At 64.4% G+C, this 53476-nt stretch carries 61 protein-coding genes and 1 tRNA gene (2 of these 62 only partly in view); 25 read left to right on the forward strand and 37 right to left on the reverse strand.

Features of this window, described 5'->3' with window-relative positions:
* A protein-coding gene (gene moaC / locus LY254_RS08735; protein ID WP_010313800.1) for a cyclic pyranopterin monophosphate synthase MoaC crosses the window boundary here: on the forward strand, positions 1–177 show its end. It extends 342 nt beyond the left edge of the window; only the last 177 of its 519 coding nucleotides appear in the window; the start codon falls outside the window, past its left edge; its stop codon occupies positions 175–177.
* A complete protein-coding gene (locus LY254_RS08740) occupies positions 170–1405 on the forward strand; it encodes a molybdopterin molybdotransferase MoeA (RefSeq protein ID WP_247476682.1) in 1236 nt (411 codons plus the stop codon). Before moaC ends, LY254_RS08740 begins: the two co-directional genes overlap by 8 nt.
* A gap of 4 nt (positions 1406–1409) precedes the next feature.
* On the opposite strand, the gene LY254_RS08745 is transcribed toward LY254_RS08740, so the two are convergent.
* Positions 1410–1883 carry a molybdenum cofactor biosynthesis protein MoaE gene (locus LY254_RS08745; RefSeq protein ID WP_247476683.1) on the reverse strand — a complete coding sequence of 158 codons (474 nt, stop codon included), beginning with the start codon at positions 1881–1883 and terminating at the stop codon, positions 1410–1412.
* Positions 1883–2131 carry a molybdopterin converting factor subunit 1 gene (gene moaD, locus LY254_RS08750; RefSeq protein WP_247476684.1) on the reverse strand — a complete coding sequence of 83 codons (249 nt, stop codon included), beginning with the start codon at positions 2129–2131 and terminating at the stop codon, positions 1883–1885. Before moaD ends, LY254_RS08745 begins: the two co-directional genes overlap by 1 nt.
* A gap of 65 nt (positions 2132–2196) precedes the next feature.
* On the opposite strand from moaD, the gene moaB reads away from it, so the two are divergent.
* Together moaB and LY254_RS08760 are read left to right on the forward strand one after the other, a co-directional pair.
* Positions 2197–2700 carry a molybdenum cofactor biosynthesis protein B gene (moaB, locus tag LY254_RS08755; protein ID WP_247476685.1) on the forward strand — a complete coding sequence of 168 codons (504 nt, stop codon included), beginning with the start codon at positions 2197–2199 and terminating at the stop codon, positions 2698–2700.
* Positions 2697–3470 (forward strand): sulfite exporter TauE/SafE family protein, encoded by a 774-nt coding sequence (locus LY254_RS08760; RefSeq protein WP_247476686.1) that lies wholly within the window; start codon positions 2697–2699, stop codon positions 3468–3470. Before moaB ends, LY254_RS08760 begins: the two co-directional genes overlap by 4 nt.
* Here the strand turns inward: LY254_RS08760 and LY254_RS08765 are convergent.
* A complete protein-coding gene (locus tag LY254_RS08765; RefSeq protein WP_247476687.1) occupies positions 3467–4495 on the reverse strand; it encodes a GTP 3',8-cyclase MoaA in 1029 nt (342 codons plus the stop codon). The two genes, LY254_RS08760 and LY254_RS08765, sit on opposite strands and share 4 nt — an antisense overlap.
* A complete protein-coding gene (locus LY254_RS08770; protein ID WP_029626049.1) occupies positions 4492–5079 on the reverse strand; it encodes a molybdenum cofactor guanylyltransferase in 588 nt (195 codons plus the stop codon). Before LY254_RS08770 ends, LY254_RS08765 begins: the two co-directional genes overlap by 4 nt.
* 267 nt (positions 5080–5346) lie before the next feature.
* On the opposite strand from LY254_RS08770, the gene LY254_RS08775 reads away from it, so the two are divergent.
* Both LY254_RS08775 and LY254_RS08780 read left to right on the forward strand, forming a co-directional pair.
* Positions 5347–6900, forward strand: coding sequence for a NarK family nitrate/nitrite MFS transporter (locus LY254_RS08775; protein ID WP_247476688.1), 1554 nt, complete (start codon positions 5347–5349; stop codon positions 6898–6900).
* 80 nt (positions 6901–6980) lie between these two features.
* Positions 6981–9212: a molybdopterin oxidoreductase family protein gene (locus LY254_RS08780; protein WP_247476689.1), complete on the forward strand. Its 2232-nt coding sequence runs from the start codon at positions 6981–6983 to the stop codon at positions 9210–9212.
* On the opposite strand, the gene LY254_RS08785 is transcribed toward LY254_RS08780, so the two are convergent.
* A complete protein-coding gene (locus LY254_RS08785; protein ID WP_247476690.1) occupies positions 9193–9660 on the reverse strand; it encodes a nitrate reductase associated protein in 468 nt (155 codons plus the stop codon). The two genes, LY254_RS08780 and LY254_RS08785, sit on opposite strands and share 20 nt — an antisense overlap.
* A 321-nt stretch (positions 9661–9981) precedes the next feature.
* Here LY254_RS08785 and LY254_RS08790 point away from each other — a divergent pair, with 321 nt between their 5' ends.
* A complete protein-coding gene (locus LY254_RS08790) occupies positions 9982–10179 on the forward strand; it encodes a hypothetical protein (protein ID WP_247476691.1) in 198 nt (65 codons plus the stop codon).
* A gap of 10 nt (positions 10180–10189) precedes the next feature.
* Here the strand turns inward: LY254_RS08790 and LY254_RS08795 are convergent, their stop codons facing one another.
* Positions 10190–11254, reverse strand: coding sequence for an anthranilate phosphoribosyltransferase family protein (locus tag LY254_RS08795; protein ID WP_247476692.1), 1065 nt, complete (start codon positions 11252–11254; stop codon positions 10190–10192).
* A gap of 227 nt (positions 11255–11481) precedes the next feature.
* Between LY254_RS08795 and cynS the strand changes: the two genes are divergently transcribed.
* Complete coding sequence (gene cynS, locus LY254_RS08800) at positions 11482–11934, forward strand: cyanase (RefSeq protein ID WP_369791648.1); 453 nt, start codon at positions 11482–11484, stop codon at positions 11932–11934.
* Positions 11935–12003: 69 nt separating this feature from the next.
* On the opposite strand, the gene LY254_RS08805 is transcribed toward cynS, so the two are convergent.
* The 4 genes from LY254_RS08805 to LY254_RS08820 form a co-directional block, all read right to left on the reverse strand.
* A complete protein-coding gene (locus tag LY254_RS08805) occupies positions 12004–12786 on the reverse strand; it encodes a hypothetical protein (protein WP_247476694.1) in 783 nt (260 codons plus the stop codon).
* A 3-nt stretch (positions 12787–12789) separates the two neighbouring features.
* Positions 12790–13680: a formate/nitrite transporter family protein gene (locus LY254_RS08810; RefSeq protein ID WP_010313770.1), complete on the reverse strand. Its 891-nt coding sequence runs from the start codon at positions 13678–13680 to the stop codon at positions 12790–12792.
* 316 nt (positions 13681–13996) lie between these two features.
* A complete protein-coding gene (locus LY254_RS08815; RefSeq protein ID WP_010313768.1) occupies positions 13997–15568 on the reverse strand; it encodes a ferredoxin--nitrite reductase in 1572 nt (523 codons plus the stop codon).
* 212 nt (positions 15569–15780) lie between these two features.
* Positions 15781–15978 carry a hypothetical protein gene (locus LY254_RS08820; protein ID WP_247476696.1) on the reverse strand — a complete coding sequence of 66 codons (198 nt, stop codon included), beginning with the start codon at positions 15976–15978 and terminating at the stop codon, positions 15781–15783.
* Positions 15979–16086: 108 nt separating this feature from the next.
* Between LY254_RS08820 and LY254_RS08825 the strand changes: the two genes are divergently transcribed.
* A complete protein-coding gene (locus tag LY254_RS08825; protein ID WP_363155132.1) occupies positions 16087–16635 on the forward strand; it encodes a hypothetical protein in 549 nt (182 codons plus the stop codon).
* Positions 16632–17420: a uroporphyrinogen-III C-methyltransferase gene (gene cobA, locus LY254_RS08830; RefSeq protein ID WP_247476700.1), complete on the forward strand. Its 789-nt coding sequence runs from the start codon at positions 16632–16634 to the stop codon at positions 17418–17420. Before LY254_RS08825 ends, cobA begins: the two co-directional genes overlap by 4 nt.
* On the opposite strand, the gene LY254_RS08835 is transcribed toward cobA, so the two are convergent.
* The 3 genes from LY254_RS08835 to LY254_RS08845 form a co-directional block, all read right to left on the reverse strand.
* Positions 17357–17764, reverse strand: coding sequence for a hypothetical protein (locus tag LY254_RS08835; RefSeq protein ID WP_247476701.1), 408 nt, complete (start codon positions 17762–17764; stop codon positions 17357–17359). The genes cobA and LY254_RS08835 overlap by 64 nt on opposite strands.
* Positions 17765–17824: 60 nt before the next feature.
* On the reverse strand, positions 17825–18028 hold the full coding sequence (locus LY254_RS08840) for a hypothetical protein (protein ID WP_010313758.1): 204 nt from the start codon (positions 18026–18028) through the stop codon (positions 17825–17827).
* A 261-nt stretch (positions 18029–18289) separates the two neighbouring features.
* Positions 18290–19852 (reverse strand): APC family permease, encoded by a 1563-nt coding sequence (locus tag LY254_RS08845; protein WP_247476703.1) that lies wholly within the window; start codon positions 19850–19852, stop codon positions 18290–18292.
* 73 nt (positions 19853–19925) lie between these two features.
* On the opposite strand from LY254_RS08845, the gene LY254_RS08850 reads away from it, so the two are divergent.
* The gene (locus LY254_RS08850; RefSeq protein WP_010313754.1) at positions 19926–20396 is read left to right on the forward strand and encodes a hypothetical protein; all 471 of its coding nucleotides are present in this window, start codon (positions 19926–19928) and stop codon (positions 20394–20396) included.
* Here the strand turns inward: LY254_RS08850 and ureC are convergent.
* From ureC to LY254_RS08870, 4 genes are all read right to left on the reverse strand, one after another.
* The gene (gene ureC / locus LY254_RS08855) at positions 20393–22105 is read right to left on the reverse strand and encodes an urease subunit alpha (RefSeq protein WP_247476704.1); all 1713 of its coding nucleotides are present in this window, start codon (positions 22103–22105) and stop codon (positions 20393–20395) included. The two genes, LY254_RS08850 and ureC, sit on opposite strands and share 4 nt — an antisense overlap.
* An 11-nt stretch (positions 22106–22116) precedes the next feature.
* Entirely contained in the window at positions 22117–22434 is a 318-nt protein-coding gene (locus tag LY254_RS08860) for an urease subunit beta (protein WP_247476706.1), read from the reverse strand.
* 6 nt (positions 22435–22440) lie between these two features.
* A complete protein-coding gene (locus tag LY254_RS08865; RefSeq protein WP_010313747.1) occupies positions 22441–22743 on the reverse strand; it encodes an urease subunit gamma in 303 nt (100 codons plus the stop codon).
* A 69-nt stretch (positions 22744–22812) separates the two neighbouring features.
* Entirely contained in the window at positions 22813–23736 is a 924-nt protein-coding gene (locus LY254_RS08870; RefSeq protein WP_247476707.1) for an urease accessory protein UreD, read from the reverse strand.
* A 78-nt stretch (positions 23737–23814) separates the two neighbouring features.
* Between LY254_RS08870 and ureE the strand changes: the two genes are divergently transcribed.
* The 8 genes from ureE (at position 23815) to urtE (ending at position 30960) form a co-directional block, all read left to right on the forward strand.
* Positions 23815–24315 (forward strand): urease accessory protein UreE, encoded by a 501-nt coding sequence (gene ureE / locus LY254_RS08875; protein ID WP_247476708.1) that lies wholly within the window; start codon positions 23815–23817, stop codon positions 24313–24315.
* Positions 24308–24994, forward strand: coding sequence for an urease accessory protein UreF (locus LY254_RS08880; protein WP_247476709.1), 687 nt, complete (start codon positions 24308–24310; stop codon positions 24992–24994). The genes ureE and LY254_RS08880 overlap by 8 nt, the downstream gene beginning before the upstream one ends.
* Before the next feature lie 36 nt (positions 24995–25030).
* Positions 25031–25636, forward strand: a complete 606-nt coding sequence (ureG, locus tag LY254_RS08885; RefSeq protein ID WP_029626041.1) for an urease accessory protein UreG — start codon at positions 25031–25033, stop codon at positions 25634–25636.
* Positions 25637–25832: 196 nt separating this feature from the next.
* Positions 25833–27122 (forward strand): urea ABC transporter substrate-binding protein, encoded by a 1290-nt coding sequence (gene urtA / locus LY254_RS08890; RefSeq protein WP_247476710.1) that lies wholly within the window; start codon positions 25833–25835, stop codon positions 27120–27122.
* A gap of 92 nt (positions 27123–27214) precedes the next feature.
* Positions 27215–28369, forward strand: coding sequence for a branched-chain amino acid ABC transporter permease (locus LY254_RS08895; RefSeq protein ID WP_247476711.1), 1155 nt, complete (start codon positions 27215–27217; stop codon positions 28367–28369).
* Positions 28370–28373: 4 nt separating this feature from the next.
* The gene (gene urtC / locus LY254_RS08900; protein WP_247476712.1) at positions 28374–29501 is read left to right on the forward strand and encodes an urea ABC transporter permease subunit UrtC; all 1128 of its coding nucleotides are present in this window, start codon (positions 28374–28376) and stop codon (positions 29499–29501) included.
* Positions 29498–30253 (forward strand): urea ABC transporter ATP-binding protein UrtD, encoded by a 756-nt coding sequence (gene urtD, locus LY254_RS08905; RefSeq protein ID WP_010313730.1) that lies wholly within the window; start codon positions 29498–29500, stop codon positions 30251–30253. The genes urtC and urtD overlap by 4 nt, the downstream gene beginning before the upstream one ends.
* On the forward strand, positions 30250–30960 hold the full coding sequence (gene urtE / locus LY254_RS08910) for an urea ABC transporter ATP-binding subunit UrtE (RefSeq protein ID WP_010313728.1): 711 nt from the start codon (positions 30250–30252) through the stop codon (positions 30958–30960). The genes urtD and urtE overlap by 4 nt, the downstream gene beginning before the upstream one ends.
* Positions 30961–30962: 2 nt before the next feature.
* On the opposite strand, the gene LY254_RS08915 is transcribed toward urtE, so the two are convergent.
* From LY254_RS08915 to gcvT, 9 genes are all read right to left on the reverse strand, one after another.
* Entirely contained in the window at positions 30963–31784 is an 822-nt protein-coding gene (locus LY254_RS08915; protein ID WP_247476713.1) for an aminotransferase class IV, read from the reverse strand.
* Positions 31781–33067: an anthranilate synthase component I family protein gene (locus LY254_RS08920; protein ID WP_247476714.1), complete on the reverse strand. Its 1287-nt coding sequence runs from the start codon at positions 33065–33067 to the stop codon at positions 31781–31783. Before LY254_RS08920 ends, LY254_RS08915 begins: the two co-directional genes overlap by 4 nt.
* A gap of 3 nt (positions 33068–33070) precedes the next feature.
* Positions 33071–33763, reverse strand: a complete 693-nt coding sequence (queC, locus tag LY254_RS08925) for a 7-cyano-7-deazaguanine synthase QueC (protein WP_043705224.1) — start codon at positions 33761–33763, stop codon at positions 33071–33073.
* A 14-nt stretch (positions 33764–33777) separates the two neighbouring features.
* Positions 33778–34407, reverse strand: a complete 630-nt coding sequence (locus LY254_RS08930) for a 7-carboxy-7-deazaguanine synthase QueE (RefSeq protein WP_010313719.1) — start codon at positions 34405–34407, stop codon at positions 33778–33780.
* On the reverse strand, positions 34404–36053 hold the full coding sequence (locus LY254_RS08935; protein ID WP_247476715.1) for a CTP synthase: 1650 nt from the start codon (positions 36051–36053) through the stop codon (positions 34404–34406). Before LY254_RS08935 ends, LY254_RS08930 begins: the two co-directional genes overlap by 4 nt.
* 59 nt (positions 36054–36112) lie before the next feature.
* Positions 36113–36598, reverse strand: coding sequence for a Dps family protein (locus tag LY254_RS08940; protein WP_010313715.1), 486 nt, complete (start codon positions 36596–36598; stop codon positions 36113–36115).
* 38 nt (positions 36599–36636) lie between these two features.
* On the reverse strand, positions 36637–37785 hold the full coding sequence (locus LY254_RS08945) for an RNA polymerase sigma factor, RpoD/SigA family (RefSeq protein WP_247476716.1): 1149 nt from the start codon (positions 37783–37785) through the stop codon (positions 36637–36639).
* A 92-nt stretch (positions 37786–37877) separates the two neighbouring features.
* Positions 37878–39701, reverse strand: a complete 1824-nt coding sequence (gene aspS / locus LY254_RS08950) for an aspartate--tRNA ligase (protein WP_247476718.1) — start codon at positions 39699–39701, stop codon at positions 37878–37880.
* Between the two features lie 45 nt (positions 39702–39746).
* Positions 39747–40859 (reverse strand): glycine cleavage system aminomethyltransferase GcvT, encoded by a 1113-nt coding sequence (gcvT, locus tag LY254_RS08955; RefSeq protein ID WP_247476720.1) that lies wholly within the window; start codon positions 40857–40859, stop codon positions 39747–39749.
* 183 nt (positions 40860–41042) lie between these two features.
* Between gcvT and LY254_RS08960 the strand changes: the two genes are divergently transcribed.
* On the forward strand, positions 41043–41222 hold the full coding sequence (locus LY254_RS08960; protein WP_010313707.1) for a hypothetical protein: 180 nt from the start codon (positions 41043–41045) through the stop codon (positions 41220–41222).
* Positions 41223–41338: 116 nt separating this feature from the next.
* A complete protein-coding gene (locus LY254_RS08965) occupies positions 41339–41734 on the forward strand; it encodes a Crp/Fnr family transcriptional regulator (RefSeq protein ID WP_247476722.1) in 396 nt (131 codons plus the stop codon).
* Between the two features lies 1 nt (position 41735).
* Here the strand turns inward: LY254_RS08965 and speB are convergent, their stop codons facing one another.
* From speB to LY254_RS09000, 7 genes are all read right to left on the reverse strand, one after another.
* Positions 41736–42590: an agmatinase gene (speB, locus tag LY254_RS08970; protein ID WP_247476723.1), complete on the reverse strand. Its 855-nt coding sequence runs from the start codon at positions 42588–42590 to the stop codon at positions 41736–41738.
* A complete protein-coding gene (gene speE / locus LY254_RS08975) occupies positions 42587–43456 on the reverse strand; it encodes a polyamine aminopropyltransferase (RefSeq protein WP_247476725.1) in 870 nt (289 codons plus the stop codon). The genes speB and speE overlap by 4 nt, the downstream gene beginning before the upstream one ends.
* 45 nt (positions 43457–43501) lie before the next feature.
* Complete coding sequence (locus tag LY254_RS08980; protein ID WP_247476726.1) at positions 43502–44275, reverse strand: Coq4 family protein; 774 nt, start codon at positions 44273–44275, stop codon at positions 43502–43504.
* 44 nt (positions 44276–44319) lie between these two features.
* Positions 44320–45138 (reverse strand): nucleoside triphosphate pyrophosphohydrolase, encoded by an 819-nt coding sequence (gene mazG, locus LY254_RS08985; RefSeq protein ID WP_371820540.1) that lies wholly within the window; start codon positions 45136–45138, stop codon positions 44320–44322.
* Between the two features lie 112 nt (positions 45139–45250).
* Complete coding sequence (locus LY254_RS08990; RefSeq protein WP_247476728.1) at positions 45251–46261, reverse strand: AraC family transcriptional regulator; 1011 nt, start codon at positions 46259–46261, stop codon at positions 45251–45253.
* The gene (locus tag LY254_RS08995) at positions 46230–46553 is read right to left on the reverse strand and encodes a hypothetical protein (RefSeq protein ID WP_247476729.1); all 324 of its coding nucleotides are present in this window, start codon (positions 46551–46553) and stop codon (positions 46230–46232) included. Before LY254_RS08995 ends, LY254_RS08990 begins: the two co-directional genes overlap by 32 nt.
* A gap of 132 nt (positions 46554–46685) precedes the next feature.
* Positions 46686–47165, reverse strand: coding sequence for a metal-binding protein (locus tag LY254_RS09000; protein ID WP_247476730.1), 480 nt, complete (start codon positions 47163–47165; stop codon positions 46686–46688).
* Positions 47166–47203: 38 nt separating this feature from the next.
* Here LY254_RS09000 and LY254_RS09005 point away from each other — a divergent pair.
* A tRNA-Val gene (locus LY254_RS09005) sits at positions 47204–47275 on the forward strand.
* An 8-nt stretch (positions 47276–47283) separates the two neighbouring features.
* Here the strand turns inward: LY254_RS09005 and LY254_RS09010 are convergent.
* Genes LY254_RS09010 through LY254_RS09025 form a run of 4 tightly spaced genes read right to left on the reverse strand, consistent with a single transcriptional unit; the run spans position 47284 to position 50865 of the window.
* Entirely contained in the window at positions 47284–48822 is a 1539-nt protein-coding gene (locus LY254_RS09010; RefSeq protein WP_247476731.1) for a SulP family inorganic anion transporter, read from the reverse strand.
* A gap of 32 nt (positions 48823–48854) precedes the next feature.
* Positions 48855–49769, reverse strand: a complete 915-nt coding sequence (locus LY254_RS09015) for an oxidoreductase (RefSeq protein WP_247479838.1) — start codon at positions 49767–49769, stop codon at positions 48855–48857.
* Between the two features lie 14 nt (positions 49770–49783).
* Positions 49784–50599 (reverse strand): class I SAM-dependent methyltransferase, encoded by an 816-nt coding sequence (locus LY254_RS09020; RefSeq protein WP_247476732.1) that lies wholly within the window; start codon positions 50597–50599, stop codon positions 49784–49786.
* 11 nt (positions 50600–50610) lie between these two features.
* Positions 50611–50865 (reverse strand): hypothetical protein, encoded by a 255-nt coding sequence (locus tag LY254_RS09025; RefSeq protein WP_010313641.1) that lies wholly within the window; start codon positions 50863–50865, stop codon positions 50611–50613.
* A gap of 44 nt (positions 50866–50909) precedes the next feature.
* Between LY254_RS09025 and LY254_RS09030 the strand changes: the two genes are divergently transcribed.
* The 3 genes in view from LY254_RS09030 to LY254_RS09040 are tightly spaced (at most 49 nt apart) and all read left to right on the forward strand, a layout consistent with a single transcriptional unit that may run on beyond the window.
* Positions 50910–51377 (forward strand): hypothetical protein, encoded by a 468-nt coding sequence (locus tag LY254_RS09030; protein WP_010313640.1) that lies wholly within the window; start codon positions 50910–50912, stop codon positions 51375–51377.
* The gene (locus LY254_RS09035) at positions 51377–52000 is read left to right on the forward strand and encodes a 2OG-Fe(II) oxygenase (protein WP_247476733.1); all 624 of its coding nucleotides are present in this window, start codon (positions 51377–51379) and stop codon (positions 51998–52000) included. The genes LY254_RS09030 and LY254_RS09035 overlap by 1 nt, the downstream gene beginning before the upstream one ends.
* Positions 52001–52049: 49 nt before the next feature.
* Positions 52050–53476: the 5' portion of a valine--tRNA ligase gene (locus LY254_RS09040; protein ID WP_247476734.1), read on the forward strand. 1321 nt of this gene lie beyond the right edge of the window; only the first 1427 of its 2748 coding nucleotides appear in the window; it begins with the start codon at positions 52050–52052; its stop codon lies off the right edge, out of view.

Here is a 53476-nt window from a genome sequence, read left to right on the forward strand (position 1 = left end):
TCGGCCCGTACCACCGGTGTGACCGGTGTGGAGATGGAAGCGCTGACCGCCGTGCAGGTGGGCCTGCTCACCCTCTACGACATGGTTAAAGCGGTCGATCCCGCCATGACGATTGGCCCCGTGCGCCTCCTGAGCAAGACCGGCGGGCGGCGTGGCGATTGGCAGCGTGATGACTGAGCCCTATCCCCGCGAAGGGCTTCCCCTGGATCAGGCCCGGGCGCTGGTCTTGGAGGCGCTGCAACCCTTGGGGCTCTCGGAGTCCTTGCCCCTGGCGGACTGTCTGGGCCGCACACTGGCGGAAACGCTTCATGCGGCGGAAGCCGTGCCAGGTTTCCGCGCTTCGATCATGGATGGCTATGCCATCGCCGGCTCTGAGCCGCCTGAGCCGGGGGACTCCTGGCAGCTGATGGGACGCTCCGCCGCGGGGGCACCGTTTCGCGAGAGCCTGCAGCCGGGACAGGCCGTGCGTGTCCTGACGGGGGCTGTCGTCCCTGAGGGAAGCGGTTGGGTGTTGCCCCAGGAATTGGTGGAGGCCTGTGATGGCCAGCTCCGTTTGCAGAAAGCCTGCGGGGTCAACTCCTGGATCCGCGCCATGGATGAAGAGGCGGCCGCGGGCGGGGTCTTGGCCCAGGCCGGGGATCGCTTGGGTGTAGCGGAGTTGGCGCGCCTGGCCAGTTGTGGCGTTCAGCAGTGCCGGGTTTGGTCACGGCCGCGCGTGGGTCTGCTGATTAGTGGCGATGAGTTACTTCCCCCCGGTGAGCCCCGGCAGTTGGGGGAGATCTGGGAGAGCAACTCGACGTTGCTTTGCGCCCTCTTGCAACGCCTGGGCTACGGGGTTGCCGTGCAGAGGGTGGTTGGCGACCAGCCCGAGCCGTTGCGTCAGGCCCTGCTCGAGCTGGCGGCGAACGCTGATGTGGTGGTGAGCACCGGCGGCGTGTCTGCGGGGGATACCGATTGGATCCGGCCCTTGGTGGCGGAACTGGGGGAGGTGCGGTTCTGGAAGTTGTTCCTCAAACCCGGTCGTCCCTTGGCCTGGGGAACGGTGGCTGGGAGGCCCTTCTTCGGCCTGCCGGGCAATCCCGTGGCCGCCGCCGTGACGGCCCTGCAGTTGCTCTGGCCGGCGCTGCAACGGCTGGAGGGGGCTGAGGTTGCGCTGCTGCCGCGTCTGCGGGTTCAGTTGGAGCAGCCCCTGCGGCGCGGTTCGGGGCGCCCCGAATTGGCCCGGGCGTCCTTGGTGGTGGCCGATGACGGTCGCTTGTTGGCCCGGGTCGCGGGGTCCCAGGCGTCCTCCCGGATTGGCTCCCTGGCGCAGGCGGATTTGCTCTTGGAGATTCCCGCGGAGCTGGGGAGCTTGGAGGCGGGTGCGGAGCTCTGGGCCCAGCTCCTGCGGCTGCCGATTTTTTGAAGCCCTAGAGCGGGGTGTTGCCCTCGATCCACTGGCTGGATCCATCGGCGCTCCATTCCCGCTTCCAAAAGGGGGCGTTGTGCTTGAGCTCCTCGAGCAGCTCTTGGCAGCAGCGTTGGGCTGGCCCGCGTCGGTCGGCCAAGACCGCGACACAGACGATGGCGTCGTTCACCGCGATGCGGCCGACGCGGTGTTCGATCAGGCAGGCCAAGGCGCCATGGCGCTTGCCGACGGATTCGGCAATGCGTTGGAGTTCCGCCTCGGTCATCCCGGGGTAGTGCTCAAGTTCGAGGGCGATAACGGCACTGGCGCTGCTGCCATTGGCGTTGCCGGCGCGCACCCGGCCGATGAACGAACTGCAGGCCGCTGCCCGTTGCAGGCCCGCCTCGAGCAGCTGTTGTTCCCACTGCTGTAGGGAGACCAGTGGCTCAAACCGCTCTGGGTGCAGTCGAATCTGAATCGCGATGGGCTGCTCCATTAGCCCCCCGAGATCGGTGGCAGAAAGGCCAACTCGTCTCCGTTCTGTAGAGGCGTCTCGGCGCTGGCAAAGCGTTGATTGATGGCCACCCGGACCGCGTCCATGGCCCCGGGCAACTCCAGCGTCCGCCAGAGCTCTTCGGCGGTGGTGGGCTGCTCGAGCGGCCATTGACGCTCCGCCCAACCCGCCTGCTCCCGCAGGCTGGCGAACAGGCGGATGCGAATCGAGCCGGGTGCGCTGGAGCCCATGGCTCAAACGCTACCCAGCGGCCCATCGGGGTTTGGCAGCATCAAGGGACCCCTTGATCCCGCGCGTGGGCCTTTCGATTGCGCTGCTGACCGTCTCCGATACGCGGACCCTGGCCGAGGATCGCTCTGGCGATGCCCTGCAGCAGCGGCTGGAGGCGGCGGGCCATGTTCTGCAGGAGCGTCGCCTGGTGCCGGACAACCGCTACCGCATCCGCGCCGAACTCAGCCGTTGGATCGCCGATGAGGCGGTGCAGGTGGTGATCACCAGTGGCGGGACCGGTTTGACCGGGCGGGACGGGACTCCGGAGGCCGTGGAGCCCTTGCTCGATAAACGCATTGAGGGGTTTGGCGAGCTCTTTCGGGTGCTGTCGTTTGAAACCATCGGCACCAGCAGTCTCCAGAGCCGCTGTTTGGCGGGTGTGGCTAATGGCACGGTCGTGTTTGTTCTGCCGGGTTCCCTGGATGCGGTGGAAACGGCTTGGGATCGCCTGATCTCCGCTCAGTTGGATGCGGCGACCCGTCCGTGCAACTTGGTGCAGTTGCTGCCGCGCCTGACCGAGGCCCCATGACTGCGCTGGAGCCCGGGCTGCTCTTAGCCCTGGGGCTCATCGCCTTTTTGTATGCCTGCGTTGGCCATGCGGGCGCCTCTGGCTACATCGCCAGCCTGGCCCTCTTCGCCGTGCCGCTGGAGTGGATTCGGCCGATGGCTTTGGTGATGAATCTGGTGGTGGCGAGCCTGGCCAGTTGGCGTTTTTACCGCGATGGCCACCTGCCGGTTGTCGTCCAGCGCCGTTTCCTGCTGCCCCTGCTCTCCTGTTCGATTCCCGCGGCGCTGCTGGGTGGGAGTTGGCAGCTCCCGAGCGATGGCTTGAGCCTGTTCTTGGCCGTGGTGTTGCTCTTTTCGGCCCTGCGGCTTTGGCGGCCGAAGGCGGGGCCTGGGGCGGCGGCCTTGGCCCTGCCTCCACTCCCATGGGTCTTGTTCACCGGAGCCCTGCTGGGTCTGTTGGCTGGTTTGAGTGGAACCGGGGGAGGGATCTTCTTGACTCCCCTCGTGCTGCTGGCGGGTTGGCTTCCCATCCGTCTGGCGGCCGGAGTCTCAGCGGCCTTTATCTGGTGCAACTCCCTGGCGGGTTTCAGTGGTTGGCTGCTGAGCTACGGCACTTCTGCTTTGCCACCCATGCCAGTTCTGCTGGCCCCGTTGCCCCTGGTGGCCTTGGCAGGAGCGTTGGGGAGCTGGTGCGGCAGCCGGCGGTTTCAAGAGGTCTGGATTCGTCGATTGCTGGCGTTGGTGCTGCTGTTGGCCAGCCTCAAGTTGTCGGGTCTGTTGGCTTGGTTTTAGCCCCCCAGATAGGCCATCTCCGCTTTGGGCTGCGCCAGGCGCGAGGCACGTTCTTCGCTGTAGCGATCTCGGCGGTGGCTCCAGAGCTGGCCGATCGCTTGGCGAAGGCTTTCCGGGGTCTGTAGCCAAGGCTTGAGGTCTTGGCCCTGCGAGGCAAACAGGCAGGTGTAGGCCATGCCATTGGCTGTGACCCGTAGCCGGTTGCAGTCGCCGCAGAACGGTTGCGTGATGGAGGCCACGACGGCAACGGCCCCGCGGCCATCCCGGTAACGCCAGCGGCTGGCGGTGCCATGGGTAGGGCGTCCCAGGGGCTCCAGGGGCCATCGGCTGCCCAGGCGCTCGATCATTTCGGCAGCGGGCACGACCTGCTCGGGGGACCAGCCGTTGCGGTTGCCCACATCCATGGTTTCGATCAGCCGCAACTCCAGGCCCTGGTCGCGGGCGAGGGCGGCGAGAGGTAGCAATTGATCGTCGTTGCGTCCCCGCTGGATCACGCTGTTGAGCTTCAGCGCGCCAACGGCGGGATCAAATCCAGCGGCCTTGGCCGCGGCGATGGCCGCCAAGACCTGCTGCAGGAGCTGTGCTCCCTGGTGCGGCCGGCCGCTCATCTCCCCGACACGCTCAGGCGCGACGGCATCAAGGCTGATGGTGATGCGCTGCAACCCTGCTCGCCGCAGCCGCTGGGCTCGCTCAGGGCTGAGCAGCAGGCCATTGGTCGTTAAAGCGGTGTCGCTCAAGTCCCGCAGGGGGCTGTTGGTGTGCCTTCGCGCGAGGCCGATGGCCTCCAGTAATTCCTCCAGATCAGGTGTCAGCAGCGGTTCCCCACCGGTTAGGCGCAGGCTGCTGACCCCCAGGCTGCAGGCCGCTTCGATCACCCGCAGACGCTGCTCCGTTGTCAGTCGGTCTGGTGCTTCTTCCCCGTCCGGTTGGCAGTAGGGGCAAGCCAAGTTGCAGCGCGCTGTCAAAGAGAGCCGCAGGACCCCAAGGGGACGCTGGAGTTGATCGGTGGCCGGTCCTGGGCTCATGGCATCAGCCTGGCGCGCTCCGCAGGCGTGTTCGCATTGAGGAGTTGTTGGGCAGGAAGCACCACAGCTTGATGGGGGATGGTGGCGAGCCACCCCTGCCAGCGCCGCTCCCCCGCCTCTAGCGCCTGGGCGAGGGTGCTGCGCTGCTTGGCTCCACCCGGGTAGATCCCCAGCAGGGGCTGCAGCTGTTGGCCGTCATGGGCCACCGCAGCCTGGCCTGGCGCGAGCTCCCACTGGGTGATCAGCGACTCCAGCGTCTCTTGGCTCAGGCGGGGCATGTCCACCGGAGCGATCAGCACAGCGCTGTCGCCTGTGCTGGAAAGCACCTGTGCAAGGGCCCTGAGGGGGCCTTGGGCAGGCGGGGGCTCCAGGGTGAGGTGGACCCGCTCGAGCCCGGCCACCAATGCCGCATGGCTTGGGTGTTGGCTGCAAACCGCGACCGATTCACAGACTCGACTGAGGAGCTCCGCAGTGCGTGAAAGCCAGCTCCCGCCATCGGGGTGGGGGAGTGCTGCCTTGTCTTGGCCCATGCGCCGGCTCGCACCGCCGCAGAGCACGGCGCCATGGATCCGCACTGGAGTCATGCCTGCACGATGTAGCGCTGGGAACCGCTCTTAATGTCGCTGTTGCTACCAAACAAATCCCTGGGCCTTGTTGCTCGGACAGGTGATAAGCCTGGTTGATTGCATTGATTAGCCCGCGTCCGGTCCGGGGCCTGGATTGATCTTTGGTAGCTGTCGTTACCCGTTGGGGTGGCTCTCGGGTGGTCCAATTCCGTCAGCGCTTGATGCGCGATTCCCCCGGTCGCTGCTTTTTGAAGGCCTGGGCTTACTCCACTGTCCCTGTCCTCCATGCTTGGCGATCTTTGGTCGCTCCAGGGGAGATATCGCACTCTTCATCTCACCTGGTTCGCCTTCTTCCTGACGTTTGTCGTCTGGTTCAACCTGGCTCCACTGGCTACAACGGTTAAGGCTGATCTTGGCCTCGACCTTGGTCAAATCCGTACCGTTGCGATCTGCAACGTTGCCCTCACAATTCCTGCTCGCGTGCTCATCGGCATGCTGCTGGATAAGTTCGGTCCCCGTAAGACCTACTCGGCGATTCTTGTCTTCTCGGTGATCCCCTGCCTGCTGTTTGCATCAGCGCAGGACTTCAATCAGCTGGTGGTTGCTCGCCTGCTGCTCTCCATCGTTGGTGCCGGCTTTGTGATCGGTATCCGCATGGTGGCCGAATGGTTCCCGCCCAAGGAAATCGGCCTGGCGGAAGGGATCTACGGCGGTTGGGGCAACTTTGGCTCGGCCTTCTCTGCGCTGACTCTTGTCGCCCTGGCTGGCTTCCTGTCCTTCTCAGGTGGCTTCGAGCTGCCCACCGGCGCAATCTTGAATTGGCGTGGTGCGATTGCTCTGACCGGCATTATTTCGGCCGTCTATGGGGTGATCTACTTCTTTAGCGTCACTGATACTCCCCCCGGTAAGGCCTACCAAAAGCCGGCCAAGTCTGCTGGTCTTGAGGTGACTTCCATGCGGGATTTCTGGGGCCTGCTGGGCATGAATGTTCCCTTTGCGGCCATTCTCTGCGTGCTCTGCTGGCGCCTGCAAAAAGTTGGCTTCCTGAACGCCGGCACCTATCCCCTGGCGCTCCTGGCAGTTCTGGTTTGGTTCGGCTTCCAGACCTGGGGCATTATTCGCACCAACCGCGATCTGATCAACGGCGTTAGGCAATATCCCAAGGAAGATCGCTACGAGTTCAAGCAGGTCGCCATTCTGGAGCTCACCTACATCGTGAACTTCGGATCTGAGTTGGCGGTTGTCTCCATGCTGCCGACCTTCTTTGAGACCACGTTTGATCTGCCGAAGGCAACAGCCGGCATCCTGGCGTCCTGTTTTGCCTTTGTGAACTTGGTGGCTCGTCCCGGTGGCGGTCTGATTTCCGACAAGCTCGGCAGCCGCAAAAACACCATGGCCTTCCTGACCGGCGGCTTGGGCATTGGTTACTTGATCATGAGCATGATCAAGCCCGGCGCGTTCTCCGGCTCCCTGGGCATCACCGTCGCGGTGTTGATCACGATGCTGGCCTCGTTCTTCGTTCAGGCCGGTGAAGGTGCGACCTTCGCGATGGTGCCGCTGGTCAAGAAGCGTGTGACGGGGCAGATCGCAGGTCTTGTGGGCGCCTACGGCAACGTTGGTGCGGTTGCTTACCTGACGATCTTCAGCCTGCTGCCGATGTGGATGGGTGGTGGCAAAGATCCCTCTGCGGAGATCATTGCCTCCTCCAACAGCGCCTTCTTCCAAATCCTCGGTACTGCGGGATTGATCGTCGCTTTCCTCTGCTTCTTCTTCCTGAAAGAGCCCAAGGGCTCCTTCGCTGAAGAGCATGCGGACGAGAAGGCTCTCGTCAACGCCTAATCCTCCCCGTCGCTGGGGTTCTCAGGGGGCGGCCATCACGAGCCGCCCCTTTTTCTTTCGACCTTGTTTCGTTCCTGGTCATGGCCCAGTCCGCTTCCGGCAACGTGCGTAGCCAATGCCCCTATTGCGGTGTTGGTTGTGGGCTTGAGCTGATTCCGCCGGCTTTGCCCGGTCAGGCGGTCAAGCGCGACGCCGAGGGCAATCCGATCTGGACCGCGCGGGGCGATCGCCAGCACCCCTCAAGCCTGGGCCAGGTCTGCATCAAGGGTGCGACTGTCGGCGAGACCTTGGACCGTGGGCGTCTCCGGGAGCCGCTCTATCGCTCCAGCCTGGACGACCCGTTTCAACCCATCCGGTGGGAGCAGGCCATGGACCTGCTGGTGGGCCGGATCCGCAGCACCTTGGCCACCAAGGGGGCTGACGCCATTGCCATGTACGGCTCTGGCCAGTTCCACACCGAGGACTATTACCTGGCCCAGAAGTTGTTGAAGGGTGCGTTGGGCACCAACAACTTCGATGCCAATTCCCGGCTTTGCATGAGCTCCGCGGTGGCGGGCTATACCCGCAGCCTCGGCTCCGATGGCCCCCCTGCCTGTTACGAGGATCTGGACCACTGCTCGGTGGCTTTCCTGATTGGAACCAACACCGCGGAGTGCCACCCGGTCCTGTTCCAGCGTCTGTTGAAGCGCAAAAAACGCAATCCAGGCAGCGTCACGATCGTGGTGGTCGATCCCCGCTCAACGGACACCGCCAAGGCCGCTGACATTCATCTGCCCATCGCCCCGGGCACTGATCTGGCGCTCCTCCACGGTCTGGCCCATCTGGTGCTGCGGGAGAACGGTCAAGACCCGGCGTTCATCGACGACCACACCGAGAACTACGACGCTTTTTTTGATGTCGCGGCCCGTTGGACGCCCCGAAAGGTCGCCCGCTTTTGCAACATCCCTGAAAAACGGCTGCGGGAGGTGGCGGAGCTGTTTCACCGGCGTGAGCGGGTCCTCAGTCTCTGGTCGATGGGGGTCAATCAGCGGCGCGAGGGCACCGCGGTGGTCGGCGGCCTGATCAACCTTCACCTGCTCACCGGTCAGATCGGCAAAGAGGGAGCGGGACCCTTTTCATTGACGGGGCAGCCCAACGCCATGGGTGGCCGGGAGGCCGGGGGCCTGTCCCATCTGTTGCCGGGGTACCGCCTGGTGACCAACGCCGAACACCGTCAGGAGGTTGAGCAGGCCTGGGGACTCCCCGCCGGCAGCATCGCGGCGACGCCGGGCTTGGCGGCCTGGCAGCAGGTGGAGGCCATGGAGCGCGGCGAGCTGGATCTCTGGTGGGTGGCCGCCACGAATCCCCTGGTGAGCCTGCCGGACCTCGATCGCGTCAAAGCTGCGATGCGGCGCTGCCCTCTGGTGGTGGTGAGCGATGCCTACGCCGACACGGAAACGGCTCACTACGCCCACCTGGTCTTGCCGGCGGCCCAGTGGAGCGAGAAGGCCGGTGCGATGACCAATTCCGAGCGCAGGGTCACCTATTGCCCGGCCTATCGCCCTCGCCACGGCGAGAGCCGGCCCGACTGGGAGGTGTTCGCGGAGGTGGGTCGGCGCCTGGGCTTTGAGGAGCAGTTCAGCTACGACTCCGCGGCTGAGGTGTACGCGGAATTCAGTCAGCTCACGGCCGGGCGTCTCTGTGATGTCTCTGGCTTGAGTCATGCCCTGTTGGAGGAGGCCGGCCCCCAGCAGTGGCCCTTCCCGGCGGGCAGTTCAGCCACCACCGAGGCCAAGCGGCTCTACAGCGACCATCAATTCGCGACACCCTCGGGACGTGCTCGCTTCTGCATCGACCAACCCCTGGGATTAGCGGAACCTCCCTGCGAGACCTATCCACTGGTGCTCACCGTGGGCCGGTATCTCGGTCAATGGCACACCATGACCCGCACGGGAAAGGTCGATCGGCTGCAGACCATGCATCCCGAACCGCTGCTTGAGATTCACCCCCAAGATGCCCTTGAGCTCAAGCTGCGGGATGGGGAGTTGGCGGCTGTGAGTTCACGCCGCGGACATATCACCGCCAACGTCAAAGTCACCGATCGCATCCGCCGGGGGTCGGTGTTTCTTCCGATGCATTGGGGGTTTACCCAGGAGAAGGCCTGCGAGGCCAATACCTTGATGCACGATCAGGCCTGCCCCGTCTCCAAGCAGCCTGAACTCAAGGCCTGCGCGGTCATCGTTGCCCCGGCGGTGTCGGTGGTCAAACCGGTGGAGCAGGAGGCGGGGCGCCTGGAGGCCCTGCGGCGCTGGTTCAGCCCAGCACTTCGCTAAAGGCGGCCTCCAAGTTGTGGTGGTCATGCCCTGGCCTGGCCAGCTTGCACAGGGCAAACCGCTCTAATTCGTTGAGCGCGACCCATTGCTCTGTTTGCAGGGGGATGCCGCGGAGTTGCGCGGCCTCGATCAAGACCTCGGGAATCTGCTGCGGGTTTTGCCAGGGCTCGCCGCTGGCGATCGGCAGCGTTTTGGCCTGACCGTCGGCCATGGCCTCCGTGCGACTCAAGAGGTGCTCCCCCAGTTGCTCAAGCGCGTCTTGGGTGTCGAGCCAGTCGACAAGTGTTTGCCGCTCGTCTTGGTTGAGGGCGAGCCAATGGTTGAGCTTGAGCTTGATGCCGCAGAGGTCCAGCTTGCGGCGCACGCAGAGGGGAATGCAGCGCCAGTTGCCGATGAAATCGCTTTCAAAGTCAAAGCAATGGCTTGCTGAGGGGGCCTCAGTTGTCACGGCCAGACGTCGTTCTGGTAGTGATTTTGACGCTTCTGAGGATTGCTTGCTCCCGGCGGATGGGTTTGGTGTCAACGGCGGCCAAATCGGTGCGTTGGTCTCTTCAAACTCCCTTCAATTCTTCCGTTCACCATGCGTTTGGCCGTTGCTCTTGGGGTTCTGCTGGGCAGTTCCCACGGCTGGGTGAGCAGCGATCGACTTCTGGCAGGCGCGGCCGCCTGGTCCATGGCGCCGGCAGCGTCCACAACGTTTTGGACCGGTTCGGCTGGCGAGGGTTGGCTGACGTCTCCATAGTGGATGGGTTAAATCCCCCATGCCGTCATGGCAACCAAAACTGGAGTTGCGGTTCAGGGCCGCCATCCCCTGACGATCGCCACAGGTTTCATTGGAGCCTTTGTTGTCGCCTCCTTGGGCGTCCAACTCATCCGTAGTGCCTCCATCTCGGCTTCCGCTCCCGCGTCGGTGCAGCCCGTGATTGCTGGCCAAGCGGCGATGTGGCAGGTGCTGGGCGAGCGCTGATTGGTTGCTCTCAGCCCATCTCCTGGCGCAGACGCTGGAGGTGGGCCATCACCACCCCCGAGCTCAGAAGATCCCGGCAGCGCTCGAGGCCGTCGGTGAGGTTCGCCTCCAGTCCGGCCTGCCAGAGGTAGGTGCCGGCATTCCAGATCAAGGCGGTCGCCAGTTCCCCTTGCCCGCCGAGGGCGGCGGCCGCTTGGTTCCCCCAGGTCTCCAGCCCGTCCCAAAGCGGGTCGGCTCCGTAGCAACCGTTGTCGCGGGGGTGGAGAATCTGGCGCCCGTCCTCCTCTCGGGTTGGACGACCCGTCACGCAGGCCCGACTGATCGGCAGATCGGTGCTTCCCTCGAGGCCTTTGACGGTCAGCACGTTGGTTTCCCCCGCTAAGTCCAGTGCCTTCCAGGCCCGCGCTTCGGTTGGCGGGTGGACAAAGCCACTGACCAGCAGGTGCTCGCCCTGGTGCGCAGTCCAGAGCAACTCGAGGCTGGCCAGCGGTGGCCGCTTGCCGAGATCCTCGCGGTAAGGGATCAGGGTTTCGGCATCCGGGAGGTGGTCCGGTTGATGGACCAACGCCAGATTGCAAGCGTTGAGCTTGGCCTGGACCCACTCGACGCTTCGGCCGGCGAGCTGCAGGCCCAAGCAGGCGAACAGCTCCTGGGCCGTGATCCCGTATTTCACGGGGATGCGGCCGGCCCCTTGCAGCACCACGGGGAGTCCGGCACTCGAGAGCACCAGGGCGGTGAGGGGGTAGATCGGAGCGGTGCGTGTGCGCCCGTCAAAGGGCATGCCGAAGCTGATGGCTGGCTTGCCGGTTGTCAGCTGCGGGCCCCGCTTTCGGTACACATCCAGCATCCCGGTGAGCTCCTGAGGTTCAGGCCGGCGGATGCGGTGGGCGATCAGGAAGGCGCCGATTTGGGCCGGGCTAGCGGCCCCATCGAGCATCAGTTCGAGGGCGTGGGCGGCTTCTTCGCGCGTCAGTCCACTACTGGTGTGCTCGCCACTGCCGACTTTTCGGAGATAGGCCTTGAACAGCTCACGGCCATTCGGTGGGCCGTCGGTTGGGGGAGCGGCGTAGGTCAAGCCGACAGAAGAGCTTGTTCTCACTGGATTCTCCGTGCCGACAAGGCCCGATCTGGTAGCAGCCGCTACCAAGTTGTTTCAGGCTCGGTAACAAAGGCTGCGAAGTTGATCCCCATCTGCAGCGAATCTGACATGCGAGCAGAACGCAGATTGCGCTTCATTCTGTTCACTCCTCTCATCAATTCTGGCCTGTCTCCATGACGGTTACTCCTGTTTCAATGCCCTCGTTGGCAGCTCCCTCTCCCGCCACAATCACGGCGACGTTGATGGCGGCGAAGAAGGCCAAAGGGCTGAGCTTCGCTGATCTGGAGGCCGCCCTGGGTCGCGATGAAGTGTGGATCGCTTCGCTGTTCTACTGCCAGTCCACCGCTTCGGCTGAAGAAGCCCAAAAGCTGGCTGAACTGCTCAGTCTTGACCATGCCATTACTGAGGCACTGCAGTCGTTCCCGACCAAGGGCGGTCTGGATCCTGTGATCCCGACTGATCCGCTGATCTATCGCTTCTACGAGATCATGCAGGTGTACGGAATGCCCCTGAAGGACGTGATCCAAGAGAAGTTTGGTGATGGCATTATGAGCGCCATTGATTTCACCTTGGATGTGGACAAAGTTGAAGACCCTGCTGGTAACCGAGTGAAGGTCACCATGTGCGGCAAGTTCCTTCCTTATAAGAAATGGTGAGCTTCGGCTCCCAACGCAAAAGCCCACCAACGGTGGGCTTTTTTTGTGGCGAATTGTAGAAATGAATAGTTATGCCAAGGCCTGCTCGACCAGGGCTTGATGCCTGACCTGAGCCTTGAGTTGACGCCGCAGCGGCTCTTCTAAGGCTGTGCCAGCCAATTCGCCTCGAAGCTCCAGCAGCTGCTGGCAGCATTCCAGGCTGCCGATGCAACCGAGGGCCTGGAGTGCCGCTTCAGCGACGCGGGGCAGAGCTTCGGTGCTGATGCAGCCGCGAATGGCAGCTAAGACGCTGGGCTCGTTGCGCCGTTGCAGCAGCTTGATCGTGGCAATCACCACATCGGCGCGAAAGTCCTGCAGCAGAGGCGTCGTCAGGCGTAGGACCTCCTCGGCCGTCAGGCTGCGATTGCGGAAGGTCAGCAGGCTGAGGCCTGCCAGGCGATGGCTCTGGCCAGGTGCGCTCAGCGCTGATTCGATGATCCTGAAATCGATCAGATTGCCCCAGCAGCCGAGGGCTTCGAGCACATCGGGCTCCAGGGGTCCGGCCTCTGGCAGCCAGGTAAGGAGCTGAGTGCAGGCCTGGGGGTGATGACAGATTCCCAGGGCGCGAATGAGGGGCAGAGAAATGCCCTGCGATTGGCAGAGGGGAAGGATCAAGGCAATGGCCTCGGGTCCGGCCATCCCCAGCCGCTCAGCCAGGCTGAGGGCAAGGGTGGGATCGGAGACCCGAGGCAGCAGAGCGCTCAGTTCTTCAGGGGTGAGGGGCTGCCGCCGCCAGCGTCCGAGCCGCTCGCTCAGAGCAGCTTCCTCATGGGGCTGAAGAAGGTCAGAGGCAGGGGCGACAGCGAGTCCCATTGATCAGCGAGCCCCCAGCTCGGCGGCCAGTTCCCGCTCCAGCTTGTCGTCGTGCTCACTGGGGAGAACGTTGGGCATCTTGGTGCGGTGGGTGCTGTAGAAGAGCATCCCGATGAAGACCATCCCGCCCACGATGTTGCCGAGGGTGACGGGGATGAAGTTCCAGACGATCACCTTGCCGAAGGACACACCGGAGCCCAGCAGGGGGCCGGCGGTATGCAGGAACTGGTTCACCACGATGTGCTCCATGCCCATCGTTTGGAAGGCCGTGATCGGCAGCCAGCAGGCCAGCAGCTTGCCGGGAACGCTCTTGCTCACCAGGGCCATGGTCACGCCCAGGCAGACCAGCCAGTTGGCGACCATGCCCCGCAGGAAGGCGAGGAAGAAGCCAGTGCTGCCAAGGGCTTCGTACTTGGTGACCACATTCAGCTTGTTGAGCTTGATGATCGTGGCGGCCACAACCTGCCAGCCCTTACCGCCGTCGGCAGCGGCCAGGGGCTCAACGGTGCCGGCGCTGGTCAGGCTGGCCCACATGATCAGGGCAACAACGGCGGTGCCGATGAAGTTGCCAATCCAGACCCAGGCCCAGTTGCGGAAGGTGGCGCTCCAGCTCGCCTTGCCGGCCCAGACGCTCATGGGCAGCAGGGCGAAGTTGCCGGTGACCAGCTCCATGCCGAAGAGGACGATGCTGGCGAAGCCGAAGGGGAAGAGCAGCGAGCCCAGGAAGGGCATCTTGCTCTGGGCGGCCACGGTCAGGGCCAGGATCACGGCGAGACCGAGGATGGCTCCGGAATAGAAACCGCGGATCAGCAGGTTCTTGACGCTGACGGTTGCTTTTTTGCCGCCGGCAGCAATCATGCCGTCGACTAATTCGTTGGGTAGGACATAGTCCATCTGTGAAGCTGTCGCGCTCATGTTTTGCTCTGCAAGTGATGTGTGAGGAAGGGAATTAACCGCTAATGCGGTTCATCAAGCGAGAAATGAAGTCTTGGCTGCCTTGGGGCCTGTTGACGGCAGCTTTGTCAGTGCCACTGCTGCTCAGCCAATTCACAAACCGAGAGAAGACATCTCTCTTTTGTTGCGTCGTTGATGAAGACATGCGTCCGAAGTTGAGGGTGAGACGGTGCGATCTGATTGAGGACAGGCTTCAGAAGAAAGGAGCACCTGGTCTCAAAAATGCCGGTAAATGTGTAGTGCGGACTGCGGCTTTTTACGTCCTGGGCTTGGCGCCAAACTGTTCAATGAGAACCTCTTTCAGCACCGCTTGGATTTCACTGGCGGGAACTCCTTTGCGGTGCATCTCGCCGATTTGAGGGTTGGCACCTTGGGAGCCGCCAATGGTGATGTTGTAGCCCTCGCCCATGCCGCCATCGGGCTGTTTGGTTTTGGTTCCGGTGAGACCAATGGCGCCCATGTAGGCCTGGCCGCAGGTGTTGGGGCAGCCCGTCCAGTGGATCTTCAGTTCCTCCGGAAGGACCAATTCACGATCCAGCGCTTCAGCAGCAGCGAGGGCTTGATCCTTGGTGTTGGTGAGGGCAAAGCTGCAGTAGCTGTTGCCGGTGCAGCTGACGGTGCCAGCGGCAATGTGGCTGGGGTTCAGGCTGAAGCGCTGCAGCAGTGGTTCCGTTTCAAAGGCCTGGAGTTGAGCGCTGCTGATGCCGGTAAAGATCACGTTTTGATCTTCCGTCAGGCGCACGCTGCCGTCGCCATGGCGCTCGGCAAGGGCGGCAATGTCTTGGAAGTCTTCGGCGAGCAGGCGTCCGACGGGAACATGGACACCGGCGTAGTGCAGGTCCTGCTGCTTCTGGGGGTGGATGCCGTAGTGGGAGCGGGGTTCAGCGTCGAAGACTGAACCTGGATCTGGGGTCAGCGGACCAAAGCGTTCTTCCACCATGGCCCGGAAAGCCTCCAGGCCAACCTCGTCGAGATACAGACGGAAGCGACCCTTTGGACGCTTGTCCCGCTCGCCGTTGTCCCTCCAGATCTTGATCACGGCTTCGGTGATCGCACAGATTTGATCTGGCTTGACCCAAGCATTCAAGGGAATGGCATAGGCATTCATCTGGGAGGAGAGGATGCCGCCGATCCAGACGCCGAAGCCCATCTCGCCGTTGCGCTCAACGGGGTGGAAGGCGATGTCGTTGTGGAGCAGGAAGTTGTCGCGTGCACCAGCGACAGCCGTATTCCACTTCCGCGGAAGGTTGGAGAACTCGGGGTTGCCCTGGTGGTTGCTCGTGAGGAAGTTTTCGAGCTCCTGGGTGTACGGGCGAGTGTCGACAATCTCCAGGGGGTCAATGCCGGCAATGGGATTTCCGGTGACGTTCCTGGGGTTGTCGAAGGCCGATTGGATGGTGGTCAGGCCAACCGCTTTGAGTTGACCCAGAATCTCTGGCAGGTCCTCCAGGAGGATGCCGCGCATTTGGATGTTTTGGCGCGTGGTGATGTCAGCGCTTCCGTTGCTGCCGTAGCGAGCCACGATGTTGCCGACGACCCGAAGCTGCTCTGCGGAGATCACCCCGTTGGGAACCCGCAGGCGCATCATGAACAGCCCTGGAGTTTTGGGTCTCCAGAACATTCCGTACCACTTCAGTCGAAGCTGAAGATCCGTCTCATCGACGTTCTCCCATCCAAGTTTGGCGAACGTCTCGATTTCGCTGCCGACGAGTAGGCCGTCTTTGTCAGCTTTGTTCTGCTCAATCTTATTGAGCTTCTTACCTTCGAGCCAGCTCGGTAGTGCGCTGGGTATCTCGTTTGCGTTGGACATCGTTGGCGTCGCCACCATGGGAAATCGGTTCAGATGAAGTCAGCAACTGAGCCGTTTCCAAAACAAAGAACGACTAGTGGGTGGAATCAAATCATTCGCCCTCTGCACTGCTTTGTCGCCGTTGTTACGGATCGACGCCGTCCAAGGGGAGTGGTGAAAAGGGTGTCAACGGATACCTAAAGGGGCCCCATCTTCCGGGTTGATGGTCACGCTCTTCGGCCCCGCGCAGCTCAGTATTGGCGTCCGATTTCGCCCAGCATTCGCGTCGCTCCACTGCGAATCATTTGCCAGACCTTGCCCATGGCGGCGAAGTCGGCATCGAGTTCGCGCCTCCACTGCGGGGTGGGCTGCATCTCCCGGTAGCGGGGGCGTCCGTAGCTGCTCTGGGGCCTGCGGCGGGAGCTGGGCAAGGGGCGGGCGGCTGGCATCGTGTTCCTATGAATCCGGTGGATCTGACTCCATCAGCAGGCCCGGGCTGCTGGCGGTGGCCGTTGCTACCGAAGCCCTCCGCTGCTCGGCAGTCGCCCTTGCTCTTGGTGGTCCACGGCCACGCCGGTGGGCAGATTCCCCAGGTCATCACTGAGCTGCTGAACGATCTCGCCCAGGCCCGTCAGGCTCCGGTTTGGTTGCAAGCCCTCACGGCTGATCCTTTGGAGCTGCCCCAGGGGCAATCGCTGCTGTTGGTGCCCCTGCTGCTGACGCCCGGCAGCCATGCCCGCAGTGATGTCCCGGGGATCCGTGATCGGCTGCGCCGAGAAGGGCATCAGGTGTGCACGCTTCCTTTCCTCGGGGCCTGGGGCCCCTGGTTGGAGCATTTGCGCGCGCTGAATGCTCCGGCTGTGTTGCACCATCCCCTTCGGCCAGGGGTGGCGGATCGCTACCTCTCGGCCCTGAGCCGCTACCTGGGGGTGCCCTGCTTAAGTGCAGACCGAAGCGCCCCGAGCGATGCGGCGGCATTGCCCTTGGCCCTTGCGCCCAATCGGATGACGGCCCACCTACGGACGGACGTCTCCCCCTGTCTGGCGCTGCTGGAGCGTCCGGCAACCCGTCAGTTCTTGTTCAACCTCCTGCTCGATCTGCCATGACCGCTGACGTTGCCGGCAAGGTGTATCTGGTGGGGGCTGGTCCCGGTGATCCCGACCTCCTGACGGTCAAGGCCCAGCGTTTGCTCAGCCAGTGCGATGCCCTGGTCTATGACTCACTGGTGCCGCGCGAGGTCTTGGCCTTGGTGCCGGACGGTGCCGAGCAGCACTTCGTTGGGAAGCGCCGGGGCCATCACTCTGTGCCCCAACCCAGCACCAATGCCGTGCTGGTGGAGATGGCCAAGCGCCATCGCTGCGTGGTGCGCCTGAAGGGTGGGGATCCCTTTCTCTTTGGTCGTGGCGGTGAGGAGGCAGCCCACCTCGAGCGTCATGGGATCGCCGTTGAGGTGGTTCCCGGGGTGACGGCTGGGATCGCCGCCCCTGCCTATGTCGGCATTCCCGTGACCCACCGCCGTGCCGGCAGTTCAGTCACCTTCGTGACCGGTCACGAGGAGATTGATAAGCGTCGTCCTGGGGTGGATTGGCGCGGCTTAGCCCGCAGCAGTGATGGCCTGGTGATCTACATGGGCCTGCACAACCTGCCCCATATCTGTGAGGAGTTGATTGCCGGCGGCCTGGACGCCTCGACCCCTGCTGCTGCGGTGCAGCAAGGCACGGTGCGGGGGCAGAAGGCGGTGGTCTCCACCTTGGGTGGTTTGGCTGCAGCCGTTCAGGAGGCGGAGCTGGCCTCCCCGTCCATCGTGGTGATTGGCGATGTCGTCAGTCAGCGCGTTGAAAGCTGCGCCCCTGAGCCGGCCCTCGTGGAGATGCCGATTCCGCTCAAATAGGGCTGAGGGCGTCCCAGGTGCAGGGTTCGCAGGGACCATCCGCGAGGTGCTTGGCGCACCTGGGCGGAGAGCCACTGCTGATCCCGTTCCTTGAGGGCTGCTCGATCGCTTAGGTCTTCGCCGCCATAGAGCAGGTTGATGATCCGATCTGGGTCAAGCTCCAGTTCCGCCACCTCATTCCAGAGGCCTTGGCTGGCCTGGGCATCGGCCCGGCCGATCTGTGCCTCGGCGAGGGACTGGGCCAACAAGATCACCAGGGCCTGTTCTTTGCGGGCAGAAAAGCTGTCACTGCTGATCCCGGCGCGGCCCGGGCGGTCAGTGCAGCTGCTGGAGGGGGCTGTCATCGCAACCTTCCAAGGGTTGGACTAACGCTAATCAGGGTTGGGCCAGTTGCCTTCTGGTCGTTAAGCCTCGGCGCGCCAATTGGGCAGCCCGAGGGAGTCCCGTTGGCTGAAGCGCTCGCAAACGGCATAGGCCGCGGGGAGGTTGGCGACCCGCTCCCAGCTTCCGTCGCTGTCGTTGTGGTTCACGACATAGCCGCCGCCCCCGTCACGGGCGATCCGGCAGCCATCACCGGTGAGTCCGACGAGATGCAGATGGTCGCCCATGAATCCGACTGCTGACTGGGTGATTTCTAAGGCCGGTGAATGTCTCCCAGCTCTGTGTTCGTTTCCCCACGCAATCAAACGTGAGCCTTTGGAAGGCAAACAAAACAGCGCTTCACGTTTTCTTTGGGATCGTCCCTGATTGCACCTTGATTTCTAGTTTTTGTAGGTGAATGTGCCTAGCTCATGGCGTGCTTGAGCCGTTCGCCAGTGATCCCCGGTCTCGACCCATGTCAGCAACTGGCCATCGACAGCGGCGGCCGGTTAATTGATCTGGACCTGGGCTTCGCTCGAGACCTGCGGCAGGCGGGATCGCACAGCGAAGGGGAAAACGGCCAAGGAGAAGGCGCTGGCCAGAGCGATCTGTGTCAGTTCGCCGCCGGGAATCAGGCGATTGGAGCCGCTCAGCTCGGCAATCAGCAGCAGGCCGATTAAGTAGCCAAACCACCAACGGCCATGCGTCCCATCGAGCGGTCGGCCTTGCCATCGGTTGACTCCCGTAAAGATCAGGGCCGGAACCAGGACGAGGCTGATGGCGCCTTCAACGGCTGTGCGTCCGCACCAGAGCACAGCCCAGCTGGCGGCCATGAAGGTCAGCGGACAGACCAGTGCGGCAGCAGGAAGCGCAAAGGCGCGATGGGCAGTCGGGAGCTGCTGACGGAGGGCCAGCAGGCTGACGGGCCCAACGGCCAAGGCAATCACCAAGCAGGCGGTCAGGAAGCTCACGATCTGCTGCCAGCTGGGGCCAAGCAGCAGCATCACAACGCCAATCACCAAGCTCAGGATGAGTGCTGTGCTGGGCACGGCTTGGCGGTTGAGATGCTCCAGCCGTCTGGGCAACAGACGCAGGCTGCCCATCATCCAGGCCACCCGGCCGGAGAGCCCCAAGTAGGTCATGGCGGTCGCTCCCGGGGAGATCACCGCATCACTCAGCAGCAACCCCACGACCCAGCTCAGACCGAGTCCCATGGCGATCGCCGCCAGGGGGCCGCCGTGGGCGCTCAGCTGCAGTGCTCCCCAGCCCGCGCCCAGGCTGCTGTGGGGCACCGCCACGAGAAAGGCCAGCTGCAGCGCCAGATAGATGGCGATGGAGAGCCCCAGTCCAAGGCCCATGGCCAGGGGCACGGTGCGTTGGGGGTCTCGGGCTTCACCCGCCAAATCCATGGCGGTGCGAAATCCCAGCAGGCTGAAGAGGATGCCGCCACTGCTGATGGCATGAACAATGCCCGGCAGCCAGTTCTCCCCTGCGCCGGGTGCTCCCACGGTCACCAGCAGATTGCTCCAGTCCGATGCGCTGAGCATCAGGACGGCCGAAATCAGGAGGGGGATGACCAGCTTCCAGCTGGTCAGGGTGTCAATCCAGCGGGCCAGGGTGCGCACCCCCGCCAAGTTCACCCAGGTCATCAGCACCAGCAGCAGAGCGGCGAAGGCCATGCCCCAGGGACTGAGCACCTGGCCTTGGCCGCCATCGAGGGTGAGCCAGGGCAGGTCGCTTGCCAGGTACTCGATCATCGCCAGCACCTCAATGGTGGGAAGGGCCAGGTAGGCCACCCAGGCGCACCATCCGCCGATGAACCCGGCCAGGCGGCCATGGCTGAGCATGGGGATCTGCGCCAGGGCGCCGGAGCTGGGCACCAGTGCCCCGAGTTCGGCGAAGACCATGGCCAGGCCAAAGGCCAGCACTCCGCCCAGGAGCCAAGCGATCAGGCTCGCGGCCCCGGCGCTGCGGGCGGCATAGAAGGGTGCGAACAGCCAGCCCGAGCCGATGGTGCCGCTCACCACCGCCAGGGTCAGGCTGCGCAGGCCGAGGCTGCGCGACAGGGCCATTCGGGGTGTTTCCTGCAGTGCTTTCCATCCTGGTCAGCTCTGGCTAGAGCGAAACCAGTGATCGTTCTTTTCGATGTCGGCTTTCATGCGTGCTGGAGTCACCGCCTTGATCGGCGCTGGTGCCCTCATGGCGTCTGCCCCGGCTTTGGCCTCCTGTCAGTTCCTCGCCCCCGTGGGCGGGAATGGCCAGAGCAACATCGTCACCAAGACCATCAGCCTGGGCAGCCCCTTGCCCTTCAGCCGCCCGAACTGGAACACCGATTTCTTCGTTAACCAGCCCTACAGCAGCTACAAGCTGTTCTTCACCGCCAACTCCTCGGTGAGCGCGACGTATCCGATTCAGGCCTACCTGAAGTTCACCGATGGCTCCAATCTCCAGGTCGTCAATGACTCCTATGCCCCCAATGTCGGCACCGGCCGTCAGTGGACCGTTCGTGCTGTTCCCGGCAAAACGGTGAACCAGGTGAACTTCAAGATCGGCGCCAGCGGCGATCAGGCGGCCACGGGCTTCACCTACCGGATCTCCGTCCAGGGCTGCAATTAGAGCAGGAAGTAGCGCTGCGCCATCGGCAGCACCTCGGCGGGTTCGCAGCTGAGGAGTTCGCCGTTGGCAAAGACCTCGTAGGTCTGGGGGTCCACCTCCACCTTGGGCAGGGCGGTGTTGTTTTTCATCGCCGCCTTGCTGATCCCACTGCGGGTATTGAGCACCGGGACGCAGGAGCGTTCCAGTCCCAGTCTCCGGGGTACGTCGTTGTCCAGGGCCGCTTGACTCACGAAGGTGAGGCAACTGGGGGCCAAGGCTTTCCCGAAGGCGGCAAACATGGGCCGTCCATGGACGGGGCCAGGGGTGGGGATGGAGGCGTTGGCGTCGCCCATCTGGGCCCAGACGATGGAGCCCCCCTTGATCACGAGCTCTGGTTTCACCCCAAAGAAGCCGGGCTTCCACAGCACCAGATCCGCCAACTTGCCCACTTCCACAGAGCCCACCTGCTGATCGAGGCCATGGGCGATGGCAGGGTTGATGGTGGTCTTGGCGATGTAGCGCTTCAGGCGGGTGTTGTCGTTGCGGCCGCTGTCCTCGGGGAGTGCGCCCCGTTGCACCTTCATCTTGTGGGCCGTCTGGAAGGTGCGGGTGATCACCTCACCGACGCGGCCCATGGCCTGGGAGTCGCTGGCGATGATTGAGAAGGCGCCGATGTCGTGAAGGATGTCCTCGGCGGCGATGGTCTCGCGGCGGATGCGCGACTCGGCGAAGGCCACATCCTCCGGAATCTTCGGATCGAGGTGGTGGCACACCATCAGCATGTCGAGGTGCTCCTCGAGCGTGTTGCGGGTGTAGGGGCGCGTCGGGTTCGTGCTGCTCGGCAGGACGTTGGCTTCGCCGCAGATTTTGATGATGTCGGGGGCGTGACCACCACCGGCCCCTTCGGTGTGGAAGGTGTGGATCGTGCGGCCGCCGATGGCTCGGATCGTGTCCTCGACAAAGCCCGCTTCATTGAGGGTGTCGCTGTGGATACAGACCTGCACATCCATCCGATCGGCAACGCTCAAGCAGCAGTCGATGGCCGCCGGAGTGGTGCCCCAGTCCTCATGCAGCTTGAGCCCGCAAGCGCCGGCCTGGACCTGCTCCTCAATCGCCTCTGGGGTGGAGGCGTTGCCCTTGCCAAAGAAGCCCAGGTTGACCGGCAGCCCCTCAGCGGCCTGCAACATCCGGCTGATGTGGAAGGCCCCGGGGGTGCAGGTGGTGGCGTTGGTTCCCGTCGCCGGGCCGGTACCGCCGCCGAGCAAGGTGGTCACCCCACTGGCCAAGGCCGTTTCGATCTGCTGGGGGCAGATGAAGTGAATGTGGGTGTCGATCGAGCCCGCGGTGAGGATGTGTCCCTCCCCGGCGATGGCTTCGGTGCCTGGGCCCACGACGATGTCGACCCCTGCCTGGGTATCCGGGTTGCCCGCTTTGCCAACGCCGCAGATGCGGCCATCGCGAATGCCGATGTCGGCTTTGACGATGCCCCACCAGTCGAGGATCAGGGCATTGGTGATCACTGTGTCCACCGCTCCGGCTGCCCGCGTGGTCTGGGCTTGCCCCATGCCATCGCGGATGACCTTGCCGCCGCCGAATTTCACTTCATCGCCGTAGACGGTGAGGTCCCGTTCCACCTCAAGGATCAGCTCTGTGTCCGCCAGGCGTAGGCGATCGCCGGTGGTGGGGCCGTAGGTCTCGGCGTACTGACGGCGGGAAATCCGGTATGGCATGGGGTGTCCGTTCAGTCGAGGGGGCCGTTGATCAGGCCGTTGAAGCCAAAGACGCGTCGTCCGCCTGCGAAGGGAATCAGCTGCACTTCCCGGCTGTCGCCAGGCTCAAAGCGGATCGCCGTGCCCGCAGGAATGTCGAGCCGTTGTCCCCGGGTGGCCTCGCGGTCGAACTGCAGGGCGGCATTGGCCTCAAAGAAGTGGAAGTGGGAGCCCACCTGAACGGGGCGATCTCCGGTGTTTGCCACCAGCACCGTGGTGATGGGGCGTCCGCTGTTGAGTTCCAGCTCCCCTGGTTCGGGAATCAGTTCGCCGGGAATGAGTGCAGCCATGGCCGATCAGCGAATGGGGTCATGCAGGGTCACGAGCTTGGTGCCGTCGGGAAACACCGCCTCGATCTGGACTTCGTGGACCAGCTCAGGGATGCCCTCCATCACCTGATCTCGGCTCAGCCAGGTGGTTCCCTCGGCCATGAGTTCCGCCACGGTTTTTCCGTCCCGGGCCCCTTCGAGCACGAGGAAACTCAGCCAGGCCACCGCCTCGGGATGGTTGAGCTTGAGGCCGCGGTTCAACCGGCGTTCGGCCAAAAGGGCCGCGGTGACGATCAGGAGCTTGTCCTTCTCCTGAGGGGTCAGATGCATGGCGGGGCAGGAGCCTGATCCAGCTGATCAGAGGGGCTCACTCTGGTTCCGCCCTGGACCGTTCTCTGTTCAGGCTGAACACTCAGCCCCCTGCGCCAAGGGGTTTTCCTGAAAGGGCCAGACCCGGGGAAGTTCCGGCTGGGCTTGCCCTTGCGCTGAGCGAAGTAAGGCCCAGATGCGGCAAAACCAGAACCGGGCGGCTTGGCTGGAGGGGCCGCGATAGCGGGCTACCAGGCCCTGCTCGAGGGCGCCGCAGGCCATGGTTCCTTCGAGACCAGCGCGCTGCTGGCGGCAGGTATCAAGGAGTTCCTCCATGGCGGCTGGGGGGAGTGGGTCCCCGGCGATCCAGGCCAGGGAGCCGAAGACCGGCTGGGCTGCCATGCCATGTTCCCCCGTCAGCGCTGCATCCTTGAGCTCCAGGCGATCGACCAATTCCCAGCGTCCGCCGTTGGCTCCGCTGCGGTGGATCTCCAGGGCGGAACGCCAGCAGCCCTGCTCGAGGGACTCCCCCGCGGCGGTTCGCCCCAGGCGCACGACCTCCGCTCCGAGGAAGCTGGCACCCGGTTCCAGCTCGATACGGCAGGTCTGCTCGAACAGGCCATTGGCGTAGAGCACCAGCTCCTGCGGAAGCCATTCGAGTTGGCTGCCCTGTTTGAGTTCAAACCTCAAGGCCTGCCGAGCCCAGCGTCCCTGCGGTTGTTGGCGGGAGCGTCCAACGCTTCCGTAGACCTTCTGGGCTGCGACGCTGGTGAGTAGGGCCTGGCTCTGGGGTGCGAGCTGGGCGCTGATCTCGAGTTCGTCACCACCGACCAAGCCCCCGGCGGTGTGCAGGATCGGCAGCTCGCAGTGGCCACTGCTCTGCCACTGGGCGCGCTGCAATTTGAGCGGGGAGCTGGCCTGTCCTTGGTGAATGGTCCGTTCGCCCCCCGCAGAGCCCCTTCGCTCGAACTGGAGCGCGACACGTCCCCTCCAGGTGGATTGCGACTCAGCCATGGCCGCATACTCCGGTCCCGCCGGTCCAGCTTTGGTAGCAATCGCCACAAAGGTCCAGTGCGGTGGCTCGTCAGGGTGATGGCCCTCGGGTCGCCTCAGGTGGAGCAGGGTTCAGCGATCGTGTTGGTGGAGCGCCGCCCCAAGGGTGTGCTGCCGGAGCTCGGCCCCAAGGCGTTGACCTTGGCGTTGACGGCGGATGAGCGCACCAGCCTGCGGGGCCATCGCCGCAGTCGCTGCGGGCGGGATCTGGTGCTGCAGCTTCCCCGGGGCGCTGCCCTGCAGCCCGGTGATCAGCTGCTGAGTGACGACGGCTGTTGGCAGGTTCTGGTGGAGGCGGCACCGGAGCCGGTGATGCAGGTGCGCAGCGCTGAGCCCCTGGCTCTGCTGCAGGCTGCTTATCACCTGGGTAATCGCCACGTGGCGATGGAGCTGCACCCCGACCGCTTGGTTCTGTTGCAGGACAGCGTGTTGGCGGAGCTGCTGCGCCAAAGGCAGCTGCAGGTGGACTGTCTGGATGCTCCATTTCAGCCCGAGGCCGGTGCCTATGCGGGCGTTCCCCATGCCCACTCCCATGGCTGATCGGCAACTGGCGCGGCTCAGGCTCTATCAACTGGTGAGTCCGGCCTTGCCGGTGGGGGCCTTCAGTTATTCCGAGGGTCTTGAGGTCTTGGTTCAGGCCGGTCAGGTCACCTCCGAGCAGGCGATGGAGGATTGGCTCAGCGCTGAGTTGCGGCGTGGTGGGGTGGCGATTGAGGCCGCAGCGCTCGCGCCCTTGATGGCGTTCATGCGCGCCTGGAAAGACGGTGAGCCGCAGGCGGAGCAGGAGCTGCGCAGCCTTGATCAGTGGTTGCTGGTGCAGCGGGAATCAGCGGAGCTGCGGGCTCAGCAGCGGCAGATGGGGCGTTCGCTCCTGCAGTTGTTGGCGGATCTGGGCTGGCCCTTGCCCCGAGCCGGAACGTTGTTGGCCTGGCCGGCGGCCTATGCCTGGGCCTGCGCGGTTTTGGAGTTGGACTCCCCGGAGGTGGAGGAGGCCTACCTCTATTCCTGGGTCTCCAACCAGCTCAGTGCAGCGGTGCGCTTGGTGCCTCTTGGGCCAACCCAGGCCCAGCGGCTGCAGTTGAGGCTCGCTCCGCTGCTCGCTCAGCGGGCTCAGGAGCTGGCGTCGATGGATCCAGGGCAGCAGTGGAATGGCGGCGTCGGTGCGGGGCTGGCCCAGCTGCGCCACGCAGAGCTCTACTCCCGCCTGTTCCGCAGTTGAGCTGAGCACAATGCTGAGAATGAATTGGCGAAGGAGATGACCACCAGTCGTCTGCGGGTTGGTGTGGCTGGGCCCGTGGGCTCGGGTAAGACCGCCCTCGTCGAGGCCCTCTGCCGGCGCCTTCGCGATCGGTTGGAGCTGGCGGTGGTCACCAACGACATCTATACCCAGGAGGACGCCCAGTTCCTGACCCGCGCTGGCGCACTGGAGCCCGGCCGCATTCGCGGTGTGGAAACCGGGGGCTGTCCCCACACGGCGATCCGGGAGGACTGCTCGATCAATCGAGCTGCCGTCGCGGACCTCGAGGCGGCCTACCCGAATCTCGATCTGGTGTTGGTCGAGAGCGGCGGCGACAACTTGGCGGCGAGTTTCAGTCCGGAGTTGGTGGACCTCTGCATCTACGTCATTGACGTGGCCGCCGGCGACAAGATTCCGCGCAAGGGAGGGCCCGGCATCACCCGCTCGGACCTGCTGGTGATCAACAAGATCGATTTGGCTCCGATGGTGGGGGCCAGCCTGGAGGTCATGGAGCGTGACACCGAGCGGATGCGCTCGGGCCGGAGCTGGTGCTTCACCAACCTCCACAGCGGCGAGGGCCTCGAGCAGGTCGAGGCGTTTTTGCTGCAACAGCTACCGAAGTAGCCGCCGATTGGTGGCCGTTGATACGGCGCAAAGGGTGGTGAATCCTCAGGAGAATTGCCGCGAGTCTGATCAGTCTCGCAATTGCCGATTCGGTGCTTGTTGCTACTCGTGAGCGCCTGCCTCGATCAATACATTCCTTGAACCGCTGAACGACGGCGGCGGCCTTCATTGATTCAAAGTTATGGCATCTCCTTTGATGCGAAAGTCTTCGTTGCGTCTGCTGACCGGTGCAACGGCTCTCGCCACCTCTGTGAGTCTGGTGGCTTGTGGTGGTGGTGATTCTGCCTCCAATGTTCAGTACGACGACACGGTTAAGGTCGGGATTCTTCACTCCTTGACCGGCACAATGGCGATCTCGGAGTCCACCCTGGTGGACACTGAGAAGATGGCTATTGATGAGATTAATGCCGCCGGTGGTGTCACCGTTGATGGCAAGAAATACAAGATTGAATACATCGTTGAAGACGGCGCTTCCGACTGGCCGACCTTCGCTGAGAAGTCCAAAAAGCTGATCGATCAGGACAAGGTGCCTGTGGTCTTCGGTGGTTGGACGTCAGCAAGCCGAAAGGCGATGTTGCCGGTCTACGAGTCGAAGGACGCGTTCCTCTACTACCCGATTCAGTACGAAGGTCAGGAGTGTTCCAAGAACATCTTCTACACCGGTGCAACTCCGAACCAGCAGTCGGAGCCTGCAACTGAGTTCATGTTCAAGAAGTCGCCTGCCGCTGGCAAGCCCTTCTTCCTGGTGGGATCCGACTACGTCTTCCCCCGCACCTCCAACACCATCACCAAGCAGCAGCTCAAGTCCCTGGGCGGCAAGGTGGTTGGCGAGGACTACCTGCCCCTGGGTAACACCGAGGTGGCTCCGATCATCGCCAAGATCAAAAAGGCGATGCCCAACGGCGGTGTGATCATCAACACCCTCAATGGTGACCAGAACGTTGCCTTCTTCAAGCAGATCCAGGACGCCGGTCTGACCCCGGCGAATGGCTACTACGTGATGAGCTACTCCATCGCGGAAGAAGAGATCAGCACCATTGGACCTGAGTTCCTTGAGGGCCACTACGGCGCCTGGAACTACATGATGTCGATCGATACCCCGGCATCGAAGAAGTTCGCCGCTGACTTCAAGAAGAAGTACGGCAGCAATCGCATGGTCGCTGACCCGCAGGAGTCGGCTTACAACATGGTCTACCTCTGGAAGGCCGCCGTTGAGAAGGCCAACAGCTTCGATGACGACAAGGTGCGCGAAGCCCTGATTGGTATCGAATTCGATGCGCCCCAGGGCAAGGTCAAGGTGATGCCGAACCACCACCTCTCCCAGACCGTGCGCATCGGTGAGATCACCAAGGACGGTCAGTTCAAGATCCTCCAGTCCACCAATGGTCCTGTGGCTCCCCAGGCCTGGAACCAGTACGAGCCCAGCTCCAAGGGCTACGCCTGCGACTGGACGGACGCCAAGAAGGGTGAGCGCTACAAGCTCTGATCGCCCTTTCCGGTTGCTCTGACTGATGGAGGAGTCCTTCCGGGGGCTCCTCTTTTTCTGCTTTCTCCCTTGCTGCCCCGCTTCGGATTTCCGTGCAATTGCTGTTTGAAAGCCTCTTCAACGGAGTGGCCATCGGCTCGGTCTTGCTGATGGCCGCCCTTGGATTGGCGATTGTGTTCGGCTTGATGGGGGTGATCAACCTCGCCCATGGCGAGCTGATCATGCTCGGCGCCTACACGACCTACGTCGTGCAGCTGATCTTCAAGCTGCCGGCCTTTGAGCCCGTCTACAACCTCTATGTCTTGGTGGCGATTCCGCTGGCCTTCGTGGTGAGCGGCGTTGTCGGAATCCTGCTGGAGCGCACGGTCATTCGCCGTCTCTACGGCAATCCCCTGGAGACCCTGCTGGCGACCTGGGGCGTGAGCCTGATCCTCCAGCAGTTTGTGCGCAGTGTTCCGCTGGCGACGGCTGCTGGAGTGGTTCTCGCCTTGGTGGTGGGCTTCAGCTTGCCGCTGCTCTTGCCGGCCCCCCTGCTCGAAGGCCCGCGGGCGCGGCTGGTGCGTGCCGGCTGCTGGGCTACCTCGGCGCTTGCCGGGGTGCTGTTGGCCGGTGGACTGGCCTCCCAGATCTCGCGGATTGCCCGGGCGACCTCCCGCAACGTTGATGTGACTGCGCCCCAATGGATGCGCGGCGGCCTGGAGTGGGCCGATCTCACCCTGCCGGTGCCCCGATTGGTGATCATCGCGATGACGGTGGTTTCTGTTCTGGGCGTCACCCTGTTCCTCAACCGCAGCGTTTGGGGAACACGCATACGCGCGGTGACCCAGAACCGCACGATGAGCGACTGCCTTGGCATTCCCACCGACACGGTCGATGTCCTGACCTTTGGCATCGGCTCTGGACTGGCGGGGATCGCTGGTGTGGCTGTCTCGTTGTTGGGTTCGGTTGGGCCGAACGTCGGTGGTTCTTACATCGTGGGCTGCTTCATGGTTGTGGTGCTGGGCGGCGTCGGCAACCTCTTTGGCGCCGTTCTGGCGTCCTTCGCGATTGGTTGGCTGACCGATCTGATCGGCGCCGGCCGTCTGCTCAGCCTCTGGCCGGCCATGCCGTCGCCGCTGGCAGCCACGGTGAAGTTTTTTGCGACCACGAGCATGGCCCAGGTGATGGTCTTCGCCCTGATCGTGCTCTTCCTGCAATTCCGTCCCGCGGGCTTGTTCCCGCAGAAGGGACGCATGGTGGAGGCCTGAACCAATGTTTGTACGCCTTCAACAGTCCCGCTGGCCAAAGCTGCTGCTTTGGGTGGTGATCATCGCTGCGATCGTCGCGGCTCCGGCGGTCCTTCCCGTCTTTCGACTCAACCTGCTGGGACGCTTTCTCTCCTTGGCGATCGTCGCCCTGGGCATCGATCTGATTTGGGGCTTCACGGGGTTGCTCAGCCTTGGGCAGGGCATCTTCTTTGCCTTGGGGGGCTATGCGGCCGCCATGTATCTGCAGCTGAATAGTTCAGCGGGTTTCCCCAATGGGATTCCGGAGTTCTTCGGTCTCTACGGCGTGAAGCAACTCCCGGCGTTCTGGGTTCCGTTCCATTCGCCCCTGTTCACCCTTGTGGCGATCTGGCTCATCCCCGCGGTGTTGGCCGCTGTTCTGGGGAACCTGGTTTTCCGCAACCGCATTAAAGGGGTCTACTTCTCGATCCTGACCCAGGCGGCCCTGCTGGTCTTTTTCAACTTCTTCAACGGCCAGCAGAAATTGATCAATGGCACCAACGGTCTCAAGACCGATGTGACCCAGCTGTTTGGTCAGATGGTGGGTTCACCAGAGATGCAGCGCGGCTTCTTCTGGTTCACCGCCTTGATGGTGATTGCGGCCTGGGCCTTTGTGCGCTGGGTGGTTCGTGGCCGCTTTGGCGATGTGTTGATCGCCATTCGCGATGACGAGCCCCGGCTGCGCTTTGCGGGGTTCAACCCCACCTTGTTCAAGACGATCGTCTTCGCGATTGCCGGTGGTCTGGCCGGCATCGGCGGAGCGCTCTACACGGTGCAATCGGGCATCGTTTCGCCTCAGTACATGACCGTTCCCTTCTCGATCGAGATGGTGATTTGGGTCGCCGTTGGCGGACGGGGAACCTTGGTGGGGGCGATCTTGGGTGCCGTGGCGATCAACTACGCCAAGAGCCTCGTGAGTGAAGCCATGCCCCAGAGCTGGCTGTTCATCCAGGGCGGTCTGTTCATCCTTGTGGTCACCGCTCTGCCGGAGGGTGTGATCGGTTGGTGGCGTAGCGACGGCCCCCGCAACCTGCTCTCGCGCCTGGGCATCGCCCGGCGCATGGGGACCTACCCGCAACTGGAACTGGAAGGACAAGAGGAGGTTCAGCCATGAGTGCACCGTTGCTTGAGCTGAGCCAGATCACCGTCAGCTTTGACGGCTTTCTGGCCCTGCGCGATCTAAATCTCAGCCTCCAGCCCGGGGAGCTGCGGGCGGTGATCGGCCCGAATGGGGCCGGCAAGACCACCTTCTTGGATGTGATTACCGGCAAGACCGCTCCGACGGAGGGGGATGTGGTGTTCAAGGGCCGCTCCTTGGTGGGCCGCGCGGAGCACCGCATTGCCCGGTTGGGGATTGGTCGTAAGTTCCAAAGCCCGCGGGTGTTTGAGAAGCTCAGCGTTCAGGAGAATTTGGCCTTAGCGGTCAGCCGGCCGAAGCAGCCCTGGCCCCTGCTGTTTGGCGGTCTCGGTTCAGGGGAGCGCGATCGGGTTCAACACCTGATGGGCATCGTCAACCTGCAGAGCCGCGCCGATTGGCAGGCCGGAGCGCTCTCCCATGGCCAGAAGCAATGGCTGGAGATCGCGATGCTGGTGGGACAGGACCCCGATCTGCTGCTGGTGGATGAACCGGTGGCGGGCCTGACCGATGAGGAGACCGACCTGACGGCCGATTTGCTCAAGTCCCTCGCTGGTGATCACACCGTGCTGGTGATCGAGCACGACATGGAGTTCATCCGCCGCTTGGAGAGTCCCGTGACGGTGCTGCACCAGGGCCACGTCCTCTGCGAGGGAACGATGGATCAGGTGCAGGACGATCCCCGGGTGATTGAGGTCTATCTCGGAACATCAGAGGAGGAACACCCATGACCGCCCTGCTGGAGATCCGCGGGCTGAACACCTATTACGGCGAGAGCCACATCCTGCGCGATGTCGATCTCACCGTGAATGCCGGGGAGATGGTCTGCCTGATTGGCCGCAATGGGGTGGGAAAAACCACCCTGCTGAAGTCGTTGATCGGTTTGCTGCGGGCCCGTCAGGGCACGATCGTGTTCAACGGTGCGGCCCTGGACCGCCAGGCTCCCCACCAACGGGCGCGCGCTGGTGTGGGCTACGTCCCCCAGGGGCGCGAGATCATTCCGCAGCTGACGGTTGAGGAGAACCTGATGCTCGGCATGGAGGCCCTCCCCGGCGGATTGGCCCGCCACCGCCGCATTGATCCCTTCGTCTATGAGTTGTTCCCGATCCTGAGGGAGTTTTTACCCCGCAAGGGCGGGGACCTGAGCGGCGGTCAACAGCAGCAGTTGGCGATTGCCCGTGCCCTGCTGGGTCAGCCCAAGCTCCTGCTGTTGGACGAGCCCACCGAAGGGATTCAGCCCAACATCGTGCAGGACATTGAGTCCGCGGTGCGCCGGATCATTGCTGAGACCGGCATCGGTGTTCTGCTCGTCGAGCAGCACCTGCACTTCGTTCGCCAGGCCGATCGCTACTACGCGATGCAACGGGGGGGCATCGTGGCCAGCGGTCCCACCGGTGAGCTCAGTCAGGACGTAGTCAATCGCTTCCTCAGCGTCTGAGCTCAGTCCGCCAGAAGTGGATCAAAGAGCGCTCTGACCTCTTCCAAGCTGAGGGGAGTCAGAGCGGCTCCATCCACGCTGGTGATGGGCCTGCAGCTGAGGCTGTTGATCAGCAGCCAACGGTCGCCGTCTTGGGGTGTGGCATCCAACTGCGATTCTGTGGCTAGGCCACGCTCAAGCAGTTGCCCCCGCATGACCCCGGGGAGACAGCCGCTGCTGAGCGCGGGCGTGAGCCATTGCCCTTGACGCTGCACCAGCAGGTTGGCGGCGGTCCCGCAGCAGAGTTCACCGCTGGTGCTCAGCAGTAGGGCGTCTTCGGCTCCGGCGCCGCGGGCCTCGCGGCGGGCTTGCACCGCCTGCCCGTAGGCAAAGGTCTTGCAATGGCTCAGGCGGCTGGAGCCATTGCGCCGCTCATGGCGACTGATGATGACCTGAACCGGCGCAAACGTCGGGGTGTGGGCGCTGAGCTGCAGCCAGAAGCGCGGATCCAGGGCGTTTGGGCGATCCAGACCGCGGCCACCGCTGCCGGCACTCCAGTTCAGCCGCAGGGCGCCCTGGCCTGCAGGCAGGTCGCAACGCGCAATCGCTTCCTCCACCAGTGGTTGGACCACGGCCGTTTGGGGCGGTTCGGGCAGGCCCAGCAGCGCCGCACTACTGCGCCAGCGCTCAAGGTGGGGCTCCAGCAGACGGGCACGTCCGTCCAGCACCAGCACCGTTTCGAACAGGCCATCGGCGAGCAGCAGGCCGCGGTCATTCAGGGGGAGTTGCAGGGCGTTGGCTTCGCCCCAGCGCCCATCGCTCCAGACCAGGCTGTGGCCTGTCATGCCAGGGCCTCCAGCAGCGGGTTCAGCTTCCAACCCAGCTCCTCGGCTTCAGCTTTGGGATCGGAGTCGGCCACGATGCCGCAGCCCGCATGGCAGCGCAGGGTGGTGCCGTGTTGCAGCACGGTGCGGATCAAGATGCTGCTGTCGAAGCTGCCATCCCAATCCCGCCGTAGCAAGGAGCCGCAGTAGGGCCCGCGGGCCACGGGCTCGAGTTCAGCGATGCGCTGGCAGGCCCGTAACTTGGGCGCCCCTGTGATCGAGCCCCCCGGCCAGCAGGCCTCGAGCAGGTCCACCCAGTCGGCTCCGGCTTTCAGTTGCCCGGTCACCACAGAGGTGAGGTGGTGGACCTGCGCGTAACTCTCCAGTCCGACCAGTTGCGGGACTTGGATCGAGCCGCTTTGGCAGACCCGACCCAGGTCGTTGCGCAGCAGGTCCACGATCATCACGTTCTCGGCGCGGTCTTTGCTGCTGCAGACCAAGTCCGCCGCCTGGTCGGCGTCCTGCTCCGGATCGGATCTCCGCGGCCGGGTGCCTTTGATCGGCCTGGTCTCCACCTGGCCGCTGGGGCTGACCTGCAGAAAGCGCTCCGGCGAGGCGGAGATCACCGCTTCTCCGGGGGCCACGACCAGGCCGGCGAAGGGGGCGGGGCAGCGCCGCCGCAGCCGCTCAAACAGCTGCAGCGGGTCGGCGGGAGCGGGCAGCTCAGTGGAGCAGCAGGCGGTGAGGTTGGCCTGAAAGATGTCTCCGCTGGCGATCCGTTCGCGGATCTGCTGGACCCCATCGCTGAACTGCTCTGGGCTGGTCTGCCACTGCCAGTCCGCAATGGCCGCCGCTGCTGCTGGGCCGGGGCTACTGGCTGCCAGTCCTGAGGCCCAGGTGGCCATGGCTTCGAGGCGCTCTGGATCGACCCCCTCCAGCCAGAGGGTGCGCTCCTGCAGGTCAAAGCGAAAGATGGGGTCGTGGCGCGCCATCCAGAGGGTCGCCATCGCATCGGGCTTCCAGTGCGCCGCGGGTTCCACCCAGGCCGCCGCCTCGTAGCTCAGCCAGCCGCACCAGTGCCCTTCCCCGAGCTCCCGCAAGGCCGCAAACGGATCGCGGCTTTCGCTTTCCCCGGGGAGGCCGCGGCAGACGATCTGCTCGAGCGGGTCGGCGGCCAGGCTGGCCCAGCGCCCCAAGTCGCTGCCGTCCCCATCCAGCCAGATCAGCCCCTCTGGTCCAAAACGGGCGGCGAGGTGGCGGGCTAGATCAGCGGGTTCGATCCAGGGCAGCGGCGCTCTGGCCATCACTCAGCGGCTCGCCAGATCGGGGCGCCCGGCCTCGATCAGGGCTGCATCACGAATGCGGCAGCTGTCGCAGACGCCGCAGGGCTGCTCGCCGCCGCTGTAGCAGCTCCAGGTTTGATCAATCGGGACCCCCAAGCGCAGAGCCTCTTCGACGATCTTGGTCTTGCTCCACTCCACCAGGGGGGCCCAGAGCTGGGTGCCATGGCCCTCGCGGCCGGCTTTGCTGGCCAGGTCGGCCAGGGTCTGGAAGGCGCCGAGGTAATCCGGACGGCAGTCCGGGTAGCCGGAGTAGTCGACGGCATTGACCCCCAGGACCAGCCGCTCGGCCCCGCGCGCTTCCGCCAGGCTCAGGCCGATGGCGATGAAGACCGTGTTCCGCCCCGGGACATAGGTGCTGGGGATGACGCCCTCCTGCACCCCCTCGTTGGGCACATCCATGGCGGTGTCGGTCAGGGCGGAGCCGCCCCAGGCGGCCAGGTTGACGTGAATGCTCTGGTGCTCGGCGAGGCCCAGGGTCTGGGCGACGGCCGCGGCGGCCTGCAGCTCGCGCCGGTGGCGCTGGCCGTAGTCGAAGGAGAGGCCGATCACGCGGTAGCCCTCCGCTTGGGCGAGGGCGGCGGCGGTGGCGGAATCCAGCCCTCCGGAGAGCAGGGCGATCGCAGTGGGCAAGGTTTCGGTGGAGGGCACCGACTCCATGATGCCCACTCGCCTCAGCGCACCCCCAGCCACTTGTGGGATTGCAGGCTCAGGCGCCAGCGGGGCTGGGACTGCACAAACTCCAGGGCCAGGGCCTGGCCTTCGCGGCAGTCCCAGCCCGGTTGCAGCAGCCAGGTCGCCTGGGGGGCCTGGCTGGCGCTGACCTCGGCAAAAAGCAGATCGGCAGCCTCATGCACCACGACCTTCAGCTCATCGCAGCGTTGCAGCAGCTCGGCCCTGGGAGGTTGATGGCGCTTGGGGGAGAGGCTGATCCAGTCGGGTGATCCCGTCAGGGGATCCACGCCGCTGGTTTCCAGGTGGATGGGCAGCGAGCAGTGCTGGCGGATGGCCGCGCTGAGCGCGTCGAGGTTGTGGTGCAGCGGTTCGCCGCCCGTGAGTACAACGAAGGCCGCGCCCGCTGAGGCCGCCTCTGCGCAGGCCAAGGCCAGTTCCTCAAGGCTCTGCTGCGGGTGCACCTCGGCGGGCCAGGAGTGCTTGGTGTCGCACCAGCTGCAACCGACCCTGCAGCCCCCCAGGCGAATGAAAAAGGCGCTGCGGCCGGCATGGAGGCCCTCCCCCTGCAGGGAGTGGAAGGTCTCCACGACGGGTAGGCCGCTGGAGCCCAATGGCTCCTGCTCACTCATGCCGCCGAGATGTTCGCCCCTTGGGCAATCGCTTCACTGGGGCTGGAGGGCAGGCGCTGTTGCGCCGCTTCGATCAGACCACGGAAGAGCGGGTGGGGTTGGCCCGGGCGGGAGAGGAATTCCGGGTGGTACTGGCAGGCGGTGAAGAAGGGGTGGTTCTTCAGCTCGATCAGCTCCACCAGGCGGCCATCGGGGGAGGTGCCGCTGATCTCGTAGCCCGACTCCAGGAAGAGGTTGCGGTAGGCGTTGTTGAACTCGTAGCGGTGGCGGTGGCGCTCGTAGACCACCTCATCGCCATAGAGGCGGTGGGCCAGGGTGCCGGGCGCGACGCGGCAGGGGTAGACCCCGAGGCGCATCGTTCCGCCCAGATCGACCACATCCTGTTGCTCGGGCAGTAGGTGAATCACCGGGTGCGGGCTGTCAGCGTTCAGTTCGGCGCTGGTGGCTCCCGTCAGTCCGGCCTGGTTGCGGGCCCACTCGATCACGGCACATTGCATCCCCAGGCAGAGGCCCAGGAAGGGGACCCGCTGCTCCCGGGCCCAGCGGATGGCCGCCACCTTGCCGTCGACGCCGCGGTTGCCAAAGCCACCGGGGACGACCACGGCATCCATGCCGCGCAGCAGGGCCTCCGGCCCTTGCTCTTCGATTTGCTCGGCACAGATCCAATGCAGATCCAGGGCGGCATCGCGGTCGATGCAGGCATGGCGCAGGGCTTCGACCACCGAGAGGTAGGCGTCGTTGAGCTGCACGTACTTGCCCACCAGAGCCACCTTCACGGCGGGGCCGGGGTTGCGCAGCTTGGCGACCATCTGCTCCCAGCGCTGCATGTCGGACTCGTGGTCCGTCAGGCCCAACAGATCGAGCACCTCGCGGCAGAGCCCCTCCTTCTCGAGGGTGATCGGAACGGCGTAGATGCTGTCGGCATCCAGGGCGGGGATCACCGCCCGGGTGGGGACGCCGCAGAAGCCGCCGATCTTGCCCTTCAGCTCCTCATTGATCTCGCGGTCGCTGCGGCAGACCAGGACGTCGGGCTGGATGCCAATGGAGCGGAGCTCCTTGACCGAGTGCTGGGTGGGCTTGGTCTTGAGTTCGCCGGAGGTGCCGATGTAGGGCAGCAGGGTCACGTGCACGTAGGCCAGGTCGTTGCGGCCCACATCCCCCCGGAACTCGCGGATGGCTTCGAGGAAGGGCAGGGACTCGATGTCACCGACCGTGCCGCCGATCTCGGTGATCACCACATCAGCACCACTGTTGGCGGCGACGCGGTGGATGCGCTCGCGGATCTCACCGGTGATGTGGGGGATCACCTGCACGGTGCCGCCGTTGTAGTCGCCGCGGCGCTCCTTGTTGATGACCGATTGATAGATCGAACCGGTGGTCACGCTGTTCAGGCGCGACATGGCGGTGTCGGTGAAGCGCTCGTAGTGCCCCAGGTCCAGGTCGGTCTCGGCGCCGTCTTCGGTGACGAAGACCTCACCGTGCTGGAACGGGCTCATCGTGCCCGGGTCCACGTTTAAGTAGGGGTCGAGCTTCAGGATCGAGACGCTGTAGCCGCGGCTCTTGAGCAGGCGCCCCAGGCTGGCCGCCACGATTCCTTTGCCGATGCTGGACACCACGCCACCGGTCACGAAGACGAATTTGGCCATGGCTCCTGAAGCGACCCTTCAATGTACCGGCCTGATCTAGGGGCCCTCGCCGCGAAGACCTATTGATCCAGCAGGCTGCGCAGCATCCAGGCGGTTTTTTCGTGGATCTGCAGCCGTTGGGTCAGCAGATCGGCCGTGGGCTCATCGCTGGCGGCATCGGCCAGGGGGAAGATGCTGCGGGCGGTGCGGGCCACGGACTCATGGCCGCTGACCAGCAGCCGAACCATCTCCAGGGCGGCGGGTTGCTGGGGGGCTTCCTGAATGGAGGCGAGCTTGGCCAGGCTGCTGCCGCCATGGGGGGCGACGACCCCGAGGGCGCGGATGCGTTCGGCGATGACGTCCAGGGCGGTCCAGAGCTCCGTGTACTGGTCCATGAACATCAAATGGAGCGTGTTGAACATCGGCCCCGTGACGTTCCAGTGGAACCCGTGGGTGTTGCCGTAGAGGACATAGGTGTCCGCCAGTAGGCGGCTGAGGCCCTGGGCGATCTCCTGGCGCTGGGCCTCGGGGATGCCGATGTCGATGCTGGGCATGGAATTGGCCATCTCTCGGGCGCGCTGCTGCCCGATTGATAGCTGGATTTTCAGCCGCTGGGAGCGCTGTCTCCGTCGATGTTCAGCAAGTAGTCGTGCACCCGGCAGCGGCGCTGGGGTTGCCGCAGTTTGAGCAGGGCGCGGGTTTCGATCTGGCGGACGCGCTCACGGGAGAGGTGTAGGTCTTCGCCGATCTGGGAGAGGGTTTGCGGGGTGTCGTTCTCCAAGCCGAAGCGCAGGCGGATGACCTCGGCCTCGCGGCCGCTCAGCTCCTCGAGGAGGGCTTCGAGGTCGTCGTGGAGTTGGGTCTTGGTCAGGGCCTGCTCCGGGGTGGCGTGGCCGTCCTCCAGCAGATCCCCCAGCTCCGTGTCTTGGTCACGGCCCACCCGCGTGTCCAGGGAGACCGAGCGCGGCACCCGCATCAGGGTGAGGCGAATGACCTCTTCGCTGAGGCCCAGTTCCTTGGCGAGGTCGGCCACGGAAGCCAGGCGTCCGTGTTCGCTGGCGATCTGGCGCTGCGCTTTTTTGATCCGGTTGAGCTTCTCGGTGACGTGAACCGGCAGGCGGATCGTGCGGCTTTGGGTGGCGATGGCCCGGGTAATCCCCTGGCGGATCCACCAGTAGGCGTAGGTGCTGAAGCGGAAGCCGCGGGTGGGGTCGTACTTCTCCACCGCCCGCTCGAGGCCCAGGGTGCCCTCCTGCACGAGGTCCAGCAGCTCCATGCCCCGTTGCTGGTATTTCTTGGCGACGGCCACCACCAGGCGCAGGTTGGCCTGGATCATCCGATCTCGGGCCCGGCGCCCCTGGTGGAGCGCCTGCTTGAGTTCGGCGATGCTCAGCTCCGAGAGGGTGGCCCAGGCTTCATGGCCTGCCTTGAGGGACTCTTTGAGCTCGGCGCCGCTGCGCTGCTGGTGTTCGGACCAGAGCTGAAGGCTGGGCCAGTGCCCCAGATGGGAGGCCAACTGTTGGCGGCTGTGCTCCAGCTCCTCCAGGACCTGGACTTCAGGCGATTGTTGGGCGAGTTTGCGGCGTTCCTGCAGCAGTCGTTCGCGACGCTGGACCAGCCGGGCCAGGGTGAGTTCCTCCTCATGGCTGAGCAGGTCAACGCGACCGATGTCCTGCAGATACAGGCGCACCAGGTCACTGCTGCCGCGCTTTTTGCCGGAATTTGCTGGTGGACGGGGAGGACCTTTGGCCATAGGCCGATGGCGATTGCCACCATCAAGCTTCAGGTCTCAACTGAGACAGTGCCCTAAAGCCTTTGTTTGTATTCGGGTTCTGCCGGGAAGGATCAGTCCTCCTCGTCCACCCAGGTGCTGGCCACATGCAGCTCCTCGAGCTGCTTCTCGGCCACGCCGCCGGGTGCGCTGGTCATCAGGCAGCGCGCCTGTTGGGTCTTGGGGAAGGCGATGGTGTCGCGGATGGACTCCTCGCCCGCCAGCAGCATCACCATCCGGTCGACACCGAAGGCCAGGCCGCCGTGCGGCGGGGCGCCCATGTCGAGGGCTTCCATCAAGAAGCCGAACTGGGCATTGGCCTCCTCCAGGGGCAGGCCCACGGTCTCCAGCACCTGGCGCTGCAGGGCCGAATCGTGGATGCGCAGGGAGCCGCCACCGAGCTCTAGGCCGTTGAGCACCAGGTCGTAGGCCTGTGCGCGGGCGCCGGGCAGGGTCTCGGCCCAGGCGGCCGGGTCGCTGCCGAGGTCGTCGGTGTTCGGGGCGCAGAAGGGGTGGTGCAGCGCCTCGTAGCGGTTCTCGTCGGTGTTGAACTCGAACATCGGGAAATCCACCACCCAGAGGAAGTTCCAGCTGTCGTTCTCGCCGTCGGCTTTGACCATGCCCAGTTCCCGGGCCAGGTACTGACGGACGCGGTCCAGGGCCTTGTTGACCGTTGCGGTGTCGCCGGCCCCGAAGAGGATCAAGGTGCCGGGCTCGGCGCCAGTGCGCTTGAGCAGCTCCGCCTTTTTCTCGTCGCTGAGGTTGTCCTTGATGGCGCCGATCGTGTCGATCTCACCGCCTTCGCGGACGCGGATGAAGGCCAGGCCGCCGGCGCCGGCTTTTTGGGCTTCGCTGAAGACATCGCCGCCGGGTTTGATGCGGACGTTGGAGACGGCGTCGTTGCCGCCGGGGACGGCGATGCATTTGACCGAGCCCCCGGAGGCCACGGCGCCGCTGAAGACCTTGAAGCCCATGTCAGCCACCAGGTCGCTGACGTTGACCAGCTCCATGCCGTAGCGGGTGTCGGGGCGATCGGTGCCATAGCGCTCCATGGCCTCGTGCCAGGTCAGGCGCGGGAAGGGTCGGGGCAACTCGATGCCTTTGACGCTCTTCCAGATGGCGGCGATCAGGGATTCATTGAGCTCCAGGATCTGCTCCTGATCCATGAAGCTCATCTCCATGTCCAGCTGGGTGAATTCCGGCTGGCGGTCGGCCCGCAGGTCCTCGTCGCGGAAGCAGCGGGCCACTTGGTAGTAGCGCTCGATGCCGCCCACCATCAGCAGCTGCTTGAACAGCTGGGGGGATTGGGGCAGGGCAAACCACTCGCCGCCGCAGACCCGGCTGGGGAGGATGTAGTCGCGGGCGCCTTCGGGGGTCGAGCGCGTCAGCACAGGCGTCTCGACCTCGATGAAGCCCTGCTCTTCGAGGAAGCGGCGCGCGGCCTGAATCGTCTGGGCGCGCAGGCGCAGGTTGCTGTTCATGCGCTCGCGGCGCAGGTCGAGGTAGCGGTGGCGCAGCCGCAGCTCCTCGCGGGTGTTCTCCTCGTCGTGCACCGAGACGGCAAAGGGCAGGTTGCCCTTGACGCTGTTCAGCACGCGGATGGAGCTGGCCAGCACCTCGATCTGACCGGTGGAGAGCTTGTCGTTAATGGCATCGGCGGGGCGCTCGCGCACCTTGCCCGCCACCTGGATCACCGTTTCGTTGCGCAGGTGTTCCGCCACGGCGAACATCTCGGCGCCGTTGTCGGGGTCGACGGTGATTTGAACGGTGCCGCTGCGGTCGCGCAGATCGATGAAGATCACACCGCCGTGGTCACGGCTGCGGTCGACCCAGCCGCACAGCTGCACAGCCTGGCCGGTGGCGCTCTGACGCAGGTCGCCGCATCCGTGGCTGCGCATGTGGAAACAAGTGGGTGATCGGCGATTGTCCCACTTGGAGTGGGCTCAGCGCCGGTAGAAGGGGCGCCTGACCACCTCCGCGGCTTCCGCTTTGCCCCGGATTTCGACGGCCAGGCTGGTGCCGAGCTTGGCGGCGCCGGTGGCCACGCTGGCCAGGGCAATCCCGGCCTGCAGGCTCGGGGACCAGGTGCCGCTGGTGACGGTTCCAACCACCTCTCCGTTCTGGAGAACCGGGTAGCCATGGCGGGGGATGGCGCGGCCCTGGAGCTTCAGCCCAACCAGGCGCCGTTCCAGCCCGTCCGCGGTTTGCTGCTCCAGGACCGGGCGGCCGATGAAGTCTTTGGGCATCTCCAGATGCACCAACCAGCCCAGGCTGGCCTCCAGGGGCGAGGTGCTGGCATCCATGTCACTGCCATAGAGATGCATGCCTGCCTCCAGTCGGAGGGTGTCGCGGGCGCCCAGGCCGCAGGGTTTGACGCCCCGCTCCAGGCAGGTGGTCCAGAAGCGTTGGCCGGCATCGGCGGAGAGCAGCAGCTCAAAGCCGTCCTCACCGGTGTATCCGGTCCGTCCAACGAACGCCTCACCCAGGCCAGGCAGCGTCAGCTCCCGGTGGCCAAAGCGCGGCAGCCCAGCGAGGGAGCAGCCCGCCAACTCCTCCAGGAGCTGTGCGGCCTCCGGTCCCTGTAGGGCCAGCAGCGTGCCCGAGCCCTTCAGGTCGATCAGCTCGATGCCGGCGGGCTCCAGCTGGCTGCGCATCCAGGCCGTGTCGCTCTCGGCACAGGCGGCGTTGATCACCAGCACCAGTTCGTGGACCTGCTCGTTCTCCAGCCAGCCTCGGTCGTAAATGATCAGGTCGTCCCGGATGCCCCCTTCGGCATTGAGCAGGACCGAATAGCAGGCCTCGCCAGGCCCAATCCGAAAGAGGTCGCTGGGCACCAGGCCCTGCATGGCGTCCTTGACGTTGGCTCCCCGCAGGCGCAGGACGCCCATATGGGAGATGTCAAACAGGCCGCAGTGCTCACGGACGGCTTGGTGCTCGTCGATCAGGCCGCTGAATTGCACGGCCATCTCCCAGCCGGCAAACGGAACCATCCGTCCGCCGGCCTCCCGCGCCGCATCGAAGAGCGGCGTGCGCTGGAGGGAAGGCGAGGCGGCCATGGCAGTCCAATGCTCAGGCGGATCCTATGGATCTTGTTCAACAAGGGGAAGAGAACCCGGAGCTTTGCCGCTTCCTATGGCCGCCACAGGACGGCCTGATTACGGTTGGCAGCCCAAGCCTCCAAAGCGATAGGCCCGCGTCCCTGCTGCAGAAGTTGCCGCCACTGCGCCTCCCCCAAGGGGGTGGAGTTGGGTTGGTGCCGTCTGCGCAAGCTGCCGATTCATCCGGAGCTGGCGGGGGAGTTGTGGTGCCATCACTGGACGGCTCGGCCGCCGCGTCTGCCCGTTGTCGGTCAAGGGGATGGCCTGCAGCCAGCGGTGCGCGACCGCCAGCTCGCCCTCACGGATGTACTTGAAAGCTGAAGCAAAACCGAAGATCTCTGATCTCTTCTGTTTTGTTGTCTGGGCGTCCTGGATTGCCGGGCTGTAGGTGTCAAGCTGAGCCGATCAGGTTTTGGGGTACGGGAGGTCAGAGACGCATGCTCACGTCCACCATCGCGACCCCGATTGAGCTGATGTCCGCCCAGGTGGACAGCGAGACCCTCTCGTTCCCCACCGGTGCTGCGATCTTCAGCAGTGGCCAGACGGCTAACGCCATTTACGGCGTGCGCCGCGGCATCGTCGAGGTGATTGATGCCAACGGCGACAAGCTCTGCTGCAGGCCGGGTGAGTTGTTCAGCTACCAGGACATCGTTTGGAAGGACGGCGTCTACCGCAATGACGCCATCGCCCGCACGCCGGTGGAGTTGGTCAAGCTCGATCGCCTGCGCTTCCTGAACCTGCTGCATAACCACCCGACCCTGGCGGTGCAGTTGATCGCCCAGCAGCACGAGCGCCTGCGTGAGCAGCGCGCCAGCGGCACCTGCTCCTACTGAATCAGCGATCCAGCAGGAAGAGCAGGCTGCGCACCACCTTGGCGGCCAGCACGCTGCTGACCCCGCTGGGGTCGAGCATGGGCGCCAGTTCCACCACGTCAGCGGCCACCAGGTTGTGGTGGCGCAGTTCATCCACCAGGGCGGCGAAGTCCCGCCAGAGGAATCCCCCCGGCTCCGGGGTGCCCGTACCGGCCATCACCGCCGGGTCAAACCAGTCCAGGTCAACCGTGAGATAGAGCGGTTTGCCCCGGAGGGGTTTGAGCGCCTCGGCCATCCGCTCGATCGCGACCAGGCGTCCGGTTTGGCGCAGTTCGCTGAATTCCTCGCGGGTGCCACTGCGGATGGCGATCTGCAGCAGCTGCTGGCTGGGCAGCACCTCCAGGCAGCGGCGCATGGCGCAGGCGTGGCTGTGGTTGGCGCCGAGCCATTCATGGCGCAGGTCGGCGTGGGCATCGAGTTGCACCAGCACCAGTTCGGGATGCTGCTCGGCGACGGCGGCCACTGCTCCTGAGCTGATGGAGTGCTCACCGCCCAGCATCAGCGGCTTGAGGCCCAGCCCCAGCACCGCCTGCGTCGCCTGCTTCACCGCGGCCACCACAGGCTCTGGGGCGCCGAAGGGGATGTCCACGGCGCCCAGGTCGGCAATGGCCAGTTCCTCGAGATCCCGATCGAGCTGGGGGCAGTAGCTCTCGAGGCCCGGGCTGACCTCGCGGATCGCCGCTGGGCCAAAGCGGGTGCCAGGCCGGAAGGAGGTGGTGCCGTCGTAGGGCACGCCGAATAGGCCCACCCGGCAGCCGGCGGGATCCCGCTGGCTGCCCATGTAGATGGCGCCGTCGCTGTCAAAGAGGTCGTTCATGCGTTGATCGCGCGTTCGATGGCGGCGGGGATGGCGTCAAAGGCGCCGCGCTGCCAGCGGGGACTCCAGATCTGGCAGCCATCGACCACGGCCGCGGCGCGGGAGGGATCCGGCTCCAGATAGCGGCGGCCGTCGATGGCGGCGAAGGTCCAACTCCACCAGCCGCTCGGGTACATCGGCACCCAGCCGTACATCGGATCGGCATGGCCAAAGACCTCGCGGATCACCTGGACGGTGTCGATGTGGACCTGACGGAAGGCCTCGGGGGATTCGCTCTGGGTGGCGAAGACGCCACCGGGCTTGAGGATGCGGCGGCACTGCTCGAAGAAGGCCCGGTTGAAGAGGCCTTCAGCGGGGCCAGCGGGATCGGAGCCATCGACGATCACCACGTCGTAACTGGCGTCAGCGGCATTGGCGGCCCAGGCGATCCCGTCGCCCACGGTCAGGTGGAAGCGCGGATCGCTCCAGCAGCCTCCGCCGATGGAGGGCAGGTGCTGCTGGCTCCACTCCACCACCAGTCCGTCGATCTCGACCATGTCCAGGTGCTGCACGCCGGTGTGGCGCAGGCACTCGCGGGCGGTGCCGCCGTCGCCACCGCCAATCACCAGCACCCGCTCCACCGCTGCGGCGCTGCAGAGCGCCGGGTGCACGATCGATTCGTGGTAGTGCCGCTCCTGGCGCTCGGCGGTCATCCAGCAGCCGTCAAGCAGCAGGCCCTTGCCGTAGCGCTCGCTCTCGATGATGGTGACCGTCTGGAAGGGGGATTGCTCTTCGGCGATCACCCGCCCGGCTAGTCCGTAGCGGACACCATCAAAGATCTCGTCCACCCAGCCGGGGGTTGGAGCGGGAGCGGCACTGTCGGCCATCGCAGGGGCGCGGGGAGATCTCTCCAGATTTGCGCACCGCCGTCCCTAGGCCTTGAGGGCCTCGATGAGCTCAGGGCGGCTCTGCCAGCTCCAGGGGCCGCTGGTGACGGCGTCGATCTGCAGCTCCCGGCGCAGGTCCTCCAGGTTGCGGGGCATCAGAGCTTCCCAGGGCTGGGCAAAGAGGGGTTGGGCGTTGGCACCCATCTCCAGCCCTTCACTGATGCGGCCAAAGGCATAGGCCGTGGTGTGGGCCTTGTCGGCGTGGCTTTCCAGCTCGTCGATCGGGGTGTCATCCCTGAACCAATTCAGCAGCAGGGACATCAAGTCGGTGAAGGCCAATCCTGGGTGGGAGAACTGGGCGACGCTGACGCTGATCACCCCCAATTCGCCGAAGTTGTCCAGGCTGAAGCCGGTGAGGATGTGGTGCAGGTCGTGGGTCGCATAGACCCGGTAGTTGATGTAGTCGGCGTCGGTCTCGAGATTGCTGAAGAAGCTGGGCTCGGGGAAGAAGTTGATGTCGTAGCCCAGCGCCCCGAGCACGGTTGCGTAGGTGTGACCCAGGCTGCCTTTGGGCAGGGCTTTCAGGGCCGCTGGGTCGTAGGGCCCGCTGAGCTGCCGGGTTTGGATCAGCCGCTCGGCTTCGGGATCGCGGGCCAGGCGCTTGCGGCAGAGCTTCATCGGGTTGGAGTCCCGCAGCCGGTGGGAGAGCTCAAAGACGTTCTGGGCTGACTCCCCTCCTCCAGCCGCCAGGTCCATCAAGCCCAGAAAGCCCTGGATTTGCTCGGGGCTGGCCAGGCGATCGAGGTAGCGAAAACCCATGGGGGCTCCAGTGCCGGCCCCTCAAACTAGAAATGGTTTTTCGATCAGACCGCGTCCTGCTGCTCCTGGCGGATCTGGGCCTTGGCCTGCTGCCAAAGACCCTCGAGTTCGCGGATGCTGCGGCCCTGAAGATCGCCCCCCAGGGCGGCTTCGACGCGGGAGAAGCGATCGAGGAAGCGCCGGTTGGTGCCCGCGAGGCCCTCCTCGGGTTCGATTCCGCACCAGCGCGCCACGTTCACCAGGGTGAACAGGACATCACCGAGTTCCTCCTGGGCGTGGCGCTTGTCCCCTGAGGCCACGGCTTCCTTGAGCTCATCGAGCTCCTCGTGGACCTTCTCCCAGACACCGTTCATGTCATCCCATTCGAAGCCCGCCTTGGCGGCTTTCTTGGAGATGGTCATCGCTCCGGCCAGGGCGCCTTGGCCGCGCACCTTGCCCGCCAGGCGATCGCTCAGGGGACTGGCGGAGGGCGGAGCCTCTCCTTTTTCGCTGGCCTTGATGGCCTCCCAGGTGTCCTTGACCGCGGCGCTGTCTTTGGCGATGCCATCGCCAAAGACGTGGGGGTGGCGGCGGATCAATTTCTCGCTGATTCCCTGGGCGATGGCCTCGAGATCGAAGCGCTGCTCCTCCTGGGCGATCTGGGCATGGAGGACCACCTGCAGCAGTAGATCGCCGAGTTCCTCTTTGAGGTGGGCGTCATCCCCGTGGCGGATGGCGTCGGCCACCTCGTGGGCCTCCTCGAGCACATAGGGCACGAGGGACTGGTGGGTTTGCTCCAGGTCCCAGGGGCAGCCCCCATCGGGATCGCGCAGCTTGGCGACCACCGCGATCAGCTCTTGGAGGGCGTCGTGGGGAATCTGCAGGGTGGCTATGACGTGGTCTTCGGGTGTCTTGGCCACCATCGCACCAGGTTGCGCAGTCTGGAAAACCAGATTGGGCTGCGCTGCTTTTGAGAGCACACCCGCATTGGTTGTGTTAGAGGCTGCTGTTGTGCCTTAGGACTGCGGACGGATTCATTCCAAATCTGTTTTGAAAATCTCTTGAGAAGTGCTGAGTGCTTCTGTACCCGCACTCACGAGCGGTGCTGGCGACCGTGGTGCCGGGTTCTTTGGATTGGAGTTTTGCCAGCGCATTTGACAAACGTTGGCTTCTGACGAATTGCATGGGACTGCAATTCAGCTTCGCTTTGAATGAGTACTGCAGCTGCCTGGAGGAGTAATTGCTGACTCTTTCGAGGTCGGTCATGCTCAGGGGTAGGTGGCTGTTGGCCCTGATGTAGTCAATCAAGTGGTCGAGTTTCCAGTTCCAATTCTTATTGATATTGCTAAAGCTATATCTTTCCGTAGTCTCCTCCTCGAGAAGCGAAAGAGCTAGCATTCTGTAAAGCGTGTCGTCCAGGCATAGAGTGTCTGGGAGTGCCTGGCTCTCTGCGAGTAGAGAGTCAATAAAGGAAAAAAACGATGTTATTCGTGAGCTGCGGCTTCCTTCTAGTAAGAAGGGCTTGTCCAGGCTGATTGGCGTCTTCTCGGGGTTAATCGTACGGATTGTGGTGTTTAGTCTTTCATGGTCGATCTGGCAGTAAATCCCCGATAGGTAGCCAGTGGTGGCTGTTCCGCCATGCCTAGGGTTTAAAAATGCGCTTTTAGGCCGAATTTTGACTTGATACTGTCCTTCGCGGTATTCCACTTCGTCCCCCGCAAGGCAAATCGCCAGAGTGCTCGTCTTGCCGGTCTCGTCTTCGTTAATGATTGAAGGTGTTTGTCTGGACGCGACGACCGGAAGCTGTCCCAGGGCGGTTAAGGAGAAGTCGGCGCATGGAAAATCGACATTCGGTTGGTTTCCATGGTTCCCGCGACTGAAGACCTCGGGGATTGCGTCAGCTAGAACGAGGGGGTTGAGGGAGAAGCTTTGGTCGGAATGTGAAACCCCAAGGGGTAGCGTGCTGAGTAGAGGGTCATGAACTGCCACTATCAGCTTCGCCTGCAAATTTTTCCAGCAGGCACGATACGAGCCCGCTCAGGCTTTTGTGCTCTTGCGTCTTTCTTCTTAATAGCTTTAGGTAAATGGGCTCTTGTAGCGATATTGTCAAGCGCCTGGACCCTTCAATTGAAGGTAGGTCTTGGTCTAATTGTTGGTTAATTGCCTCTGCAATAGTCCTGCTTAAAGAGTTGCCCTTTCGCTCTGATTCTTTGGAGAGTATGAGATAGACCTGGTTGCTGATTGTGATGGTAATGCGTCGATTGACCGCAGCTTGAATCCCTGCTGTGAGTTCGCCCACTCCTCGCGCTTCAGTCCTATGGATTGAACTTAAACAGTGCTGCCTGTCTTGGTTCTCCTCATTGACCTGGCTTTGCTAGATGGTTCGTTTTTGCACGCCTTTTGCGTTTTTAGTCACCTCGTCTCGCGGCGGTCAATTGGGTTTGCGGCGCCTTGACCTGCGTGGCATGGGATCACCGTCCTGCAGCAGGTGCAGCCAGGCGCTGGCCTCGACGCCAACCAGGGCCACCCAGAGCAGCCGCTCCTGCTGCTTGAGCCAGATCAGAACTTCGCTGCTCGAGGGGACTCCCCAGGGGTGCAGCAGGCCGCTCAACAGCAGGACAATGCCGAGGCCATAGCCAACCCGCACCAGGGTTCCGACCACCGGCGTGTGGGACAGAAGCGAGCGATGGCGCAGGGTCTTGCGGTAGGGCCACCACAGCCAGCGCAGGGGGCCCCAGCGTTGGTAGGGCCGGGAGTTGGTGTCGAGATCGGGGGAGAGCCAGAGGCCTCCGATCAGGAAGGCCAGGGCGCTGACGACCGTTCCGAGCGGTCCAAGCCAGGGCCACCAGAGCAGCCCATAGGGCAGGGCCAGCCAGCAGGTGGCGCGGTCGTGTTGCTGGCCGCTGGCCATCGCCGGGGGTGAATGCTGCCCTGCAGAATGCCGTAACCGCCCGGTTAGCTCAGCGGTAGAGCGCCTGCCTTACAAGCAGGATGTCGCTGGTTCGAACCCGGCACCGGGCATCACTGCACTAGTGGGCTGAGGACAGCTCCCCGCCGCGTCCGCCGGCCTCTTCCGCCACACCGATGCGGGCGAAGAGATCGGTGCTTTCTTGGTTGAGGTTGATCACCTCGACCTGGCTGCCGCCGAGCTTGAGCTTGCGGATGACCTGATCAAGGGCGGTCACGCCGCTTTGATCCCAGATGTGGGCCTCGCCCATGTCGATGGTGACGCGAGCGGGATGCTCGTGCAGCTCAAAGCCCTGGCGGAAGTAGATGCTGCTGACGAAGAACAGCTGACCGCGGACGCGGTAGATGCGGTGCTCGCTGCCGCTCTGCTCGCTGCTGACCTCGATCACCTTGGCCACCTTGCGGCTGAAGAGGATCCCCGCCAGGGCCACACCGGAGAGCAGGCCTACCGCCAGGTTGTGGGTCAGCACGGTCACCACCACAGTCAGCAGCATCACCGAGGTGTCGCTCTTGGGGATGCGGCGGATGCTGCGGATTGAATCCCAGTTGGCGGTGTTGATGGCGATCATCACCATCACCCCAACCAGGGTGGCCATCGGGATCTGATTCACCCATTGGCTGGCCAGCAGGATCATCGCCAGCAGGCTCACGCCCGAGGTGAGGGTGGAGAGGCGGGTGCGGCCGCCATAGCCCACGTTCATCACCGACTGGCCCACCAGGGCGCAGCCGGCCATGCCGCCGAAGAACGAACTGACGATGTTGCCGATGCCCTGGCCGCGGGCTTCCTGGTTTTTGTGGGACGAGCTGTCGGTGACGTCGTCGAGGATGTCCTGGGTCAAGAAGGTCTCCATCAGACCCACCAGGGAGATGGCCAGGGCGGTCGGAAGGATCAGGCCCAGGGTGCCCGTGGTGAAGGGAACCTGCGGGATCCCGAATTGAGGAAGGCCGCTGGGCAGGGTGCCGAGGCTGCTGACTGTGGGCACATCCAGGCCCATGCGAATCGAGATCCCCGTCGAGATCAGGATCGCCACCAGGGCCGATGGCACGACCTTGGTGAAGCGCGGCATCACGTAGATGATCACCAGGGTCAGGGCCATCAGGCCCCAGACCGCCGGCAGCTGCCCCGCGGTCACCGCCACCTTCTCGGGGTGGAAGAAATCAAGGCCGAGCTGAGGAAGCTGGGCCAGGAAGATCAGGATTGCCAGGGCATTGACGAAGCCCGCCATCACCGGTTGCGGCACGAAGCGCATCTGGTGGGCGAGCCGTAGATAGCCCCAAGCGATCTGCAGGACTCCCGTCAGGACCCCGGCCGCCAGCAGGTACTGCAGGCCCATGCCTTCGCCGAGGGCGTTGCCCTGCTCCACCAGCCCGGTCATCAGCAGGGCGGTGGAGCCCGTGGCCGAGGTGATCATCGCGGTGCGCCCGCCGAAGACCGCCAAGGTCACCGAGAGCATGAAGGCGCCAAAGAGACCCACCCGCGGATCCACGCCGGCGATTCCGGAGAAGGCGATCGCCTCGGGGATCATCGCGAAGGCCACCACCAGGCCCGAGAGGATGTCCCGATGGGGTTTGCCCCACCATTCTTTGAGGGCGAAAGTCATAGGGATCGGCGGCGGCTGTCGTCTGGCGTTCCCTACAGGGAACCGCCCGCTGGGGCCGACCCTATCAGTGCTGCACTGACCGACCTGAGGCGTGCGCAGGCCGTGGCGTCTAGCGCTTGAGGGGGCATGCGGCAGCTGGTGGGATAGCCCCGCAGGTTCCCGAAGCCGCCTGGTCCGTAGAACACCCCGGCCTTTGCCTCCGGCGCGGTCGCGGCAAAGAGCTGAGGCAGGGCCCCCATGGCGGCGCTCTGGAAGAGCGGGTCCATCAGGCGGTAGGCCAGTCCCTCGAGCTTGGCGTTTTTCGAGGCCACGGAGGTGGGCTGCAGGTTGGTGCGGGCCAGGCCCGGGTGTGCCACCAGCGAGAGCACGCTGGAGCTCTCCTGCTCGAGCTGGCGTTGCAGCTCCAGGGCCGTCATGGCGTTGGCGAGCTTGCTTTGGCCGTAGGCATCCCAAGGCCTGTAGCGCGTCTCGCCCTGCAGGTCATCGAACGCGATCCGGCCGAAGTAGGCCGCACCGGAACTCACATGCACCACCCGTCCACTGGGGCTCTGCTTCAGCAGGGGCAGCAGGGCCTGGGTCAAGGCGACGTGGCCCAGGTGGTTGACCGCGAATTGCAGCTCGAAGCCCTGGCGGCTCAGGGTCCGGGGCGGCGCCATCACTCCGGCGTTATTCAGCAGCAGGTCCAGCTGCTCCACCTGGGCGGCGGCCCGCCGCACGCTCTCCAGATCCGCCAGGTCCAGTTCCAGCGGGATCAGCTCTCCGCCGGTGTCCGAGCGCAGGGCCGCGGCGGCAGCGTTGGCTTTCTCGAGGCTGCGGCAGGCCAGCAGCACGCGGGCCCCCTTGGCGGCGAGGGCCCGGGCACTCTCCAGTCCCAGGCCGCTGTTGGCCCCGGTGATCAGGGCGGTCCGCCCCCGTTGATCGGGAATCTCAGCGGCGGTCCAGGGCACGGTGGGGCGGGGCACTACGGCCCCAATCGTCTCGCCCGCAGCTCCAGCACCGTGGGTCCGACCCAGAAACTGCCGGGATCCGAGGCGGCCGCCTGGATCTGCCCGAGTGCTGCGGTTTGGTCCGCAGCGCTCCAGAGCCCGAGGCGTTGCAGCTGCAGCCCGTAGACCGCGACAAAGCGCTCCAGCCACTGCGCCGCCATCGAGCCTTGGGGGCCGAGCACGGGCAGGGGGCGCAGCTCTTTGATGCTCCAGCCCCGCGCCGTCAGCAGCGACGGCAGCCTGCGGTTCACATCCGGATCACCGCCGGCCGCGCGGAAACTCCGCTGGCAGGCCTGACCAAAGCGAGCAATCGCTTCGGCCCCGGGGTGCAGGGCGAAGGTGTCCCAGTGGACGTACTCGTGGAACAGCACCTGGCCGCCGGGGCGGATGCATTGCCCCAGGCCCGCCAGGAGCGGTTCCAGGTCCGGCAGGAACATCGCCAGCCAGCGGCACCAGGCGAGATCGAACTGCTCTTGGGGCCAGGGATCCTTCAGCAGATCGTGTTGGCGGACCTCCAGCTGATCGAAGCCGCTTCGGCGCGCCAGGGCTTGGGCCTCGGCGACGTAGTCAGCGCTGAGCTCCAGGCCCAGGACACGGCCGCTGGGTCCGACGAGGGCAGCGAGATCGGCTGCAGCAAAACCTGGACCGGCTCCGAGGTCGAGCAGGTGCTGCCCGCTCTGGATGCAGGCCCGAGCCCAGGCGGCTTGGCTGATGGGAGACCAGAGCTCGTGCTGAAAGCGCAGGCGTTCCAGTTCGCTCTGGTGGGTCCCCAGGACGTAGTCCGAGGCCATGGCCCCGCGGCTCAGTCTTCGGGGAAGAGCAGGGAGGCGAGTTCGTCGGGATCCACGTCGTAGACGCGGGCCAGGCTGGTCTCGATCGCAGCGGTCACCTCGCCGGGCAGGAAGCGCATGGCGCTCAGGGCGTCATCGGTGATCTCGTCGCTCAGAAGCTTCTCGCCACCGAGCTTCTCGTCATTGATCACCGCCATTACCCAGCTCTGGTAGGCGTAGACCAGATCGGCAAACTCCAGATCGGCGTCGTTGAAGTCGAGGGCCATGGCTCGGCGTTCACTTGACCGCAGTCTGCACACCGATGGGGAGGATGGATGTCATGACAACTGCATCTCCTGACCCACTGGCCCTGCAGGCGACCTTGGTGGATTTCGCCCTGGCGGAGTTGGTGCGCCAAAACCGAGAGAGCTTCCAGCCCCTCTGGAGCAGTGAGAGTTGGGCGAAATTGCTGATCTGGATGGCCCTGAACTGCGGCTGCAGCGGCGATGAGGAGGGTCTGAAGACCTTCGCTGAGGCCCTCGGTGCGGTTCAGACCGGACGGATGCGGCGGGTGTTCTTCGAGCGGGAGCTGGGGGATCTGGAGCTCCAACTGATGGCCGATCCCGCGGAGCAGCAGGTGCTGGTGCTGCCCCAGGGCCCCGCCGATGAGGTCCTGGAGCCAGGGCGCATCACCCGCGCCCTGGAGCGCGTTGGGCTGACGGAGCGCCTGCCCGCGGATCAGGAACGGTGGCAGCGTCTGGACGCCCTTGTGGCCATTCCTTGGCTGGAGCAGGCTTGATGGAGCTGATTGCGCGCTACAGCAACCCCGGCTTTGAGGCCCTCTCCGATGGGGTGATGGCCTTCTTTGAGCGGCGCGAAGACCTGCAGCGCCCCGGTGTGGCGTTTGGGCCCGATGGGGCTGAGCCCGCCAAGGTCTCGACCGACATCAGCCTGGTGGCGATCGATCGCTCCGACCCCGAGGCCTTTGCGCTCGCGGAGGTGATCCTGCGGGGGGTGACTGCCGGCCTGGAGCGCTACCTGCAGGAGCGTCCCCTCTTCCGGGACTGCTGCCCGGATCAGGAGCTCTTCGTGAACCCGATCTTCAACCTGCAGCGCTATGCCCCCGGCGAGGGCTTCAAGCGCTGGCACTGCGATTGGACCATCAGCGATGAGGCCACCGAACCGGTGCATCGCGTTCTGGCCTGGATCCTCTATTGCAACAGCGTTGAGGAGGCCGGCACGGAGTTCCATTGGCAGGAGCACCACGAGGAGGCCCAGCGGGGCAAGCTCGTGATCTTCCCGGCCGGGCCTTCCCACATCCACCGGGGCCGGGTCAATCAGAGCGCGAGCAAGACCATCGCCACCGGCTGGATCAATGCCGGCAGCCGGGAGGCTTATCTCAAGCGCCTGGCGGCGGGCTGAGGCCCCGGCGGCCCTTTGCGAGCATGGGGCGATCGCCTGATCTGTTGACGTGACCGACGCCCTGCCGAAGACCTATGACCCGGTAGGCACCGAGGCGCGGTGGCAGCAGGCCTGGGAAACCCAAGGCGCATTTCACCCGGACCCCAAGGCCCCCGGTGAGCCGTTTTCGGTCGTGATTCCACCGCCGAACGTGACCGGCAGCCTGCACATGGGCCACGCCTTCAACACGGCCCTGATCGACACGATCGTCCGCTTCCAGCGGCTGCAGGGCAAAAACGTGCTCTGCCTGCCCGGCACCGACCACGCCTCGATCGCCGTGCAGACGATCCTGGAGAAGCAGCTCAAGGCCGACGGCAAGCGCAAGGAAGATCTCGGCCGCGAGGCCTTCCTGGAGAAAGCCTGGGAATGGAAGGCCCAGAGCGGTGGCACGATCGTCGGCCAGCTGCGCCGCCTCGGCTACTCGGTGGACTGGCGCCGGGAGCGCTTCACCCTCGACGCCGGCTGCAGCGAAGCCGTGATCGAGGCCTTCAACCGCCTGCATGAGCAGGGGCTGATCTACCGGGGCGAGTACCTGGTCAATTGGTGCCCCGCCTCCGGTTCAGCCGTGAGCGACCTGGAGGTGGAGATGAAGGAGGTGGATGGTCATCTCTGGCACTTCCGCTATCCCCTGAGCAGCGGCCAGGGCTTCCTGGAGGTGGCGACGACCCGTCCGGAGACCCTCCTGGGTGACACCGGCGTGGCGGTGAATCCCAAGGACCCCCGCTATGCAGAGCTGGTGGGTCAGACCCTGACCCTGCCGCTTGTGGGCCGGGAGATTCCGATCGTGGCCGATGACCACGTCGATGCCGAGTTCGGCACGGGTTGCGTGAAGGTCACCCCCGCCCACGACCCCAATGACTTCGCCATCGGCCAGCGCCACAACCTGCCGCTGATCACGGTGATGGCCAAGGACGGCTCGATGAATGAGGCCGCCGGTCGCTTCCAGGGGCTGGATCGCTTTGAAGCCCGCAAGGCCGTGGTTGCGGCGATGGAGTCCGAAGGCTTCCTGGTGAAGGTGGAGGACTACCGCCACAGCGTTCCCTTCTCCGATCGGGGCAAGGTGCCCGTCGAGCCCCTGCTCTCCACCCAGTGGTTCGTCAAAACCGAGCCCTTGGCGGCCCGCTGCCGCGAGGCCCTCGAGAACGCCGATCCCCGCTTTGTTCCGGAGCGCTGGAGCAAGGTCTACCGCGATTGGCTCACGGACATTCGCGATTGGTGCATCTCCCGCCAGCTCTGGTGGGGTCACCGCATTCCCGCTTGGTTTGTGGTCAGCGAGACCGGCGGTGTGATCACCGATTCCACCCCCTATGTGGTGGCCCGGGATGAGGCCGAAGCCCAGAGCAAAGCGGATGCCCAGTTCGGGGCGGGTGCTGTTCTTGAGCAGGATCCGGATGCCCTCGACACCTGGTTCTCCAGTGGTCTCTGGCCCTTCTCAAC

Source organism: Synechococcus sp. NB0720_010 (genome assembly GCF_023078835.1).
Taxonomy (GTDB): Bacteria; Cyanobacteriota; Cyanobacteriia; order PCC-6307; family Cyanobiaceae; genus Vulcanococcus.

Bases quoted from the DNA above. Each gene is read 5' to 3' on its own strand.
- LY254_RS08740 (WP_247476682.1), top strand. From the start codon at position 170: ATGACTGAGCCCTATCCCCGCGAAGGGCTTCCCCTGGATCAGGCCCGG.
- LY254_RS08745 (WP_247476683.1), bottom strand. From the start codon at position 1,883: ATGGAGCAGCCCATCGCGATTCAGATTCGACTGCACCCAGAGCGGTTT.
- moaD (WP_247476684.1), bottom strand. From the start codon at position 2,131: ATGGGCTCCAGCGCACCCGGCTCGATTCGCATCCGCCTGTTCGCCAGC.
- LY254_RS08760 (WP_247476686.1), top strand. From the start codon at position 2,697: ATGACTGCGCTGGAGCCCGGGCTGCTCTTAGCCCTGGGGCTCATCGCC.
- LY254_RS08765 (WP_247476687.1), bottom strand. From the start codon at position 4,495: ATGAGCCCAGGACCGGCCACCGATCAACTCCAGCGTCCCCTTGGGGTC.
- LY254_RS08770 (WP_029626049.1), bottom strand. From the start codon at position 5,079: ATGACTCCAGTGCGGATCCATGGCGCCGTGCTCTGCGGCGGTGCGAGC.
- LY254_RS08775 (WP_247476688.1), top strand. From the start codon at position 5,347: ATGCTTGGCGATCTTTGGTCGCTCCAGGGGAGATATCGCACTCTTCAT.
- LY254_RS08780 (WP_247476689.1), top strand. From the start codon at position 6,981: ATGGCCCAGTCCGCTTCCGGCAACGTGCGTAGCCAATGCCCCTATTGC.
- LY254_RS08790 (WP_247476691.1), top strand. From the start codon at position 9,982: ATGGCAACCAAAACTGGAGTTGCGGTTCAGGGCCGCCATCCCCTGACG.
- LY254_RS08805 (WP_247476694.1), bottom strand. From the start codon at position 12,786: ATGGGACTCGCTGTCGCCCCTGCCTCTGACCTTCTTCAGCCCCATGAG.
- LY254_RS08810 (WP_010313770.1), bottom strand. From the start codon at position 13,680: ATGGACTATGTCCTACCCAACGAATTAGTCGACGGCATGATTGCTGCC.
- LY254_RS08815 (WP_010313768.1), bottom strand. From the start codon at position 15,568: ATGGTGGCGACGCCAACGATGTCCAACGCAAACGAGATACCCAGCGCA.
- LY254_RS08820 (WP_247476696.1), bottom strand. From the start codon at position 15,978: ATGCCAGCCGCCCGCCCCTTGCCCAGCTCCCGCCGCAGGCCCCAGAGC.
- cobA (WP_247476700.1), top strand. From the start codon at position 16,632: ATGACCGCTGACGTTGCCGGCAAGGTGTATCTGGTGGGGGCTGGTCCC.
- LY254_RS08835 (WP_247476701.1), bottom strand. From the start codon at position 17,764: ATGACAGCCCCCTCCAGCAGCTGCACTGACCGCCCGGGCCGCGCCGGG.
- LY254_RS08840 (WP_010313758.1), bottom strand. From the start codon at position 18,028: ATGGGCGACCATCTGCATCTCGTCGGACTCACCGGTGATGGCTGCCGG.
- LY254_RS08845 (WP_247476703.1), bottom strand. From the start codon at position 19,852: ATGGCCCTGTCGCGCAGCCTCGGCCTGCGCAGCCTGACCCTGGCGGTG.
- LY254_RS08850 (WP_010313754.1), top strand. From the start codon at position 19,926: ATGTCGGCTTTCATGCGTGCTGGAGTCACCGCCTTGATCGGCGCTGGT.
- ureC (WP_247476704.1), bottom strand. From the start codon at position 22,105: ATGCCATACCGGATTTCCCGCCGTCAGTACGCCGAGACCTACGGCCCC.
- LY254_RS08860 (WP_247476706.1), bottom strand. From the start codon at position 22,434: ATGGCTGCACTCATTCCCGGCGAACTGATTCCCGAACCAGGGGAGCTG.
- LY254_RS08865 (WP_010313747.1), bottom strand. From the start codon at position 22,743: ATGCATCTGACCCCTCAGGAGAAGGACAAGCTCCTGATCGTCACCGCG.
- LY254_RS08870 (WP_247476707.1), bottom strand. From the start codon at position 23,736: ATGGCTGAGTCGCAATCCACCTGGAGGGGACGTGTCGCGCTCCAGTTC.
- ureE (WP_247476708.1), top strand. From the start codon at position 23,815: ATGGCCCTCGGGTCGCCTCAGGTGGAGCAGGGTTCAGCGATCGTGTTG.
- LY254_RS08880 (WP_247476709.1), top strand. From the start codon at position 24,308: ATGGCTGATCGGCAACTGGCGCGGCTCAGGCTCTATCAACTGGTGAGT.
- ureG (WP_029626041.1), top strand. From the start codon at position 25,031: ATGACCACCAGTCGTCTGCGGGTTGGTGTGGCTGGGCCCGTGGGCTCG.
- urtA (WP_247476710.1), top strand. From the start codon at position 25,833: ATGCGAAAGTCTTCGTTGCGTCTGCTGACCGGTGCAACGGCTCTCGCC.
- urtC (WP_247476712.1), top strand. From the start codon at position 28,374: ATGTTTGTACGCCTTCAACAGTCCCGCTGGCCAAAGCTGCTGCTTTGG.
- urtD (WP_010313730.1), top strand. From the start codon at position 29,498: ATGAGTGCACCGTTGCTTGAGCTGAGCCAGATCACCGTCAGCTTTGAC.
- urtE (WP_010313728.1), top strand. From the start codon at position 30,250: ATGACCGCCCTGCTGGAGATCCGCGGGCTGAACACCTATTACGGCGAG.
- LY254_RS08915 (WP_247476713.1), bottom strand. From the start codon at position 31,784: ATGACAGGCCACAGCCTGGTCTGGAGCGATGGGCGCTGGGGCGAAGCC.
- LY254_RS08920 (WP_247476714.1), bottom strand. From the start codon at position 33,067: ATGGCCAGAGCGCCGCTGCCCTGGATCGAACCCGCTGATCTAGCCCGC.
- queC (WP_043705224.1), bottom strand. From the start codon at position 33,763: ATGGAGTCGGTGCCCTCCACCGAAACCTTGCCCACTGCGATCGCCCTG.
- LY254_RS08930 (WP_010313719.1), bottom strand. From the start codon at position 34,407: ATGAGTGAGCAGGAGCCATTGGGCTCCAGCGGCCTACCCGTCGTGGAG.
- LY254_RS08935 (WP_247476715.1), bottom strand. From the start codon at position 36,053: ATGGCCAAATTCGTCTTCGTGACCGGTGGCGTGGTGTCCAGCATCGGC.
- LY254_RS08940 (WP_010313715.1), bottom strand. From the start codon at position 36,598: ATGGCCAATTCCATGCCCAGCATCGACATCGGCATCCCCGAGGCCCAG.
- LY254_RS08945 (WP_247476716.1), bottom strand. From the start codon at position 37,785: ATGGCCAAAGGTCCTCCCCGTCCACCAGCAAATTCCGGCAAAAAGCGC.
- aspS (WP_247476718.1), bottom strand. From the start codon at position 39,701: ATGCGCAGCCACGGATGCGGCGACCTGCGTCAGAGCGCCACCGGCCAG.
- gcvT (WP_247476720.1), bottom strand. From the start codon at position 40,859: ATGGCCGCCTCGCCTTCCCTCCAGCGCACGCCGCTCTTCGATGCGGCG.
- LY254_RS08965 (WP_247476722.1), top strand. From the start codon at position 41,339: ATGCTCACGTCCACCATCGCGACCCCGATTGAGCTGATGTCCGCCCAG.
- speB (WP_247476723.1), bottom strand. From the start codon at position 42,590: ATGAACGACCTCTTTGACAGCGACGGCGCCATCTACATGGGCAGCCAG.
- speE (WP_247476725.1), bottom strand. From the start codon at position 43,456: ATGGCCGACAGTGCCGCTCCCGCTCCAACCCCCGGCTGGGTGGACGAG.
- LY254_RS08980 (WP_247476726.1), bottom strand. From the start codon at position 44,275: ATGGGTTTTCGCTACCTCGATCGCCTGGCCAGCCCCGAGCAAATCCAG.
- LY254_RS09000 (WP_247476730.1), bottom strand. From the start codon at position 47,165: ATGGCCAGCGGCCAGCAACACGACCGCGCCACCTGCTGGCTGGCCCTG.
- LY254_RS09010 (WP_247476731.1), bottom strand. From the start codon at position 48,822: ATGACTTTCGCCCTCAAAGAATGGTGGGGCAAACCCCATCGGGACATC.
- LY254_RS09020 (WP_247476732.1), bottom strand. From the start codon at position 50,599: ATGGCCTCGGACTACGTCCTGGGGACCCACCAGAGCGAACTGGAACGC.
- LY254_RS09025 (WP_010313641.1), bottom strand. From the start codon at position 50,865: ATGGCCCTCGACTTCAACGACGCCGATCTGGAGTTTGCCGATCTGGTC.
- LY254_RS09030 (WP_010313640.1), top strand. From the start codon at position 50,910: ATGGATGTCATGACAACTGCATCTCCTGACCCACTGGCCCTGCAGGCG.
- LY254_RS09035 (WP_247476733.1), top strand. From the start codon at position 51,377: ATGGAGCTGATTGCGCGCTACAGCAACCCCGGCTTTGAGGCCCTCTCC.